General features: G+C 33.1%; 51 protein-coding genes (1 of these 51 running past the window's edge). 32 read left to right on the top strand and 19 right to left on the bottom strand.

Translation table 11 applies throughout. The features are described 5' to 3' along the window. Nucleotides 1–142: 142 nt before the first annotated feature. Nucleotides 143–2,479, bottom strand: coding sequence for a hypothetical protein (locus ACIDC4_RS21675; protein WP_412045013.1), 2,337 nt, complete (start codon nt 2,477–2,479; stop codon nt 143–145). Next, nucleotides 2,439–3,575, bottom strand: a complete 1,137-nt coding sequence (locus tag ACIDC4_RS21680; RefSeq protein ID WP_412045012.1) for a hypothetical protein — start codon at nt 3,573–3,575, stop codon at nt 2,439–2,441. The genes ACIDC4_RS21675 and ACIDC4_RS21680 overlap by 41 nt, the downstream gene beginning before the upstream one ends. Nucleotides 3,576–3,687: 112 nt before the next feature. Between ACIDC4_RS21680 and prmA the strand changes: the two genes are divergently transcribed. The 13 genes from prmA to ACIDC4_RS21745 all read left to right on the top strand — a co-directional run bounded on the left by prmA (nt 3,688) and on the right by ACIDC4_RS21745 (nt 15,933). Further along, the gene (gene prmA, locus ACIDC4_RS21685) at nt 3,688–4,521 is read left to right on the top strand and encodes a 50S ribosomal protein L11 methyltransferase (protein ID WP_230037281.1); all 834 of its coding nucleotides are present in this window, start codon (nt 3,688–3,690) and stop codon (nt 4,519–4,521) included. A 275-nt stretch (nt 4,522–4,796) separates the two neighbouring features. After that, complete coding sequence (locus ACIDC4_RS21690; protein WP_230037279.1) at nt 4,797–5,072, top strand: ATP-dependent Clp protease adaptor ClpS; 276 nt, start codon at nt 4,797–4,799, stop codon at nt 5,070–5,072. A gap of 86 nt (nt 5,073–5,158) precedes the next feature. Beyond that, nucleotides 5,159–6,667, top strand: a complete 1,509-nt coding sequence (locus tag ACIDC4_RS21695; protein WP_412045011.1) for a WG repeat-containing protein — start codon at nt 5,159–5,161, stop codon at nt 6,665–6,667. A 128-nt stretch (nt 6,668–6,795) separates the two neighbouring features. Continuing rightward, nucleotides 6,796–8,067, top strand: a complete 1,272-nt coding sequence (locus tag ACIDC4_RS21700) for a sterol desaturase family protein (protein WP_412045010.1) — start codon at nt 6,796–6,798, stop codon at nt 8,065–8,067. A 7-nt stretch (nt 8,068–8,074) separates the two neighbouring features. Continuing rightward, nucleotides 8,075–8,752, top strand: a complete 678-nt coding sequence (locus ACIDC4_RS21705; RefSeq protein WP_412045009.1) for a lysoplasmalogenase — start codon at nt 8,075–8,077, stop codon at nt 8,750–8,752. Between the two features lie 255 nt (nt 8,753–9,007). Beyond that, nucleotides 9,008–9,460, top strand: a complete 453-nt coding sequence (locus ACIDC4_RS21710; RefSeq protein WP_412045008.1) for a 2-dehydro-3-deoxyphosphooctonate aldolase — start codon at nt 9,008–9,010, stop codon at nt 9,458–9,460. 16 nt (nt 9,461–9,476) lie between these two features. Beyond that, nucleotides 9,477–9,857: a hypothetical protein gene (locus ACIDC4_RS21715; protein WP_412045007.1), complete on the top strand. Its 381-nt coding sequence runs from the start codon at nt 9,477–9,479 to the stop codon at nt 9,855–9,857. Nucleotides 9,858–9,873: 16 nt separating this feature from the next. Continuing rightward, nucleotides 9,874–10,194, top strand: coding sequence for a hypothetical protein (locus tag ACIDC4_RS21720; protein WP_412045006.1), 321 nt, complete (start codon nt 9,874–9,876; stop codon nt 10,192–10,194). Between the two features lie 712 nt (nt 10,195–10,906). Further along, nucleotides 10,907–11,698, top strand: coding sequence for an arylamine N-acetyltransferase family protein (locus ACIDC4_RS21725; RefSeq protein WP_412045005.1), 792 nt, complete (start codon nt 10,907–10,909; stop codon nt 11,696–11,698). Nucleotides 11,699–11,968: 270 nt separating this feature from the next. Then, complete coding sequence (gene kdsA, locus ACIDC4_RS21730; RefSeq protein WP_055097995.1) at nt 11,969–12,787, top strand: 3-deoxy-8-phosphooctulonate synthase; 819 nt, start codon at nt 11,969–11,971, stop codon at nt 12,785–12,787. A gap of 18 nt (nt 12,788–12,805) precedes the next feature. Next, entirely contained in the window at nt 12,806–13,708 is a 903-nt protein-coding gene (locus ACIDC4_RS21735) for a hypothetical protein (RefSeq protein WP_412045004.1), read from the top strand. A 254-nt stretch (nt 13,709–13,962) separates the two neighbouring features. Then, entirely contained in the window at nt 13,963–14,646 is a 684-nt protein-coding gene (locus tag ACIDC4_RS21740; RefSeq protein ID WP_412045003.1) for a YiiX family permuted papain-like enzyme, read from the top strand. A 186-nt stretch (nt 14,647–14,832) separates the two neighbouring features. Further along, complete coding sequence (locus ACIDC4_RS21745; RefSeq protein WP_412045002.1) at nt 14,833–15,933, top strand: PAS domain-containing sensor histidine kinase; 1,101 nt, start codon at nt 14,833–14,835, stop codon at nt 15,931–15,933. A gap of 54 nt (nt 15,934–15,987) precedes the next feature. On the opposite strand, the gene ACIDC4_RS21750 is transcribed toward ACIDC4_RS21745, so the two are convergent. From ACIDC4_RS21750 to corA, 13 genes are all read right to left on the bottom strand, one after another. Beyond that, nucleotides 15,988–16,512: a PsbP-related protein gene (locus ACIDC4_RS21750; protein WP_412045001.1), complete on the bottom strand. Its 525-nt coding sequence runs from the start codon at nt 16,510–16,512 to the stop codon at nt 15,988–15,990. Between the two features lie 7 nt (nt 16,513–16,519). Then, a complete protein-coding gene (locus tag ACIDC4_RS21755; RefSeq protein WP_412045000.1) occupies nt 16,520–17,908 on the bottom strand; it encodes a M20/M25/M40 family metallo-hydrolase in 1,389 nt (462 codons plus the stop codon). A gap of 148 nt (nt 17,909–18,056) precedes the next feature. Next, a complete protein-coding gene (locus ACIDC4_RS21760; RefSeq protein ID WP_412044999.1) occupies nt 18,057–19,979 on the bottom strand; it encodes a discoidin domain-containing protein in 1,923 nt (640 codons plus the stop codon). Between the two features lie 70 nt (nt 19,980–20,049). Continuing rightward, nucleotides 20,050–20,835, bottom strand: a complete 786-nt coding sequence (locus tag ACIDC4_RS21765; RefSeq protein ID WP_412044998.1) for a glycerophosphodiester phosphodiesterase family protein — start codon at nt 20,833–20,835, stop codon at nt 20,050–20,052. 127 nt (nt 20,836–20,962) lie between these two features. Then, nucleotides 20,963–23,263: a beta-glucosidase BglX gene (bglX, locus tag ACIDC4_RS21770; RefSeq protein ID WP_412044997.1), complete on the bottom strand. Its 2,301-nt coding sequence runs from the start codon at nt 23,261–23,263 to the stop codon at nt 20,963–20,965. Between the two features lie 10 nt (nt 23,264–23,273). Continuing rightward, entirely contained in the window at nt 23,274–23,987 is a 714-nt protein-coding gene (locus ACIDC4_RS21775; RefSeq protein ID WP_412044996.1) for a carboxylesterase family protein, read from the bottom strand. A gap of 8 nt (nt 23,988–23,995) precedes the next feature. Next, nucleotides 23,996–25,375: a glucoamylase family protein gene (locus tag ACIDC4_RS21780; protein WP_412044995.1), complete on the bottom strand. Its 1,380-nt coding sequence runs from the start codon at nt 25,373–25,375 to the stop codon at nt 23,996–23,998. Nucleotides 25,376–25,444: 69 nt separating this feature from the next. Then, nucleotides 25,445–26,908 carry a RagB/SusD family nutrient uptake outer membrane protein gene (locus tag ACIDC4_RS21785; protein WP_412044994.1) on the bottom strand — a complete coding sequence of 488 codons (1,464 nt, stop codon included), beginning with the start codon at nt 26,906–26,908 and terminating at the stop codon, nt 25,445–25,447. Nucleotides 26,909–26,912: 4 nt separating this feature from the next. Beyond that, nucleotides 26,913–29,912, bottom strand: a complete 3,000-nt coding sequence (locus tag ACIDC4_RS21790) for a SusC/RagA family TonB-linked outer membrane protein (RefSeq protein ID WP_412044993.1) — start codon at nt 29,910–29,912, stop codon at nt 26,913–26,915. 244 nt (nt 29,913–30,156) lie between these two features. Continuing rightward, nucleotides 30,157–32,901, bottom strand: a complete 2,745-nt coding sequence (locus tag ACIDC4_RS21795; protein ID WP_412044992.1) for a helix-turn-helix and ligand-binding sensor domain-containing protein — start codon at nt 32,899–32,901, stop codon at nt 30,157–30,159. Nucleotides 32,902–33,001: 100 nt separating this feature from the next. Next, nucleotides 33,002–34,186 carry an acetate/propionate family kinase gene (locus ACIDC4_RS21800; RefSeq protein ID WP_412044991.1) on the bottom strand — a complete coding sequence of 395 codons (1,185 nt, stop codon included), beginning with the start codon at nt 34,184–34,186 and terminating at the stop codon, nt 33,002–33,004. Nucleotides 34,187–34,359: 173 nt separating this feature from the next. Beyond that, a complete protein-coding gene (gene pta / locus ACIDC4_RS21805; protein WP_412044990.1) occupies nt 34,360–36,453 on the bottom strand; it encodes a phosphate acetyltransferase in 2,094 nt (697 codons plus the stop codon). 49 nt (nt 36,454–36,502) lie between these two features. Beyond that, a complete protein-coding gene (gene corA, locus ACIDC4_RS21810) occupies nt 36,503–37,573 on the bottom strand; it encodes a magnesium/cobalt transporter CorA (RefSeq protein ID WP_412044989.1) in 1,071 nt (356 codons plus the stop codon). A 160-nt stretch (nt 37,574–37,733) separates the two neighbouring features. On the opposite strand from corA, the gene ACIDC4_RS21815 reads away from it, so the two are divergent. Continuing rightward, entirely contained in the window at nt 37,734–38,384 is a 651-nt protein-coding gene (locus tag ACIDC4_RS21815) for a carboxypeptidase-like regulatory domain-containing protein (RefSeq protein WP_412044988.1), read from the top strand. Between the two features lie 76 nt (nt 38,385–38,460). On the opposite strand, the gene dnaK is transcribed toward ACIDC4_RS21815, so the two are convergent. After that, the gene (gene dnaK, locus ACIDC4_RS21820) at nt 38,461–40,344 is read right to left on the bottom strand and encodes a molecular chaperone DnaK (RefSeq protein ID WP_412044987.1); all 1,884 of its coding nucleotides are present in this window, start codon (nt 40,342–40,344) and stop codon (nt 38,461–38,463) included. A gap of 465 nt (nt 40,345–40,809) precedes the next feature. Here dnaK and ACIDC4_RS21825 point away from each other — a divergent pair, with 465 nt between their 5' ends. The 13 genes from ACIDC4_RS21825 to ACIDC4_RS21885 all read left to right on the top strand — a co-directional run bounded on the left by ACIDC4_RS21825 (nt 40,810) and on the right by ACIDC4_RS21885 (nt 51,591). Beyond that, on the top strand, nt 40,810–41,547 hold the full coding sequence (locus tag ACIDC4_RS21825; protein ID WP_412044986.1) for an ATP-grasp domain-containing protein: 738 nt from the start codon (nt 40,810–40,812) through the stop codon (nt 41,545–41,547). A 43-nt stretch (nt 41,548–41,590) separates the two neighbouring features. Further along, on the top strand, nt 41,591–42,181 hold the full coding sequence (locus ACIDC4_RS21830) for a hypothetical protein (protein WP_412044985.1): 591 nt from the start codon (nt 41,591–41,593) through the stop codon (nt 42,179–42,181). Between the two features lie 57 nt (nt 42,182–42,238). Continuing rightward, nucleotides 42,239–43,513 (top strand): Na+/H+ antiporter, encoded by a 1,275-nt coding sequence (locus ACIDC4_RS21835; protein ID WP_412044984.1) that lies wholly within the window; start codon nt 42,239–42,241, stop codon nt 43,511–43,513. 92 nt (nt 43,514–43,605) lie between these two features. Next, entirely contained in the window at nt 43,606–44,268 is a 663-nt protein-coding gene (locus tag ACIDC4_RS21840) for a hypothetical protein (RefSeq protein ID WP_412044983.1), read from the top strand. Between the two features lie 35 nt (nt 44,269–44,303). Next, on the top strand, nt 44,304–44,771 hold the full coding sequence (locus ACIDC4_RS21845; protein WP_412044982.1) for a hypothetical protein: 468 nt from the start codon (nt 44,304–44,306) through the stop codon (nt 44,769–44,771). 118 nt (nt 44,772–44,889) lie between these two features. Further along, nucleotides 44,890–45,327: an acyl-CoA thioesterase gene (locus ACIDC4_RS21850; protein WP_412044981.1), complete on the top strand. Its 438-nt coding sequence runs from the start codon at nt 44,890–44,892 to the stop codon at nt 45,325–45,327. A gap of 88 nt (nt 45,328–45,415) precedes the next feature. Beyond that, nucleotides 45,416–46,267 carry a mechanosensitive ion channel family protein gene (locus ACIDC4_RS21855; RefSeq protein ID WP_412044980.1) on the top strand — a complete coding sequence of 284 codons (852 nt, stop codon included), beginning with the start codon at nt 45,416–45,418 and terminating at the stop codon, nt 46,265–46,267. A 102-nt stretch (nt 46,268–46,369) separates the two neighbouring features. Continuing rightward, nucleotides 46,370–47,362 (top strand): alpha/beta fold hydrolase, encoded by a 993-nt coding sequence (locus ACIDC4_RS21860; protein WP_412044979.1) that lies wholly within the window; start codon nt 46,370–46,372, stop codon nt 47,360–47,362. Between the two features lie 120 nt (nt 47,363–47,482). Next, complete coding sequence (locus tag ACIDC4_RS21865) at nt 47,483–47,872, top strand: DUF1398 domain-containing protein (RefSeq protein ID WP_412044978.1); 390 nt, start codon at nt 47,483–47,485, stop codon at nt 47,870–47,872. Nucleotides 47,873–47,893: 21 nt separating this feature from the next. After that, a complete protein-coding gene (locus ACIDC4_RS21870; RefSeq protein ID WP_412044977.1) occupies nt 47,894–48,724 on the top strand; it encodes a ThuA domain-containing protein in 831 nt (276 codons plus the stop codon). Nucleotides 48,725–48,726: 2 nt separating this feature from the next. Further along, the gene (locus ACIDC4_RS21875) at nt 48,727–49,572 is read left to right on the top strand and encodes a sulfurtransferase (protein ID WP_412044976.1); all 846 of its coding nucleotides are present in this window, start codon (nt 48,727–48,729) and stop codon (nt 49,570–49,572) included. 150 nt (nt 49,573–49,722) lie between these two features. Then, nucleotides 49,723–50,964: an ATP-binding cassette domain-containing protein gene (locus ACIDC4_RS21880; RefSeq protein ID WP_412044975.1), complete on the top strand. Its 1,242-nt coding sequence runs from the start codon at nt 49,723–49,725 to the stop codon at nt 50,962–50,964. A gap of 12 nt (nt 50,965–50,976) precedes the next feature. Next, nucleotides 50,977–51,591 (top strand): hypothetical protein, encoded by a 615-nt coding sequence (locus ACIDC4_RS21885; RefSeq protein WP_412044974.1) that lies wholly within the window; start codon nt 50,977–50,979, stop codon nt 51,589–51,591. Between the two features lie 221 nt (nt 51,592–51,812). Here the strand turns inward: ACIDC4_RS21885 and ACIDC4_RS21890 are convergent, their stop codons facing one another. From ACIDC4_RS21890 to ACIDC4_RS21900, 3 genes are all read right to left on the bottom strand, one after another. Then, nucleotides 51,813–52,853, bottom strand: coding sequence for an RluA family pseudouridine synthase (locus tag ACIDC4_RS21890; protein WP_412044973.1), 1,041 nt, complete (start codon nt 52,851–52,853; stop codon nt 51,813–51,815). Beyond that, the gene (locus tag ACIDC4_RS21895; RefSeq protein ID WP_412044972.1) at nt 52,843–53,466 is read right to left on the bottom strand and encodes a PASTA domain-containing protein; all 624 of its coding nucleotides are present in this window, start codon (nt 53,464–53,466) and stop codon (nt 52,843–52,845) included. The genes ACIDC4_RS21890 and ACIDC4_RS21895 overlap by 11 nt, the downstream gene beginning before the upstream one ends. 137 nt (nt 53,467–53,603) lie before the next feature. After that, nucleotides 53,604–53,726 (bottom strand): hypothetical protein, encoded by a 123-nt coding sequence (locus ACIDC4_RS21900; RefSeq protein ID WP_412044971.1) that lies wholly within the window; start codon nt 53,724–53,726, stop codon nt 53,604–53,606. A 289-nt stretch (nt 53,727–54,015) separates the two neighbouring features. Between ACIDC4_RS21900 and ACIDC4_RS21905 the strand changes: the two genes are divergently transcribed. The 5 genes from ACIDC4_RS21905 to ACIDC4_RS21925 form a co-directional block, all read left to right on the top strand. Then, the gene (locus ACIDC4_RS21905) at nt 54,016–54,987 is read left to right on the top strand and encodes a D-alanine--D-alanine ligase (protein ID WP_412044970.1); all 972 of its coding nucleotides are present in this window, start codon (nt 54,016–54,018) and stop codon (nt 54,985–54,987) included. Nucleotides 54,988–55,197: 210 nt separating this feature from the next. Then, a complete protein-coding gene (locus tag ACIDC4_RS21910; protein ID WP_412044969.1) occupies nt 55,198–55,890 on the top strand; it encodes a DUF421 domain-containing protein in 693 nt (230 codons plus the stop codon). Nucleotides 55,891–55,929: 39 nt separating this feature from the next. After that, entirely contained in the window at nt 55,930–56,553 is a 624-nt protein-coding gene (locus ACIDC4_RS21915; RefSeq protein ID WP_412044968.1) for a hypothetical protein, read from the top strand. Nucleotides 56,554–56,589: 36 nt separating this feature from the next. Beyond that, nucleotides 56,590–57,048 (top strand): pantetheine-phosphate adenylyltransferase, encoded by a 459-nt coding sequence (gene coaD, locus ACIDC4_RS21920; RefSeq protein ID WP_078008057.1) that lies wholly within the window; start codon nt 56,590–56,592, stop codon nt 57,046–57,048. A gap of 71 nt (nt 57,049–57,119) precedes the next feature. Continuing rightward, nucleotides 57,120–57,671: the 5' portion of a zinc ribbon domain-containing protein gene (locus tag ACIDC4_RS21925; RefSeq protein ID WP_412044967.1), read on the top strand. It continues 60 nt past the right edge of the window; 552 of the gene's 612 nt are visible here — the first part of the coding sequence; it begins with the start codon at nt 57,120–57,122; its stop codon lies beyond the right edge, outside the window.

The raw sequence follows: 57,671 nt of genomic DNA on the forward strand, positions 1-57,671 counted from the left end.
GATTTTAGATTTTAGATTTTAGATTTTAGATTTTAGATTTTACTATAAAAAAAGTGTTCGCTACGCGAACACTTTTTTTATGCTTTTATTTTTATCAGAATCAAACTTAAATTTTCTAATATCACTTATATGGTTTAAAATTTTAATTTATAAAGGAATGCAATAAAGGACAATTGTATTTTTTGAACGTTGGTGTTGTTTTGTAAATCGAATATAAATCAACCAACTCCTTCCCTGCTTTAAATGGATTTTTTGCTTCTTCTTCAGCTGAAACCATATTGGCATAATGACCGTAATAATTGCATTCAAAAATCATTAAACTGGCCATTGCTTTTTCGTTATTATTTTTAGATAATTTCAGGGCTTTTTCATAATACATTTTAGCCATCGTTAAGCTGTAGTAGTTACCTTTTTGATAGGTTTTCTCCAACTCAGAATTATCGCCATATACATAATCGATATACGATTCACCAGATGTCCAGTCGTAGGCGACCATCATCCAGGAATTTCCTAAATACGAAACATTAAAATAAGCATGCGCCAATTGTAAATTGCTCGAAGCTGTGTTTTGTTTTTTTAACTGAATGAGTTTGGCAATAAAATCTGCTTTGTTAAAGTGGTAATCAAATTTGCGTTCTTTGTCTTTTTGCAGAATTTTGGGTGTAAAAGGATTTTCATTCAAATAATCTTTAAATGCATAATTTTTATCCCAGAAATCTTTTGGCATAGACGAAAAGGTTTCATAAGCCAATTCCAGATTGTTGTTTCTAAAAGCAATTGTACCTTTTAAGTCTTTATAGTAATCAATATTAGATGTTACAGTTCCTGAGCAAATGTATTTCTCAAAAGGCGTTTTATCTTCTTTTTGCTGTAAAGCGATTAATTTATCGACATCTTGTGTTGTCGCAGTTCTGTCAAAATAACCTATGTAGCTGTAAAAGTAGGCATTATCGTAAGAAGAATATATCCCTTCACTTTTAATATCTGATTTCATCATTAATAATCCCGCAGTAACACGATCTCCTTGTTTAGCAAAATCGGCACTCGCAATTCGGTACAAACTATAAAGATTTTTAAATAAACCATAATCTGTTTCTACCAGACTTTCTACAGAATCAAAGTATTTAAAAAGTTGGTTTTGTACTTTTTCACTTTTCAGATCATCTTGTTTTAATGACACTAAAGCCAACTGAATATTTTTCTGCATTTGTATGGATGCATTGGCTTTGTCGGAAATCATATCAGTATATTTTTTCCCTAACGCAATATCATCATCCATAAAACAAAGCTGTGCAATTGCAGCTGTAATATACTCTTTTTGCTCTCCTGAAGTTTGTTCGCGAATAGCAATTAAGAAATATTCTAATGCTCTTAAATGCAGGATATCTTTGTTTAAATTTTCTTCTTTTGCTTTAGCATAATCTTCGTACCAATCTGTACCTTCAAATGTAACCGAAGGAGCTCCGTTGTTGGTGTATTGCGGCGTAAAAATCCAGTCTTCGAGTTTATTGACTTCTCTTCCTATCAAAAAACTCAAATTGATACTATTAGGACTTAGTCTGTAAACTTCTTCGATTGTTTTTAAATCCGGCGCGGGATTACGAAAACTTTCTATAGACAAAATAACACTTCGTTCTTCGTCGTTTTGGGCCAAAGCCAAAGTTTCCTGCGTTAATTTCCAGTTATAGTGCTGCAAAACAGCAAATGATTTTTCTTCGCAAGTGGCAAAAACTTTACTCAATAAATAATTTTGTAAAGCAAGGTTATCAATACATAAAGCTTTATAATACAAAGCCCACGGTTCTAAAATGGTATTTCTATTTTCGGCAAAATAGGTATCGTATAAACGAATTACTTCGTTTTTGTCCTGTGCGTAAAAACTATATCTTAAGATTAAAAAGGCGTATCGTTGTTTTAAAAAAGCATCTTTGGCTGTTTTTATTTTCTTTTCGAAATCACCTACATCAGCCAATTTATGATCTTTGCTGTTGTATCCTATCTGATTCCAGGATTCCCATTTTACATCGGCATTACTATTGTATTCTAACTTTTTGGCAAACAAAATATACTGTAAGAATGCTTTATTTTTTGAGAGTAACAAAGCATCGATAAAAGTATTTTTTTCGAATGCCTTTTTTAAAGTTTTATTTTCATAAGCCGTTTCAAATAATTCTCCATCTGTTTCGTACAAAATGGTATGCACATCTTTAGGATCAATCGTGTTCCCTAATTTTTTCTTCCATTCCAGACAATTCGATTCCTGATCGACACCGGAAACGGTATTGGTCGAATAGTAATAATCTGCTGAATAATAAAACGGTGTCAGTTTAAAAAAACCTTCCCGTTGTGCTTTAAACAACGCCAATCTACTGGTTTCTGGCGAAACGCTCCAACCGCAGGCAAAAGAAACCTGAAAGCATAAAACTAAAAGTACACTACTAAAAACTCTCATAATAGCCGGATATATTTTGGGTTCCATAATCGTTGATGTATTTTTTATCGAAAGAGAAAAATGTCACTTTGGTTTGATTGTCTATTTTGATTTTACGGGTAATAATTGAAATCATTTTTTCAAGTTCAGCTTCAGAGATTTTTTCAATTCTAATTTCATCGCCGTTTCTCAGATAGGTTTGTCCTATTAAAACATCATCTTGTAAAATGTATTTCGTATCTGATGTTTTCTTTAGTTTAATGCTATCATTTCTTAACTGATCATAATCGGATAAAATCCCTTTAAACTGATTTCCTCTAAAAACAACGGCCCAACTATACAACGGCAAAGCAATATCCAATTTTAATTTGTACTTATCGTGTGTAATATATTGCGCTAATTCTTCGCTGGTGGCTATCGAATTTTTAGTAGTAATGTCGTCTGGTTTTGCCAAATTATAGCACATTAATAAACCTTTATCTACTGGCGGAGTTCCGGCTTTCTCGGCATATTTATATTGCCAAAGTCTAATTGTTGCCGAGATTTTTGCTGTTGGAAAACCGCTCTTGATTTGTTTTAACAAATAAAAATAATTCTCTTTCGATTTTTCTGTCCAGTCACAATCGATTAAGATTTCTTTAAAATCAACTTTTAATTTCGCTAATTCGATCGATTTTACCGAGTCATAATTGATACGTTTATAGTTTTCCTGTTTGTAATAATCCTTTGGATATACAATTTCGTTTGCAATTTTATCTGCTTTGGTTTCATTCAGTCTCACCCCAATTTGCTGCACTCGTTTCGCGATTCTTGCGGCCAGACTATCCAATTGTTTTTTATTGGCTTGCAAAACAACTTCATTCGTAATAAAAATACTTGGCGTGATTTCAGGATTGCTGTCATTTAATCTAAAATCGTTTATTGTCGCCACCGGCAGAGGCTCTTTGGCATACGGATTCCAATCGATATCAAAAAAACGAATATACATATGCTGTATTTTCAAATCTTTTATCAAAGAATCCTCTTCTTTCTGAAAATACAAATTCGTTTTCCAATAACAAAACGATCTTACCACTTCATGTTCTTTCTCACAAGTTGCTCCGTTAAGTAACACAAAAAGTAAAATAAAAACGATATTCCTCATATTTTAATAATCCTTACAATTCAAATCAAAATTAACATTAATATAGGTAAGGATGTCGATTATTTATGAACAACTTCTACTTTGGATTCTTACCTTTGCAAAAAATTTATTTATGTCGAATATATATTTAGGATACCATTTTACGATTGAACCAAAAGAACCGGGTTCAGAAATTTTAATTGCTGAATTAGGCGAAAAAGCGTTTGAGACTTTTACAGAAACTGAAACAGGAATTTCGGCTTATGTAAAGAAAGATTTATGGGATGAGAATATCTTGGATGACATTTATATTTTAGAATCTGAAGAATTTAAAATTGAATATACGGTTGAAGAAATCGATCAGGTAAACTGGAACGAGGAATGGGAAAAGAATTTTGAAGCGATTGATGTAGACGGAAAATGCCATGTTCGCGCTCCTTTTCATGAAAAAACTGATGCTGAATTTGATATCGTAATCGAACCAAAAATGAGTTTTGGTACCGGTCATCACGAAACTACTCACATGATGATTCAGCATTTACTGGAAATGGATGTTAGAGGTCTTAAAACGCTTGATATGGGTTGCGGAACTGCAATTTTAGCTATTCTTGCCGAAATGAAAGGTGCTCAGCCAATTGATGCGATCGATATAGACAACTGGTGTTATTTGAATTCTATCGAAAATGCTGAACGCAATAATTGCAAACATATTACCGTTTACGAAGGCGATGCCGCTTTATTAGCCGGTAAAAGTTACGATTTGATCATTGCAAACATCAATCGTAATATTTTGTTGAATGATATGCAGGCTTATGTGGATTGTTTGAATAAAGGCGGTATTATATTGTTTAGCGGTTTTTATGAAGAAGACATTCCGTTTATTGATGCTTCATGCACAGAAAAAGGATTAACATATGTTAAAAAGTTTCAAAGAAACAACTGGGTTTCATTAAAATACGTAAATTAGATAGTTCATTTTCAATCTATAAACAACTCAGCAATTAAATAATTAGAGAATTCACGAAATCTGTACAAGTCTTATTTTAAAAAAATAAAGCCACAGACTAAGGGATTAAAAAGATTTTGTTTCTCGCAGATTTTATGGATTGAAGCAGATTCAATTCATTAAAATAATTTGCGTTAATCTTTTTAAATCTCCGTGAAATTTATATTCTTTAAGAATCTTTTTTAATCTTTGATAAACAAAAAATAATAATTACAAAAGTACAAAAACCTAAAAACATGAGTACTAAAGAAAAAGTAAGAGAAAGAGTTCGCGAAAAGGAAGCGACGGTTTTCAATAACGAAATCATTGTTTATAACGACGATGTAAACACTTTTGATCACGTAATTGATACTTTAATGCGTGTTTGCAGTCACACGCCTGAACAAGCAGAACAATGTTCCTTAATTGTACATTACAACGGAAAATGCACTGTAAAAACAGGGCCAATGGATAAACTAAAACCTCAATGTACACAACTTCTGGAAGCTGGACTAAGCGCCGAAATTGTTTAAATTGCCAATAATTTAAAAACGCATTCTATTTTGTTTTACACTAAAACTGAATAGAATGCGTTTTCATTTCAAACCATCTGAGATAAATGAGAATTATCGCATTTTTTATACTGCTTTTATTGCCTTTTATTTCAAAAGGCCAATCAAAATTTGAAGCTCTTCGAAAAAAACTAGTCGAAAATAAGACTTATGAATATGTTTATGATTTCGAAAATAATTATGCCGTATTTAGAACCTTCAAAGGAAAAATGGGACTAATTGATACTACAGGAAATGTTGTTATCAAACCAACCTACGAATACATTCATAATAAAGAAGAGCTTAAAAACTTATACGAAGTTGGTACCACAGTCAATAAAAAATTCAAACGTGGTTACATCGATTTGAAAGGAAACATCAGGATTCCGCTAGAATATGACGACGTTTATTTTCTAAGTAAAAATCTCATTAGAGTTTCTAAAAACAACAAAACTGGTGTAATCGATACCTTAAACAAATTAATTCTTCCTATAAAATTTGATTATATAAGAGATTATGCAGATGTTATTTATACTCAGAGCAATAACTTACTTGATCTTTTTGATTTTTCAGGAAAGCAAATCACGAATTTTAAAGCAAAAGATATTGATTATTTTACAAATAACAGAACTATTGTAACGCTTCAGAACAACAATAGTTTTATAATAGACAATTACGGAAAAATAATTTTAGATCCTATTAAAAATCATCGATTTGAAAAAGTTATCGACTCAGATTCTTATATTATTTTAAATACAATTTCTAATAAAAAAGGATTAATTAATTCTAAAGGTGATTATACAATAGCATGTAAATACGATGATATTACAAATTATAAATCATTTTTTATTGTTAAGGACAAAAGCAAGTTTGGGTTAGTAACAAAAAATGACTCTATACTAAAACCAGTTATTTATGACGGAATTTATCCTGTAAATTATAAAGAGGATAATCACTTTCAAAATCAATTATTGGCAAAGAAAGAAAATCTTGAAGGTATTATAAATCCTTTTTCAGAAAACGAGATTATCCCTATTCGATACAAAGATGTTGACGATTTTTCAGATTACTATATCGTAACTACTTTAGAAAATAAAAACGGGTTATTTTCTGAAAATGGCGATCGGATTATCAATGAAGATTATGAGTTTTACAACGTATCTCCAGACAAAATTTTTGCTACAAAAAACAATAAAAAATATCTTTTGACCATTACCGGGAAAACTTATTCTGAGATTGAAATTCCTGTAGATGAATTTGCAAAAAATGGTCCTTTCTCTAACGGATTTGCTAAAAGCAATTTTCAGATTTTTAAAAACGGAAATAAGTATGGCGTAATTAGCAATAAAAATGAAATCGTGGTTGCCTGTGAATACGATACAATTAAAAACATTTATTCGACCTCAGAATTTATTGTAAAAAAAGATAACAAATACGGTGTCGTAAAAGCCAAAAACGAGATTAAACTTGAGATCAAATACGATTCTTATCAAATCATAAAGGAATACATCAGGTTTGAAATTAAAAATCCAAAAACTAAAAAAGCTTATATGATAAACTATTCTTCAGATTATTAAATAAGAACATTCTGACTTGTTTTAAAAATCGTAATTCGATACGTTTTTTTTCTAAATGTTTAATTTACAAATAATTTAAAAAACATTCTATTTTATTCTATATTTGAACAAAATAGAATGTTTTTTTTATGGAAGAATATGGAAAGATATTGATTATCGCTACGCCTATTTTTTTAGTATTAATTATAATCGAAAAAATATACGGCATTTATAAAAAGGACGACACCGCTCCTTTGATCGATAGCGTATCAAGTATTAGTTCCGGAATTACCAATTCTGTAAAAGATGTTCTTGGATTAAGCCTGACTTTTATTTCTTATGAATGGATGGTTTCTAAAATTGCCATCTATCATTTAGAAGCCAATGTTCTCTCCTATTGTATTGCCTTTTTTGTCATCGATTTTTATGGCTACTGGAGTCATCGATGGGCTCATCAAATTAATCTTTTCTGGAATAAACATGCAATTCATCACAGCAGTGAAGAATTTAACCTTGCCTGCGCTTTGCGCCAGCCTATCGCGAGTCTGGTTAATTTATTTACTTTTTTATTGATTCCTGCCGCATTATTGGGTGTTCCTGCTACAGTAATTGCAATCACTTTGCCACTGCATTTGTTTTTGCAATTTTGGTACCATACCAAACACATCAAAAAAATGGGATTTCTTGAATATATTCTCGTTACTCCTTCCCATCATCGTGTGCATCACGCTATAAATCCGGAATATTTAGATAAGAACCATTCGCAGATTTTTATTTTCTGGGACAAACTTTTTGGTACTTTTCAGGCCGAATTAGATGATGTTCCGCCGGTATTTGGCATTACAAGACCTGCCAATACCTGGAACCCGATCCGGATTAATTTTCAGCATTTGAGTCTATTAATAAAAGATGCCTGGAGAGCCGAAAACTGGAAAGACAAACTCACCATCTGGTTTAAACCAACGGGTTGGCGACCTGAAAATTTTGATGAAAAATATCCTGTAAATAAAATCGATAACGTTTTTGATTTTGAAAAATACGGCACACAAAACTCGCAGCAATTAATTTACTGGTCTGTAGCGCAGGTTTTAATTACGCTTTTGTTTGTGACTTATTTATTTGATAATATTGCTACAATTGGGCTGCCCAATATTTTTATCTACGGCTTTTTTATTCTGGTAACTATTTATAGCTACACAGAGTTGATGGACAAAAGCAAATATGCCATTTTTTGGGAAGGTTTACGTTTGATAATTGCGATTGCAATTGTAGCGTATTATGGAGATTGGTTTGGCTTAAATCATAGTTTTTCTATGAGTAATTACATTATTTTAGGTTACCTAAGTTTGTCGTTTTTAATTTCGATATACTTTGTAACCATCGATTTCAGAAACCAAACAAACCAAATAATAAATTCATAAACCGCTTATGAAAAATGCTGCTTTTTTTAAAATTTATATCGCTTTTAGTATTCTATACCTCATCGTTTTGTTATCAGGACATGAAAATTTAGATTTGTTTTTAAAACCTGCTTTGATCCCTTTATTGGGTTTTGGAGTTTATTTTCATCGAAAATTCCCCTCCAGAAAGATACTGCTAACTGCTCTTTTATTTTCCTGGATTGGTGACGTTATTCTGCTTTTTGCTGACATAGCCGAAATCTATTTTATATTAGGATTGGTTTCCTTTTTAATCGCACATATCGCTTATTGTGTTCTTTTTAACAAACAAATCATAGGAGAAATTCAGATCAATAAAATCCTTTTTGGGATTGGAAGCCTTTTAATTGCTTTTTATCTAACAGCAATGATTTTGGTTTTAATGCCAAATCTGGGCGATTTAAAAATTCCTGTTATCGTCTATGCAGCTGTTATTTCGACTATGCTGTTATTTGCTTTTAATGGTTATTTAATCTGGAAAAAACCCGGGGCTTTATATATTTTTCTGGGAGCTGCATCGTTTGTTGCTTCAGATAGTATTTTGGCGTTTGATAAATTTCATGCACCTATCGAAAAAAGTTCTTTTTTTATTATGCTAACGTATCTTGTGGCACAATATCTGATTGTTGTGGGTATTATAAGACTGAATGCACAAAAATTAGATTAAAAAATAGCCCACGGATTTTAACGGGTAAAACTGATTTTCGCTGATTTTTTTATTTTTTGAATCGTAACAATTTGTAAACGAAATAGCTTGCAGATAAAACGAATTGAAAATTATTCTACAACGCAGATTTAGCTGATTTTTTGAATCTTTTTAATTCTGTAATCTGTGGCAAAAAATAAAAATTAGAGAAAATTCCTGAAATTTGGAGCAAAAAGAAAAAACACTTTTACATTTGTACTACCAATACCTTAAACCATGAAAAAAATAGCTCTTTATATCATTTTAATAATTACTGCAACTTCTTGTGTGAGTACGAGATCGACTTTGAAAAATGTTGATGATAATGCTCCGGATTTGGTTTTGAAGAAGAACAATACATTTGAAATAAAACTTTTTAGTACTGATAAAAAATACGGTTTCGATCCTGATTATCCGGTTAATATTTTCTTTAGAAATACGAAAGATGAAGCTATAAACGAAACTCGTTTTTTAAATGCTCTGGCCGGGCCAAGCGGAGAAAAAATTACTTATATCCGTTTAGAAACCTGTTGTCCTTTCCCTACCAAAAGAAGTGATATGGGGGCAGGATTTTTGAATGTTTATGAATTAAAATGGGAAGGACAAAAGAAACCTGTCAAATTATATTTGAACATTTATGAGAAAGGAATTTTGATGGTTCCGATGGGATTGAGTTTGAAGAAGGAGTAAATTTTACTATTCTAAAATGGTAAGAAAAATAATTCTACGTGTTCTGCTCTTCTTTTTATGCCTTTTTGTATTTATTGGCTGGACATTGTATTTAGTTGAAATTGAAGATCATTATGGTGATTTACAGGAAATCTATTTCGATTCAAAAACTGGCGATATCATCATCAATAAGCAAACGGAGGAATTTGGTATTATTTCGAAAAATTGGAAACGAGCTGATGTAATTACAAAGAAAAATGATACTTTGGATTTATATGATATAATTTATGTAAATCAAAAGGAAAATAAATATGAAGTTTTTAGAAGTAAAAAAGCGTTAAAAATAAACGAATTAAGTTTCGAAAAAATAGTAACATTAAAAAAGGATAATTCGTTACGAACTATCATAAAGAATTAAAAACAATCATTAAATCATGTACGGAACAGCTCCATTAATTTTAATTATTCTTCCATTATTATTTCAAATTATAGCTGGCAGAAAAGCAATTGGAGAAACTATATCTTTAAAATTCGGAACGGTTTGTTTGATTAGTTTTTTTTCGCAAATAGTGTTATCGATAATAGCTTTTTATGTTTCCTCTTATAATTTTAATAAATTTTTAGAACAAAATCCAAATTCCTTTAGATGTGGCATGGGGTTTCTTGGTTTCATTATGCTGTCTCTTCTGCTAACTTTTATTCTTGTAATCGTGATAATTGTTCAGTACAAAATCAAAAAATCTTATGAAAAGTAATTGTTTTTTGTAAGCTTATAACCACTATTGATTATCACTCTAATGCATAATTTAGGAGATATTCCTCCTTCGCTAGCGCGAGCGTCCCGCTCGTGCCCGCATGATTTAAATTGATTTTGATTATCGGCACGAGCGGGATGCTCGCGCTAGCAACAGAGAAATAAATTTGATATGAAATTACTATGATTAAAACCAAAACAGCTTTTATAATTTTTATAGCTTTAACTCTCATAATATTTCCTTATTATATTTTAATTCTGAGTATTGATTCTGATTTTTTAAATTCAATAATTCCAGGTTGGCATACTACTATTATTCCGATAAGTATAATTTCAAATCTGTTTAAATTCTTAGTTCTTATTATCGTTTCATTTTATTATTGGCGATTATCAAGAGTTGTAAATGAAATAGATTTAAAAAAATTTATAATTCATTTTTTACTGACGATTCCAGCAGTTTTAATTGCAAAATTGAATGTCTACGATTTTATTAGAACAGATTTATACAGTGCTAAAAGTTTTTTATCAGTAATTCAAACAGTTGTTTTTATTAATATTTTCTTTAATATTCTATTTTTTACCGGACAGGTTTTCTTTGGGATTTTTTATAAGAGAACCAATCGCTCACATCGGTGAAAATTAAGTTAAATTATATCTTTACTCCCATAAATGCCATAATTTTGATTGTATTGATAAAATGAAAAAAAAATAAAATGGAACAATTAAAAAACAATTATAAAATTGAAGCTCCGGGTTTCGATTTACAGCAATATTTAAAGAGAATTAAGTTTGAGGGAGAAATTCAATTGAATTTAGAAGGCATAAAAAAATTGATGCAAAGCCAGATATTTAGTGTGCCTTTTGAAAACATTGATGTGCAGGCAGGTAAAGCTATTTCCTTAATTGGTGATGATATTGTAAACCAAATTGTGACTAAAAATCGTGGCGGATATTGCTATCAAATCAATGGTATTTTTTCGTTAATGCTTCAGGAAATTGGTCTTCCGCATTATTATATTGCGGTTCGCCCTTTGGTTAATCCTGATCCGAATGCGAAAACTCATTTGGCAATAATTGCTACCATCGAAAACGAAGAATATCTAATTGATTTAGGGTTTGGCGGAAATAGTATCAGAGAGCCTTTAAAACTGAGTGAAATTGGAACTGAGATTCAGCATGATTGGGATACTTTTTCTTTGGTTAAAACAGATGAAAATGAGTTTTTATTGCAAATTCTGATCGGAAAAGAATGGACTAATTTATATTCGTTTGATTTGACTCCACAAAGATGGATCGATTTTAAACCTGCCAATTATTACAATTACTCGAATCCGGATTCTGTATTTACCCAAAAATTAATTGTGGTTTTGCAAAATCCGTCAGGCAAAAAAATATTATCAAAAAATTCGTTAAAATCAGTAACCAACGGGATTGCCGAAATCATCTCTTTTGAGGACAATCAACTGGATACTGTTTTGGAAACAGAATTTAATTTGAAGGTATAATTTGAAGTCTTTTGAGGAGATATTCCTCATCAAATCCCGTAATTCCACTACGAGTTTAGCCGTGATAGCAGCGAAAATCATTTTTTGAGAAACCCTATTTTTTCTGGTTTTTGCAGAGCGACCGGAGGAAGCTCCTGCAAAGACCAAGAAAAAAAGGGTTTAGAGAAAAATATTGCAGCGGATAGCGCGATTGGCTTCTTAAAATAATCTTAAATCTTCATCTCGTATTCATAAATCATGACTACCTTTGCACTGTCAAAAAATCATATTATGAACATACAACATATTCCACAAATTAAGCATACTGAAAGTGGTAACTTCTTTTTATTGGCGGGACCTTGCGCTATTGAAGGAGAAGAAATGGCTCTAAGAATTGCTGAAAAATTAGTTGGTATTACCGACAAACTTCAGATTCCTTATGTATTCAAGGGATCGTTTAAAAAAGCCAACCGTTCGAGAATTGATAGTTTCTCTGGAATTGGTGACGAAAAAGCATTGAAAATTTTAAGAAAAGTTTCGGAAACTTTTCATGTTCCTACTGTAACAGATATTCATACTAATGAAGATGCTGATATGGCGGCGCAATACGTTGACGTTTTGCAAATTCCGGCGTTCCTTGTTCGTCAGACTGATCTTGTTGTGGCTGCGGCTAATACTGGAAAAGTAGTGAACCTGAAAAAAGGACAATTTATGAGTCCGGAAAGCATGAAACACGCTGTACAAAAGGTTTTGGATTGCCAAAACGAAAATGTTATGGTTACAGATCGTGGTACTATGTTTGGTTACCAGGACATGATTGTTGATTTTAGAGGAATTCCTACTATGCAACAATATGCGTCTACGGTTCTTGATGTTACGCACTCGTTGCAACAACCTAACCAAACTGCCGGTGTTACGGGAGGAAGACCTGATATGATTGAAACTGTTGCCAAAGCGGGTATTGCTGTTGGGGTTGACGGTATTTTTATCGAAACTCATTTTGATCCTGCTAATGCAAAAAGTGATGGTGCTAACATGTTGCATTTAGACTATTTTGAAGGTTTAATGACGAAGTTGGTTGCCATTAGAAAAACAGTTAACTCATTTTAATTTTATAATACAAGTTCATTGAAAACAAATATTTTATTTTTCTTCTTGTTGTGTTTCTCTGTAAACACATTTGCTCAGGAAGAAATCGCAGTAGAAAGATATACGGCTCACAATAAGGGAAAATTTTTCGTTTCATGGGGAGGAAACAGAGAAAGTTATACTAAATCTGACGTAAATTTTAGAGGTAAGGATTACAACTTTACGGTAAATGATATGAAGGCGCATGATAAACCAAAAGGATATCATATTGATTATGTAAATCCGGCAAACATGACGATTCCGCAAACGAACTTTAGAATGGGATATTTCTTTAGCGATCATTACAGTGTTGCTATTGGTTGGGATCATATGAAGTATGTGATGACTCAGAATCAAATCGCTAATGTTACGGGTAATATTAATTTACCTGCTGATCAGGCTGGATCTTATTACAACGGAGATTATAATAATACTCCTGTAGATATGTCTCAGCATGGTGCTCAGGAAGGTGGTATTGCGGGTGGTACTCAGGGAAATCCTCCTGCTTTTTTAATGTACGAACATACAGATGGTTTAAACTACATTAATACTGAGGTTTCAAGACATGATGATATTTCGAAATTGTTTGGTATCACTAATACTGATAAGGTTCAGATTAATTTAACTGAGGGTTTAGGTGCAGGTTTATTATATCCTAAAACTAATACAACTCTTTTAGGAAAAGAACGCCATGATGATTTTCACATTTCCGGATATGGTTTATCTGCAAAAGCGGGAATTAACTTTACTTTCTTCAAGTATTTTTACTTGCAAGGTGAGCTAAAAGGTGGTTACATCAACATGCAGGATATTAAAACTACAAGAAGTAATGATGATAGCGCTTCGCAGGACTTTTTCTTTTTACAAAGAATTATTGCTGTGGGGGGAATCTTTAGAATCTAATATTTCTTAAAATTATATTTAAAAATAGTTATCATTTTGGTAACTATTTTTTTTTGCCTTTTATTTGTTGAGTAAGAAAAAAATCTCGCAAAGTCGCGGAGTCGCAAAGTTTTTTTGTTTCACGCAGATTTAGCAAATTATAGCAGATATAATTTAAAAATTTGCTATTTATAATTATCTGCGTGCATCTGCTTGAATCTTTTTAAAATCTGCGTGAAATATAATTTTACGATAAAATATCTTAAATCTAAAACATGAAAAAATCAAAATATCTTTTTCCCGTAATTACATTTTTATTGAGTTTTGGCTGTGCTTTATTTGTTGCCATGAAGGTTTTTCCGAACAATCCTTTTTCTAAGACAAAAAATAATACAGAAGCTTCTTTACAGAATAAAATTCAGGATGGTGATCTTATTTTTCAGACTTCGGAATCAAGTCAATGCGAAGCGGTTCGAATTGCTACGAATTCTAAGTTTTCGCATTGTGGGCTTATTTATAACGTAAACGGAAATTTGTTTGTCTTTGAAGCTGTTCAGCCGGTAAAACTAACAAAGCTTGAAGATTGGATTCAGCACGGAAAAGGTGCTAAATATCTTGTAAAAAGATTAAAAAATGCTGATGCTGTATTGACTCCCGCTACATTACAAAAAATGAAAGATTACAGTCAGGGTTTTATGGGCAAGGAATACGATGCTTATTTTGAATGGACGGACACGAGAATTTATTGCTCTGAACTGATCTGGAAAATTTATAAAAATGGTGCGGGTATTGAGTTATCAAAATTAAAGCAACTGAAGGATTTTAACTTAAGTGATGCCAGGGTTCAGAAAATTTTGAAGGAGAGATACGGAAAGGACATTCCGCTTGAGGAAAAAGTTGTTGCACCATCAGATTTAGTCGATTCTGATGTATTAAAAACCATTATAGATACTTATTAATTGCCTCTTAAAAATGAAGTGAAAAACATTTATAAGATTTTACTTCTGCCTTTTTTAAATTAAAAATGTTGTTCAACGAATTAAAGTGTTTTTAAACGAAAAACCCTTTGCAATGTTAAAAATATAACATTCGTGTAAAATTTTAATATTATTTTAGTAATGTAATTTCAAAATTAGGTTTAATCTATGAACCATAGCGCACCTAACCTTACTAAAAATACTGTTGATTTTTTCAATCAGTTTGAGGAGTTTTTTGATTCTTCGCCGGACTTATTATGTGTCTCCGGATTTGATGGATATTTTAAAAAAATAAATCCATCTGTATCAAAATTATTAGAATATAGCGAAGAGGAATTATTATCGAACCCCATAAACGATTTTGTTTTTGAAGATGACAGGATAAACACCTCTAATGCAAGAAAAAATCTAACCCGAAAAATTGGTCTATACAATTTTGAAAATCGCTATGTAACAAAAAGCGGCAATGTGGTTTGGTTATTATGGACATCTTTTCCTATACAAAAGGACAAAATTATTTTTGCAATTGCTAAAAATATTACGTTTAAAAAAGAGCTGGAGCAGGAACGAAATGCTCATTTAACAGAACTTACTAAAATAAATAACGAACTTAAACAGCTTACTTATACTACGGCTCATGATTTGAGATCTCCGGTAAATAATTTATTGGCTGTTTTTGATCTTTTGGATACTTCTACCATAACTGATCCTGAAACGCTTGAACTGATTTCGATTATTGAAATCGCAACATACAGCCTAAAAAAGACTTTAATTGATCATGTTGCTATTCTGGATAAAAAAAATGAAGAAGACAATCAATTGGAGTTATTGAATTTTGATGCTGTTTTAAAAGAGGTTTTGTTTTCGATCAACTCTTTAATTTATAACTCAAAAGCAAAAGTTACTATTGATTTTTCTGAGGTAGAAACGGTTCTCTTTAATAAAACTTCTTTGAAAAGTATTTTTCTGAATTTAATTACAAATTCAATTAAATACTCGAAACCCGGTTCTTTGCCTATTATTAATTTTAATTCACATCGTTTTAACGGAAGTACGCAACTGACCATTACAGACAACGGAATTGGTTTTGATATGGAAAAAGTAAAGGATAAGATTTTTGGGTTACATCAAAAATTTAATTCACGCAAAGACAGCAACGGTATTGGTTTGTATTTGGTTTACAATCATGTAACTAATCTTGGCGGGCATATTTGTCTGGAAAGCAAACTTAATGAGGGCGCAAAATTTACGATTACTTTTAAGGATTAAGGTGATATAAAAAAACCATTCGCGAAATGGAATGGCTTTTTTATATCAAACTGATTACCTAATATCAAAATTATCGTATATATTTTGATAAGTAGGCATATAATCTAAAAGTTCCTCAGGTTTAGAACAGAATGTTAATAGGTATAAATCTCTTCCTTTTATAAAATAATATTGAAGAATTGTCGCAAAGTATCCATTATCCAACATTGTCTTATAAACGATTTCTTGTCCTGTTAAACCATTTTTTAAGACTTTCCGGTTTGAAATAATTTCACTGCTAACACCAAATTTTTTATCTATTATTTTTTTTAGCATTTTTGGCTTAACATTCTCATAACCAATATCTTTAATTAACAAACCGATATTCTCTATAAAATTATCCTGTAAGGAACTTTTTTCACTCAGCAGCATAAATGAATTTTGAAGTGAATCCGTTTTTTTAAGATACCAATTTTCAGGAAACAGCAATGAATATTTTTTCTCACTAATATATAGTTTTCTATAAGCCTTTTCAGAATTTTGCTGACTAAACACAAGTGTAGCGTAAAGTAAAAAGACTATTTGAAAAACTATTTTCATTTTAAATCTAACTTTTCGTTGGCAGTATAATTCCGGTTTGGTCAATTAAATATATCAGTGAAGTCATTGTTGCTGCTCCCAGTTCCAGTTCTCTTTTATTAATGGCATCAAATTTATCGTTTGCTGCATGGTGATAATCGAAGTAACGTTGTGAATCTGGCATTAAACCCGCTTTTACAATCGTTTTAGACGTTAAATGTTCGATATCTGAGCCACTGTGCCCTTTTACAAAACTATTTACGAAATAAGGCTCGAATAGAGGTGCAAATTCCTGAATTTTTTTCAGGTTAGCATCATCTGCTTCAAGAGAAAAACCTCTGGGTGTAAATCCGCCTGAATCGCTTTCAAGGGCAAAAATATGGTTCTCGTTCTTTTGCTTTGCAACTTCTTCATATTTTGCTCCGCCTTTTCCGCCGTTTTCTTCATTCATAAACAAAACGACACGAATTGTATTTTTAGGTTTGTAGTTTAAGTTTTTAAGTATACGAACTACTTCCATACTTTGTACTACTCCTGCTCCATCATCGTGAGAACCATCGGCAAGATCCCACGAATCTAAATGTCCGCCCACTACCATTATGTTTTCAGGAGTTACTGTTCCTGTAAGTTCCCCAATTACGTTATGTGACAATACATCTGGTAACGTCTCGCAAGATTGTTTAAAATAAAATTTTAAAGCCGGATTTACTTTTAAGGATTTGCTCAACAATTCAGCTCCTTTTGTGCTAATTGCAGCAGCCGGGATATATTTGTCTTTTGGTAAATCGCCATAACTTTGATTTCCTGCATGAGGAAAATCGTCTAAACGCAAACTTAGTGAACGTACAATTGCTCCTACAGCTCCTAATTGTGCAGCTTCTTTTGCTCCTATTCTTCTTTGATCTCCTGCAGCGGAATAAGCATCAAAAGTGCCTACGTTTTCAGGATTCATTGGTCTGTTAAAAAATACAATTTTACCTTTTACTTTATCTCCTAAAGCCCTTAATTCATCTATACTTTTTACCTCAACAATTTCTGCTGTAAGCCCAGTTTTTGGAGTAGCAATTGAAGCTCCCAAAGCACAAATTGGCACGCTGGTTTTTATTTTTCCGTCTAAAATATAAGCTGTTTCTTTTTCGCCACGAACCCAATGCGGAACCATAACTTCCTGCAAATACACTTTATCAAGTCCTAATGTTTCAAGTTGTCTTTTTGTATATGCTACAGCTTCTTCGGCGCCTTTAGAACCTGACAAACGGCTTCCGATATCGTTAGATAAATATTCTAACCAGGTATAACATTTAGCTTCTGTCAAAGCTTTTTTATAGAATAATTTAATATTCTTTTCATCATTTGACTGTGCAAAAGATGTCAATCCGTTTAAAACCAAAGCAGTTAAAAGAATCGTTTTTTTCATAGGGTTTATGCGTTTTTGGGTTGTTACACAAAGGAACAAAATTCTTTAGAACTGCAGGAGTTTCTCCTGAACTATTCCCATAAAAAAAACTCTAATTACAAACCTTTTAGTTTATAATTAGAGTTTTTATGGTATTAATAAAATAAAACTATTTTACTTCTATAATCTTATTTTTTGTTCCAATTCCGTTCTCATTAAAAGCTTCGATTGTAAAGTAATACTTTGTTCCTTTGTCTAAACCTCTAAAATCATACGAATTATCGCCGTACACCATTATACTGTTGTATAGTTTATCAGGCGAAATTCCGTAATAGATATTGTATCCAATAGCATCCGCTTGCTTTTTCCATGAGATCATAGCATTTCTTGAATCAGTTTTATTTCGATCGACTTTAAACGAGTTAACTGCTTTTGGTTTTTCTAATAATCCATTTCCGAATACTCTGAAATCTGAGATCGCAAACAATCCTGATGCATTGTGAATGTTTTCCATTTTGATGTAACGTGCTTTTATCGATTTTGTCAACTCTACATAATCATGAGGAACATCTTTATCATTTTTGGATTTATCGACTACCAAAGTCCAGTTTTTAGCATCATCTGACATGTATATTTTATATTGATAATAAATATCCATTGCTTTATTAAACTGAGTCGCTTTATGGTCTGCGTAATTAATCTGCAATGCCTTAATTTCCATTGGTCGTCCTAAATCCATTTGAAGCCATTCTCCCGGATCAGCTGTTTTAGCAGACCAATAACTTTGAATATTTTCATCAGTTAAGTTTTCGGCACCATAACAGAATTTCTCGTATACTTTTTTACCGCCATTATCTACTCTATGAGTTTCTACTTCCATACATTCTTCAGAAGAAGAAACAGTTACCGGTTTTTTATACGAAAGTAACATCCATCCTGATGAAGCACCTTTTGTCTGATCACGTTCTTGTGTTGGCAATACAATTGGGAAATCGCCGTAAGAAGTGATAGAATACATGACATCATCTTTGTCAAAACCTGCCGGGAACATATCGATACGACGCTCAAAACGATCTTTTATCGAAATTTTACAAGTTCCGGTGTTCCAGTAATTACCGTAATTATCAGCAAAAGTATTTCCGTGTCCTGCTCCAATTACAAATCCGCCCGGTTTATACGACATCGGATTGTGTTTTTGATACTCAAAAGGCCCTAAAGGACTATTACCAACATGAACTCCGTTTGCATATCCTTTAAATTCAGTAGCCGGAGCGCCATATTGCATATAGTATTTTCCGTTGTGTTTGGTCATCCAGGCACCTTCTATAAAATCACCCCAAGGTGCAGGTTCCATATCGTTATTAGGTCCAAAACGTTCCCAACCATGATTTTTAGGATCAAGACCTACTACTTCTTTAATTTGTCCGTATGGTCGTTGAATGTCTTCTACTTCAGTTGCAGCGTAAAGTTTTGCATAATCTGCCTGATTTCCTACCGGCAACCATGTTTTATAATCTACTTCGGTACCTACTAGAGGCAATTTTCCGCTTGAACCGTAGTACATATACACTTTTTTATCATCATCCTGAAAAATGGCAGGATCCCAGGTTGGTAACATTGCTTTATCTACATGTCGTAACCATCTTCCTGATTTAGGATCGGCAGTTTTCCAGATTGGATGATCTTTTTTCCAGGTTGATCCTACATAAAATAATGTATCATTTACAACCCATGCAGCAGGAGCACATTGATCATCGTCACCTGGTTCTCTTTGAAAACTTCCGTAAACGAAATTCCAGTCTGACATATCTTTACTCCAAAAGAAACCTGCCTGATTGGTCGCAAATAAGTAATATTCATTTTTATAGGTAATAATTACGGGATCTGCGCTTGAACGACGGGATTCCGGGATTCTATTATGATTATAGGTAGTATAGTTGTACCCAATATTAATTGGGTTACAATAGGTTGATGCAGGTTTATTAGGATCAAACCATTCAGTTTTTCCAGGGATACTGGATTTTTGTGCCGAGATATTGATATTAAATCCTATCAAAAGCATCAAAAGCGATATAGACGATAGTTTATACATTTCTTTTATTTTTAGTTATTCGTTATAAGTTAAGGTTATGAGTTACTCTTAAACCTTAACTTATAACTCTTTATTTTTTATTCTTTATTCTTTCTTTCAATAATTCAGGTTCATTGGTCGTGATATAATCAAACTTGTTTTGAATGATCCAATCCATATCAGCAGCTTCATTAACTGTCCAGGCGTTTAGAATAATATTATTCTCTTTTGCTTCTTTAATCCATTCGGGATGTTTTTTAAAGAATGAATAATGATAATCGACACCATTTATATGGTCTGCTTTTACTTCTTTTGGAGATTTATTTCCTTCCAAATATTGCAAAACTGTTTTTTGATCTACCTTTCTAATTTCTTTTAGGATTTCGTAATCAAAACTAATGTAACAGGTATTTTTATCTGCCTTTAGTTTTTTGATCATTTCAACCGTTTTTAGCGCCGTTTCTTTTCCTCTTTCTTTGCTTATTTCCGAAGGTTTTATTTCGCATACCAAAAGAGTATATTTATTATTCCTTTTTCCTTCAACAATATATTCGTGCAGAGTTGGAAGCTTTTCTCCGTTAGAAAGTTTAAACTTGATTAAGTCAGCATAATTTGTTTCTTCGATAAGCAATTTATTATAATGCGCATCGTGATTGATTACTAATGAATCATCTGCGGTTCTCCAAACGTCAAATTCTGAACCCGGAAGTTTTAAGTCGATCGCATGCCTTAGGGATGCGATAGAATTTTCAGGTAAGTTATTTTTTTTCCATGCTCCGCGATGTGCTACGATAGCATTTTTCTGTGCATTACAAGAAGAGAAACCAACTATGATCAGCATTATAAGAAATGCGTAAAATGTTTTATTTGTATTCATTGTATAGAAATTAAGATTTGTATTTTTTAATTTTAACCATCGAATTTACTTACAAAATAGAGTTTGAAAGCTAAAAAAAAGCCCTCCGAACTAACAACGAAGGGCCAATCAATAATAAATAAACCAACTATTTAGTTAACTCAAAACTAACTTTCTTATCGGCATTTGAATTTCCACCAACGAAAACATCAAACTGTCCAGGTTCTGCTACAAATTGTAAATCAGAATTATAAAATTTTAAATCTTCAACTGTGATATCAAAAGTCACGGTTTGTTTTTCACCTTTTTTAAGTGTAATTTTTTGGAAATTTTTCAGTTCTCTAACTGGTCTTGTTACTGAACCAACTAAATCTCTGATATACAACTGAACTGTTTCTTTTCCATCATATTTTCCGGTATTTGCAACATCTACAGTTACTTTCAATTTTCCTGCAGCGTTCATTTTATCAGATGAAATTTTCAGGTTTGAATACTCAAAAGATGTATAACTTAAACCAAAACCAAATGGAAACAATGGCTCGTTTCTTTCGTCGATATAATTAGATCTGAATTTTTCAAATTTACCTTCTGTGTTAGAAAGTGGTCTTCCTGTATTCTTGTGTGCATAGTAAATTGGCAATTGACCAACGCTTCTAGGGAAAGTTGAAGTTAATTTTCCAGAAGGATTTACATCTCCAAACAATACATCAGCAATAGCATAACCTGCTTCACTACCTGCAAACCAAACATTCAAAATTGCAGGAACAGTTTCGTTTTCTTCTTTAATAACTAACGGACGTCCGTCGAATAAAACTAAAACAACTGGTTTTCCTGTTTTTAATAATGCATTTAATAAATCTTTTTGAGCTTGTGGAATTTCTAAATTTGTACGGCTGCTAGATTCTCCACTTAATTCTGCAGATTCTCCAAGAGCTGCAACAATCACATCAGATTGATTCGCTACTTTTAAAGCTTCGGCTAATAATTCTTCTTTTGAGCGACCATCACGGTGTAACGTTTTACCAAACATTGTAGCATTAGTTTCAAAAGTTTCATCGTAATCTAAATTACTTCCTTTTGCATATAATACTTTTGTAGAAGGTCCTGCTACTTCTTTGATTCCTGCTAATAATGAAATAGCATTTTCCATTTTTGTAGCCACACTCCATGTTCCTGGCATATTCTCTTTAGCATCAGCCAATGGCCCGATCAAAGCAATAGTTCCAGATTTTTTAAGTGGCAATACCTGACCTTGATTTTTTAGTAAAACCAATGATTGTGCAGAAATTGATCTTGCTTCTTTTCTGCTGCTTGCAGTAAAGATTTCAGTTTTTGCTCTGTTGGCATCACAGTATTTGTACGGATCCTGGAACAATCCTAAATCATATTTAGCTTCCAAAATAAGTTTAACAGCATTATCAATGGTTTCGATCGTTACTTTTTTCTCCTCTAATGACTTTTCCAAAGTTCCTAAGAAACCTTCTCCAACCATATCCATTTCAACACCTGCATTCAAAGACTGAGCAGATACTGCTTGTAAATCTCCCATACCGTGTTCGATCATTTCAGGAATTCCTGTAAAATCAGTTACTACGAAACCTTTAAAACCCCATTGTTTTCTTAAAACATCAGTCATTAACCATTTGTTTCCAGTTGCAGGAATTCCATCAACTTCGTTAAAAGAAGCCATAACAGATCCTACTCCGGCATCAACAGCTGCTTTGTAAGGAGGGAAATAATCATTAAACATTCTGATATGACTCATATCAACTGTGTTATAATCACGACCACCTTCAGGAGCACCATATAAAGCGAAGTGTTTTACACACGCCATGATAGAATTATTTTTTGAAAGATCGTGTTGTTGGTATCCGTTTACCATTGCAGTTGCAATTCGGCTTCCTAAGTACGGGTCTTCACCAGAACCTTCAGAAACTCTTCCCCAACGTGGATCACGAGAAACATCAACCATAGGAGAGAATGTCCAGTTGATACCATCGGCACTTGCTTCCTGAGCTGCAATCTGAGCACTTCTTTCGATCAATCCCATATCCCATGTACAAGATAATCCTAACGGAATTGGGAATGTTGTTTCGTAACCGTGAATAACATCCATTCCAAAAATCAATGGAATTTTTAAACGGCTTTTTTCAACAGCAATTTTTTGAACTTCTCTAATTTTTTGAACAGATTTAATATTGAATAAACCTCCAACTTTACCTTCAGCAATTTTTGTAGCCACGTCAGAACTGTTTGCTTGTCCTGTAGTAATATCTCCAGAAGTTGGTAAATTAAGCTGACCTAATTTTTCATCTAATGTCATTTTCGACATTAATTCAGCTACAAACTCTGACCTTGGTTTAATTTTTACTGTATTTTTAGTATTCTTTTTCTGGGCATAACCCAAAACAGCACATCCTAAAAATAGTAAGACTAATTTGTTTTTCATTCTATTATATTTATTTGTTCGTATTCATTTTCATTTGTTTAAACATCCAGTCATAAATTTCCTGATTGTCATAAACTCTCGACCAGCTATCGTGGCCTGCATCATCAAAAATGGTTAATTGTACATCTTTGGCATTGCACTTTTTTAATTCTTTGTAAATGGTGATCGCATAATCTACCTTTACTACATCATCCAATAATCCGTGAAAAATTCTGGTTGGGATATTCGCAATTTTACAAGCACTTTCTAATTCAATCAAATCAACAAAACCTGAAATAGGTACAATTGCCGCAAACTTATCCGGATATGACAATGCTAAATTCCATGCTGCCCAACCTCCGGAACTTAAACCAGTAATATATATTCTGTCAGGATCTATTTTGTTCTCTTTTTGAATTTTTAAAATCAATTCATTAATCGATTCAATATTCCAATTTTCATCTTCTTTGCATTGAGGAGCTAAAACATAAGCATCTAATTGATGTGTTTTCAGATACTTTAAAGGTCCATTAATTTTTACTTTTTCAATGTCTGTTCCTTTTTCTCCATCACCCGAAATAAAAACTATTAATGGTTTTTTATCTTTTGTATTGGCCGGTTTGTGTAATGCGTAACCCAATTCATATTTGGTTACTTGTACTGTTTTTATTTTTCCGGTTGTTTCGCTTTGCGCAAAACCCATTACAGAAAATAATATCGCTACTAATGCTATTTTAAATTTCATTCGAAATGCTATTGAATTCCGTATTTCCCGGATTTGAAACCAAGTTTAACTAAGCCTTGTTTTACTTCTGGTGCATTCATGAATAATTTCCATAACAATCCAGTACGGTAATTTTCAATCATTACTACTTCTGGTCCCTGATCAATTGCTAAATAACGTTTTGCAACCCAATTATCATTTTGTAAACTCAAAGCATCATAAAAACCAGCTTCTCCCCAAGTTTTATCTTTATGATTGTCATAAAGATTTCTTATAAGTGCCATAGATTCTTTTGGCGTATATACAATTGAGCTTATTGCCGCTGTTGGTGATATAACTCCTACATCATTTGTTGGGAAATGTGCATTATACCCGATTGATCCGTCAGGATTTCTTGAATAAGATGCTGATAATCCCCAATAATCTGGTCCGTAACCTTCAAATTTCTTTGGATTTTCAACACAATATTCATAATCTATTTTTGTTTGGTTCACATTCAAATCCCAATAATTTGCATATTTATCAGTCAATTGATTTGGATCTAAACCAACATAAGAATAATGTGCCCAGAATAATGGTCCACCATACTCTTCAGCTCCATTATGTTTTAAGATTAATGGAATATTATATTTTGTTTTAGAAGAAACAATTCCGCCACTTCTCGCCCATCCTTCATGATATGCTTTTGCATCAATTGAATGTGTTGGCGAAGATGCTGCCAAAACATAAGTTATCAAACACTCATTATACCCTTCTAAAGGAAAATTCATTTGCCACGCATAAGAAGGCGACCAGTGCCAGTATAATACATTTTTATTATTGGTGTACCATTGCCAGTCAACACCTTTCCAAAGTGCATCATATTTTTGAGCAACAGCTTTTTCGTTCTCAGAACCATCTTTAAGATATTCACGAACTGTAATCATTCCCGCAACCAAAAATGAAGTTTCGACTAAATCTCCACCATTATCCTTGGTTCCAAAAGGCTTTACTTTTCCTGTATTTCCGTCAATCCAGTGTGACCATGCTCCGTGAAAACGATCTGCTTTGCCTAAAAAGTCTGCAATTTTGTTTAGTCGTTCAACTCCTTGCTCTTTGGTAATATAACCTTGAGACATACCTGAAACTAAAGCCATTAATCCGAAACCTGAACCTCCTGTTGTTACGATGTTAGCATCATTTTCAGGATAAACTCCATCTGGATGATAACGTTCTCTTGCTAATCCGGAATTTGGCTCCGCGTAATCCCAAAAATATTTAAACGTTTGTTTTTGAACTGTTGATAGAAGTTCTTCATCTGTTAATTTTACAGCAACTGCATTCTCTTTTTCATTTTCTTTTGATTTCTCAGAATTGGATCCGCAACCAAAAAGACTAAAAACTAATAATAAAACTGAAATTCTAACCATTATAAAAAATTATGTAATTTATAAATAATCACTTCCTTCAATTTATGAAGGAAGTGATTTAAAATTTAATTAGTAACCACCTGGATTTTGTTGAGAAAGCCCACCTGCTTCTCTTATAAATGAAGTTGGTATAGGCCATAACTCATGTTTTCCAACAATAAAAGTTTTTCCATCTGCTGCCATAGCTGCTGGAGCCTGACCTGTTCTCACAATATCAAACCATCTGTCATGTTCAAAAGCTAATTCTACTCTTCTTTCTTTCCAAATTGCAGTTCTTACATCTGTCTGTGATACTGCTGGAGTACTGCCAAGATTTGCTCTAAGTCTTACTTCGTTTAATAACGGGATAGCATCATTTGTTTGTCCTAATTCATTTAATGCTTCTGCTTTCATTAATAAAACTTCTGCATAACGCAAATATCTTAGGTTTGTATCTGTAAATTCCAAATTATAAAAAGCCGAAGAATATGCTTTATAATTGTACATTGGATTACTTACTGTTGATGCAACTACTCTTCCATCGTATAAAGTTGTACCTCTAAAAATGATTGTAGCGTTCTTTCTTACATCACCAGCTTCGTATGCATCTGCTAAGCCTTGAGTCGGTGTATTGAAACCCCATCCCCAACCTCCGGCACCACGAGGTGCTTGAGAAGCTGTATAATTTCCTATTCCGAATCCTGGAGCAGTAGGCGAACCTATTCCATTAATTTCAAAAATAGACTCAGAACCAAACTCTCCTTCTTTTTTAAATTGTAAAGAATAATCAGAAACTAGAGAATAACCAGTTACTTTATTACAATTATCAACTACGCTTTGCCATTTTTTCTGATATAAACTAACTTTAGCCAATAAAGCATATGCAGATCCTTTCGAAACTCTCGCTACATCAGAACCTGAATAAGCTGACTTTAAAGGCAACGCCTCGATTGCATCATTTAAATCTTTTTCAATAAAAGCGTACACATCAGCAACTGATCTACGAGTTAATTGCATTTCTTTATCTGCCTGAGATATTGGAACAGGAGATATATGATCTACAATAGGAACTCCCCCATATCCTTTTACCAAAGTAAAATACATAAAAGCTCTTAAAAACTTAGCCTCGCCTTCTAATCTGGTTTTTAAAGCAGGTGTTACCTGATCTAATTTTGGCAACATATCTAATGCCTGATTAGCTCTGTTAATACCAGCATAATTATAGTCCCAAATACTTTGAAATGAAGGTGTCGAAGCATTATACTCTAAAGCATCTATTACAGCTTTATCAACACCTGTATCTCCTGGATCTGAACCTTTATCTGCATCATCCGAAATGATACTTGTCACGGCATTCCATGCAAAAGAAGACATGTCCCAAGCTAAAAATGTATTGTAAATTGCATCTACCATTGTCGTTGCCCCATCATCGCTATTAACTTGGTTGGGCTCACCTGGTACGTTTTTAGTTTGATCTACATCTAAAAACTCATTTGAACATCCAGGCATACATAATGCTGAAAGAACAAAAAATGATATATATATTTTTTTCATAATATTAAAATTTTAAATTAGCCCCAATAATAAATGTTTTTAATGCTGGGTAAGCATCTAGCTCAACTCCCTGAGTTCCTGAAACCAATTCTCCATCTCCTAACACCTCAGGAGAGAATCCTGAAAATTTCTGAGTAATAAATGGGTTCATCGCATTTACATAAATCCTACAGTAACTTAAAAAACTATTTTCTCTAATTGGTAATTTATAACCTAAGGTAATATTGTTAATTCTAAAGAAATCTGCAGATTCTAAATAGTAAGTTGATGCGACAGGAATCAAATTGAACGGAGCAGGATTTGATGATGTTGGGTTAGCTTGTGTCCAGAAATCTTTTGTAGCTGAGGCTTCTACATTTTCTCCATAAAAACGTTGTGCCTTTTTACCATTATAAACTTTTGCACCACCAGTACCGTAACCATCAACAGAGAAATCAATATTTTTATAGGTTACACCAAGAGTAACTCCATAATTGGCTGTTGGTAATACTGAACCTACATATTTTCTATCACGAGTTTTATCTAAATCACCCTGAGGAACTGCATCACCGTTAGCGTCGTAATACAACATCTCTCCGTTTAATATACCTGCATATTCATACATATAGAAACTGCCAAGAGGTTGTCCTACTGATGTATTATCAAGTATTTTAGTAGTTTCACCATTACCTAATGAACCTCCATTAATTGTAGCTAATCGTACATCTTTAAGACTTGTAAGCTCATTTTTATTATGAGAAAAATTACCTCCTACCCAATAACTCAAATTATCATTAATTTTATCATCCCAACGTAATGAAATTTCATAACCTTTATTTGAAACTTCACCAACATGTGTTGGAGATACTGCGGTAATACCAGAAGTTGAATATGGTCTAGAATTTAGGATCGCATTTGTAGTGTTTTTGTTATAAACATCAAAAGTTCCTTTTAATCTATTGTCTAATAATTCAATATCTAAACCTGCAGAAGCTTCTTCTACGATTTCCCAAGTTAAATTAGGGTCAATTTGAGCAATAATACTTTGACCAGAACCATCATTATAATTTAATCCAGAAGTAAAATATGCTCTGTTAAGAGGTACTCTTTGGTTTCCTAATTTACCCCATGAACCTCTTAATTTTAATAGATTCAGTCCTTTTACATCAGATAAAAAACTTTCTTTAGTAACAATCCAACCTAAACCAACAGATGGAAAAGTTCCCCAACGATAATCACCAGAATAATTAGAAGAACCATCACGTCTAACTGTTCCTGTAAGTAAATATCTGTCCATCAACTTATATTGGAAACGTCCAAAATAAGAAGCTAATCTTTCCTCATTATCATTAACAGCTGCATAATTAGTTACTCCTCCGTTTTGCGCGTATGGATAACCATCTAAGGCCCAGAAATTACTGTTTGGATTTACATTTTTAATATCTGCCGTCGTTTTACTTCTTGTACCTCTTACGTTAGCTTCAACACCAACTGTAAGTTCAACATCATGAATTTCACTAAAAACTTTATTATAAGTTAAATAGTTTGATAAATTCCAATTGAAATAATCATCTGTATTTCTTGTTAAGGTATTTTTATTAGAACTTTTATCGTAATCTACGGCATTTCTGGTTGGATCAGCAGCTAACCATGTAGCGACATTATCAACAAAATTATACTGTTTGTAAGTGAAGTATTCTCCGTTAAACTGCGAGGTAAATTTTAATGATTTAGTAATATCAAAATCCAACTTTAATCCACCTTGTAGAACAACAGTTTTTTGCTCTTCATCATTTAAATCTAAAGTAGCTACAGCATTCCCCACTGAATTAAATGCATCTCCAGTTTCAGCCGCAACTCCATTTGAAATAAATGGCACGCCATATTTGCCATCAGCATAACGTACCGGAACAAGAGGAGATTGTCTATAAGCAGTAGTAAACGCACTTAAAGGTTTAGGTGTGTTTTTAATAGAAGTAACACTAAAATTTTGACTTACTTTAAGTCTGTCAGAAATTTTATATTCATTATTACTTCTGAAAGTTGTACGACCATAATCAGTACCATTTAAAATACCTTTTTCTTCATAATTACCAATACTCATAAAGTATTTAATGTTTTCTGAAGATCCTGAGAGAGAGATATTATTCTGAGAATAAGTTCCTGTTCTTGTAATTTCATCCATCCAATTGGTATTGTAAGGTTGATTTAGAGAAAATCTTCCAGCAGGATATTGAGCACTAAAAGCAGCATTATTATACTGAATGTATTGATCGGCATTAGCCATTTTCACCTTTTTTAAAGGTGTTCTGAAACCTGTAAAGCTTTCAATTTCAACATTCATTTTTCCTTTTCCGGATTTTGTAGTAATCATAATTACTCCATTTGCCCCCCTCGTTCCATAAATAGCTAATGATGAGGCATCTTTCAAAATTTCGTAAGATGTAATGTCATTAGTATTAATGTTATTAATATTGTCTGTAGGCATTCCGTCAACAACATAAAGAGGATTTCTTCCCCCTAACGCTGTACCAACTCCCCTAATAACAATTGAAGGTGTGCTTCCTGGCGCATCCGAAGTTGCTACCTGAACACCTGCAGCTTTACCTTGAATAGCCTGAGAAGCATTCATTACTTTCATTTTGGTAATTTCTTCAGATTTAATTGAACTTACCGCTGAAGTATTATCAATTTTCTTTCTGGTTCCGTAACCAATAACAACAACTTCTTTTAAAGCTGTATCTTCAGCTTCTTTTAATGTAATTGTCATTGGTGCGGCAGTTGCCGGTACAGAAACTGCATCAAAACCCAACATTGAGACTTTTAATATATCTCCTGGTTTTGCATTGATAGTAAAGTTTCCGTCAAAATCTGCGTCAGTTGTAGCTTTAGCATCAGAGGAAGCAATAACTGCTCCTGGAACTCCCATTCCGCTACTGTCTACGACTTTTCCTTTAATTGCTTGTCCAGACATATAAGCCGGAAGCAGCAAGAGTGCTAAAAAGCTAAAAATAAAATTTTTCATACAGTTCGTAATCATTTAAGTTAGTAGAGCCAAATTAAACAATTACAACGTTGTAGTACATCATATACCACTACTACATAGCTACATCATTATGTTAAAACATTATCATATACTAATGATTACTAATGCTTTAAATGTTAAATTAATTTCATTAACATAACGTTATGATGTAGTAATGATGTATTGGAATTATATAAAAAATGATACTTAAAAATATAAAATCCTTAAATTTTAAATGCGAATCTTACAGACTTAATAAAAATTTTGACAGGTTTTCTTCCTGAGAGAGATTTAATTTCTTTCTTAAGCGATATCGGTGTAGTTCTACGCCCCTAAAAGAGATATTCATCATAGGTGCAATCTCTTTAGAGGAGAGATTCATTTTAAGGTAAACACACAATTTTATATCTTTTGGAGTAAGATTTGGAAACTTTTTAGAAAGATTTATAATAAATTCATTGTGGATTTGATTCAGATTGGTCTCAAAAATTTCCCATTCGTGTTTATTTACTTCATTTATTTTAATCGCCTTTCTAATTTCACTCTTCAGCTTATTAAAATCTTTTTCTGAATCGAGAATGCCTTGGATATTTTCAATCATTTCACTTTGTTTGGCTATAGACAACGATTTTCCAGCAACTTCTGATGATTTTGTTTGCAATTCGAGTTCTAAAATATGTTTTTCGTACTCCTGAATATTGATTTCATTCTCGGCTTTCAATTCCATTTCAAGAATTTCCCGTTGATGTTTTAGTTCTTCAGCCTGCAATCTTAATTTCTGCATATAGCGAAGCTTATTCCATTTATAATAGAAAAATAATACTGCCCCTATTATGAGTATATACAACATCACCATCCATATTGAGAAATACCATGGTTTAGCCACATTAAATTCAAAATCTGAAACTTTTTCATAACTGGCACCGTTATGCTTGTAAACTATAATTGAATGATTGCCACTGCTCAAATTATTTAGTACAATTAATCCATTAGAAATTTGGACAAAATCTTTATTGTCGTTGAGCTTGTAAAATAAATTAGGTTTACTGGCACCATAAATACCTGATATCACGTTTATCTTTAGTTCTGTATTGTATTTAATGGTTGAATCATCAGCAACCAGATTATTATCATTAAATGCTTCTATTTTAACATCTGAATTTTGTCTGTTTTCATATTTCAATTGAAGGGAAATAAATCCGTCATCCAGATTCAGCAGATAATGGTTATTTGTTTTAAAAATTCTCAGATTATCATTGATCAATTTTCCTTTATAATATTTCTCCTGAATAATATTCCAGACAAATTTATTTCCTGTGGCCTGGATATGATATAAAATTCCGTTTTGAAGCACCATAAAATGATCTTCATCGATAGCAACAACATCTGTTATATCTTTGAAGTTAATATTAAACAATTCATTTTCCTCCAGTTTATTGGTTATAGAATTGTAAGTATACCAGGAATTATTAATTAGAAAAAGAATTTCATTTCTGAACTCAAAAATCTTGACACCAAAGTCATTATTTATTTTGCTTTGCTGGGTAATATTTTCAACTTTTTTGGTCTTATAATTATCATCGTATAAAACACGATACAATCCTCGGTAATTATCCGCAGCCCAAATTTCATTCTTTTTGTTTTGGGCAACATATTTTATGGGCTTCGACAGATCTTCAATCTTTTTCGTCTCAGTTAATTTTGAGATATCATCATAGACTAAAACACCGCTGTAAGTTGACTGAAAATAGGTATTGCTGATAATGCTTTTTGATAAATTCCAACCACCGCTAACATTATTGGTTTTTACTAATCCACCATTATTATAACAAAATGTACCATCATTATGACCGATAATGTATTTATCATCAATTTTAGTAATATTCCAAGCCTGTCCTTGTGTATTAGGCATCATATGAAATTTACCTGAATCAAATTCAAAAACTCCATGGTTGGAGGCAATCAAATATCCTTTATGGGTTGTTGCTACAGAATAAACAGAACCCAAAAGACCTGAATTATCATAAAAAAAGGAAATTGGAGAATTTACTTCTACATGGGCAATTCCGTTATCTAAGCCCAGCCATAAATCATTTTCTTTATCAAAACCAATGCTTAAAATAGAGTTATTCATTAAGACATTATTTCGATCTATATTTTTATAGGTATTGGTTGCAAAATCATAAATAAAAAGACCTCTGTTTCCTGTTCCGATAACTAATTTATTGCCTTTAATAAATTTAGCAACATTAATCGTAGCTGCTTTTAAAGTTTCATTTAAAGGATTGTTCCAAGGTTTTAATCCCTCTTTTTCTACGACGAATATTCCTTTTTTCTGGGTAAAAATATAATTCTTATTCTGGTATTTTTCGACAGCATGCACTACTGTCTTTTTTAAAACATCCCACCCTTTAGGATTGGTAATTTCTGCGCCATTCATTTTAAAAAGACCTTTTTCTACTGAGGCTACATAAACATCATTATCTACTACGAAACAATACGATATTAAAAAAGGAAATTTAATTTTCTCTATGTTTTTTCCATTATAAATAAAAACATCATTAAAAGACTGAAAATAAATTGATCCGTTAAATCTAAAAATTTTCCAGATTTCCTCATTGTCTTTTTCATCAAACAAACGAAGATTTTTGGTAATCGAAACGTAATGCATTTTGCCTTCTTTTCTATACCAATAACCAAATTCTTTATAAGAACCGGAATATATTTTATCTCCTTCGATCATAATCGAACGGATGATGGTTTTATTAGGCAAAGTATATTTTTCCCACATCACGCCATCGTATCGTAATAAATAGTGATTATTAGCAAAATACATAGCATCATCTTTTCCCTGAGCAACATTCCAGATTTGATTGTCGCCCTGATAGTCTGATTTATTATAATTTTCTACAAAAGGAAGTAATTCTTGTGCTTGTATTTGTGAAGCAATGAAAAAGAAGAAAAGAAGTTTTAAAAGTATCGATTTCAAAATATTCGGTTTTATCTTCAAAGATACTGACAAATATTTTAATCTTAAAGCATAAAAAAAGCTCCTAATTAAGGAGCTTTTATAAAATTTAGGATGTTTTTTAATTTTGAAGTAAATGATAAACCTGATTGGCAATTTCATATTCTTCATCAGTTGGTATAACCAAAACTTTTGTTCTTGAATTTGAAGTATTAATTTCTCTAATTTCTTTAGAACGAATTTTATTTTTCTCCTCATCTACTTCAATTCCAAAATAATCCATATCCGTGCAAACTAATTGGCGCATATAAGATGAGTTCTCCCCTATTCCTGCAGTAAAAATAATAGCATCCAAACCATTTAAAGCTGCCGTATAAGCACCAATATATTTTCTAATGCGGTATGCATTCATAAATAAAGCAAGCTGACAATCTTTATTTCCTTTCGCAGCTTCTGACTCGATATCACGCAAATCGCTATATCCAGTAAGACCAAGCATTCCACTTTGTTTTAATAAAATCGAATTGACTTCATCTGCAGAATATCCCAGATTTTTAATCATATAAAAAACTATCGACTGATCTATATCACCGCTTCTTGTACCCATTATTAAGCCATTAGAAGGTGAAAATCCCATTGTTGTATCAATACACTTTCCGTCTCTAATTGCTGCCATACTACAGCCATTACCAATATGAATTGTGATGATTTTTGAGTTTTCTTTTAAAAAGTGAATTGCTTTTTCAGACACATATTTGTGACTCGTTCCATGAAAACCGTAAACCCTAACCTTATTCTCTGTTAAAAGATAATTTGGAATGGCATACTTGTACGCTACTTCAGGCATTGTTTGATGAAAAGCGGTATCAAAAACAGCAATCTGCTCTGCTGAACTAAATATTTCTTCAGCTACATTAATTCCTTCTAAATTGGCAGGATTATGTAATGGTGCCAGTTCAAAAAGCTGTTTTATTTTAGCTTTTACATTCTCATCAATTTTAACAGTATCACTAAAATCACTTCCTCCATGCACTACTCTATGCCCCACTGCACTAATTTCTGAAGTAGATTTTATAACTCCTTTTTCAGGATCTAAAAGCATATTGGCTACTTTTTGCAATCCCACTTTATGATTAGGTATTGGAAGTAATTCTTCTAATGAATGTAAAGAAGTTTTAAATGTTATATTGGAAGTTTCCAGTCCAATTCTATCAATCATACCGGAACAAATTACTTCGTTTGTTGGCATAACCATTAATTGGTATTTGATAGATGAACTTCCTGAATTGATAATTAATATTTTCATTTTTTTCTAGGTTCTAAGATTCTAAGTTGCTACGGTTCTAAGTTTTTCACTTAAGAGTCATAGCGTTTTATTTTTTTAAAGAGTGTGAATTTAAACGCGGATATAAACGGATTTTTTTATTGAATTGTGAGTTCATAACTTATAACTTATAACTCATAACTCATAACTTACAATTACAATCCCTGCGCCTGAATCGCTGTAATTACTACCGTGTTTATAATATCATCTACGGTACAACCACGGCTTAAATCGTTTACTGGCTTATTTAAACCTTGTAACATTGGACCAATAGCCAATGCTCCGGTTTCTCTTTGTACTGCTTTATAAGTATTGTTTCCAGTATTTAAATCAGGGAAAATAAGTACACTGGCCTGGCCTGCTACTTCAGAATCCGGCATTTTACTTTTTCCTACTGCACGGTCTACCGCGGCATCGTATTGAATTGGACCTTCAATCTTAAGATCTGGTCGTTTTTGTTTTACAATTTCAGTTGCAGTTCGCACTTTATCTACCTCATCTCCTTTTCCTGATGAACCAGATGAATAAGAAAGCATGGCAATTTTAGGTTCTATTCCAAAAGCTGAGCTTGACTCTGCAGATGAAATCGCAATCTCTGCCAATTGCTCGGCTGTTGGGTTTGGATTAATAGCACAATCCCCAAAAACAGAAACCCTGTCTTCTAAACACATGAAAAATACAGATGAAACTACAGATGAATTTGGTTTTGTTTTAATGAATTGTAAGGCTGGTAAAATGGTGTGTTGTGTTGTGTGTGCAGCACCGGAAACCATTCCGTCAGCATGACCTTTGTATACCATCATGGTACCAAAATAAGATACATCTTCCATTAAATCCCTTGCCATAGTAATACTTACATTCTTTGCTTTTCTAAGCTCATAATAAGTATTAGCATAATCTTCATAAAGCTCAGATTCTTTTGGGTTGATGATGTTTACTTTTGAAAAATCAAATGGAATTCCTAACTCGGCAACCTTATTTTCAATATGTTTTTTATCTCCAATAATCGAAATATCTACTACATCCATATCTAGTAATCTTGAAGCGGCGATGATAATTCGGTCATCATATCCTTCAGGCAAAACAATATGTTTACGATGTTGTTTGGCTCTTTTTACCATATTATACTGGAACATTTTTGGCGTCATTCCTTCCGGTATAAAAGTGATTAACCTTTCGGACAAAGTTTCAACTTCAACATACTTTTCAAAAGTAGTTATCGAAGTCTCAATTTTATGTGTATTGTTGGCGTAAATCTCTGATCTAATTGCCCCAATTTTATTTGTAATATGATAAGTACCACCATCAACCGCAATAATAGGAACGATGGCAGAAAGACCTTCGATAAGTTTCAAAATACTTTCTTCAGGAACAATATTTCCTGTTAGAATAATTCCGGAAATAGTTGGGTAATTAGCCGATTCATTAGCTTGTAAAGCTCCCAGAATAATATCTGAACGGTCTCCAGGCGTAATCACCAGGGCATTTTCATGTAAATGAACTAAGTAATTGTGCAATTGCATGGCACCAACGCTAAAATGCCCAATTTCGTTGTTTAAATACGCACTTCCAAACAATACTTTTGCATCAAGCTGATTGACAATTTCCTGCATTGTTGGATTATTCAAACTTGAAATCAACGGAATTGTATTGATTAAAACATTCTCTGGTAAGCTTTTCTTAAGTCCCTGCGTAACCAGTTCTATATTTTCAAGTTGTACTTTATTTGCAATTACAGATAAAACCTCAACCTCTTTAACTTTAAAAGAATCATAAACCAAATAAAGGCTGTCGACTAATTCTTCTAATGTCTTTCCAACTCCGGATCCTATAATAATACTTGGGATTCCAAGGTTTTTGGCAATTAGAACATTCAAGTCTAATTCTATTGAAGTTCCTTCACCTGTAAAGCTTGTTCCTTCTACCAAAACGAAGTCAAAGCGCTCTTCAAGTTTCTTATACTTTTCAATAATTAAATCGAGAACCTCGCCTATTTTTCCTTTATTTTTTTTCTTGATCAGCTTGCTTTTGGTTATTGCATAAGCATCTTCAAACTTTATATCAAGATTAAAATACGATAAAACTGTCTCAATATGGTTGTCCAGTTCTCCATCTACAAAATCCTCTACAATTGGCCTAAAATAACCCACTTTTGCCGTTTTACCAATTAAAATACTCATCAAACCGAGCGTGATAATCGACTTTCCACTATTGTGGTCACTTGTGGCTATATATACTGCTTTACTCATAATTCATATTTTGAAACTTAACAAATTTTTTAATTATATATAATAAACGCTAAAACCAGCGTCTTTTTTTGAAATAGATAATCAGGGCTATTACCAATAAAACCATCGCCCCCAGCACAATAAAATAGCCGTTTTTTGCTTTCAGTTCCGGCATGTATTCAAAGTTCATACCGTAGACTCCAACAATAAAAGTAAGCGGGATAAATACGGCCGAAATAATGGTAAGTGTCTTCATTATTTCATTCATCTTTCGGCTTTGTTCCGAAAAATAAAAATTAGAAGCACTTTCTAGTGAACTCATATCCGAATCAATTTGTTCTAAAAGTTCTAAGCTTTTTTGATGCAAACGGATGAAAAAACTAAAAGTTTCTTTTTCAATTCCGTTGTATGTATCATCGTCTTTAATTGTTTTTAGATAGTACAAAGAATCCCTTAGCGGAATAATCGAACGTTTTAAAAAATTAAAATTATCACGGTGATTTTCAATCTTTTCCAGAATAATAGGATCTGCGCCTTTTTTAGTCAGATTGATTAATTCCTCGATCTTATCCTCTTCGTCTTCAATCGTAATGTAAAAATTCTCCATTACGGCATCTAATAACAAATACAGTAAATAATCTACCTTTTTGGTTCTTACAATGCCTGCATGTGTGCGAAGACGTTCCCTGATATGGGTAAAAAAATCACTTCTTTTTTCCTGAAACGAAATCAAAATTCCATCTTTCAAAATAAAACTTATCTGCTCAACACTTATATTATCTGAATATTCAGATGGCAAAAGCGATTTTATATTAAAAAACAAAACATCTTTTTGTTCTTCAAGCTTGGTCCTTTTGGTGGTATTTAAAATATCTGCTAATAAAAAATCATCGAGTTTAAAATGAGCACCAATTGTTTTTAGCAAATTAATGTCATTTAATCCGTGGATGTTGAGCCAGTTATTTTTTGTATAATCAATACAGGTATTCAATGCCAAAACGGTAAACTTCTCATATTCAATTACATCTTCGTTATCATACACAAAAAGCTGCATCTCAGTTTCATGTTCTTTTTGTGTTCCTGTATACTCTAAAGTGATATGTTGAAGCTTCCGTCCTTTCTTGTATTTGATCTTTCTCATGCAAAAATATTTACATAGTAATATTACGAAAAAGAATTCGAACAGTAAATGACATTTATCATTTTGGAAGAAAGACAAAGTAAGATTATTCAAAATAATAATTACTTTTATGAAAATCAATTTGTTTTTATAATTTCATTTTAAAAAAATAAGGAAAAAAATGATCCATAAAATAAAAATTTCTATTCCGGAACCCTGTCATGAAAATTGGCTGGAAATGACTTCAACCGAAAAAGGAAAATTCTGCAGTAATTGTCAAAAAAATGTGATTGACTTTACAAAAGCTTCAGACAGAGAAATTCTTTTGGAATATAATAAAAATGAGCATTTATGCGGTCGATTTAGAGCATCTCAATTATACAGGACTTTAATTCTTCCTAAAGAAAAAAAATCGATCTGGATGATTGCTACGGCATCAGTAATTGCATTTCTGGGATTAGGAAATCAAACTGCAAAAGCACAGGGCAAACCAAGAATAGAACAAACAGATAACAAACAACTGAAAGAGAAAGAGAAAGTTAAAGAAAAATCTAAAAAAGAGCTCTTAACTTATAAAGGAACATTGTATGATTCTCAAAATTATCCATTAGAAGGTGTTAATGTCAAAGTAAAACGAACCAAAGTTGAAACCAAAACTAATTTTGACGGAGAATTTACAATAACCGCAAAAAAAGGAGCTATTTTAATATTTCAATCGCCAGGTTTAATAACTGTCGAATTTAAACTCGGAGATGAATATAAAATCAAAGTACAAATGAAAAATGAATTCATTACAGGAGACGTTGTAATAGTAAAAACAGAAGATTATTAGCTACAATTTGATTAATTATAAGGCATAAAAAAACCGAGTCATTTCTGACTCGGTTTTCATTATTGTTAAAGAAGAATTATTTTACTTCTTCGAATTCAACGTCTTCAACATTGTCACCTTGCGATTGCTCTTGTTGTGGAGCTGCTTGTTGACCTTGTTCACCTTGAGCATACATAGCTTCTGTAGCTGTTTTCCAAGCTGCATTGATGTTGTCAAGAGCAGTTTGAATAGCTGGAATGTCTTGAGATTGGTGAGCCATTCTCAATTCAGTTAAAGCGTACTCTACAGCAACTTTGTGGTCGTCAGCAAGTTTGCTTCCTAACTCTTTCAATTGACTTTCTGTTTGGAAAATCATGCTGTCAGCTTCGTTTAATTTCTCAGCTCTTTCTTTAGCTATTTTGTCAGCATCAGCGTTAGCTTCAGCATCTTTTTTCATTTTTTCGATTTCTTCAGCTGTTAATCCAGAAGAAGCTTCGATACGGATATCGTGAGATTTTCCTGTTCCTTTATCAGTTGCAGAAACTTTGATGATACCATTCGCATCAATATCAAAAGTAACCTCGATTTGAGGAACTCCTCTTGGTGCTGGTGGAATACCATCTAAGTGGAAACGACCGATAGTTTTGTTATCAGCAGCCATAGCTCTTTCTCCTTGTAATACATGGATTTCAACAGATGGTTGAGAATCAGCAGCAGTAGAGAATACTTGAGATTTTTTAGTTGGAATAGTTGTGTTAGACTCGATTAATTTAGTCAATACACCACCCATAGTTTCGATACCTAAAGAAAGAGGTGTTACGTCAAGTAACAATACATCTTTTACATCTCCAGATAAAACTCCACCTTGAATAGCAGCTCCAATAGCAACAACCTCATCAGGGTTAACACCTTTAGATGCTTTTTTACCAAAGAATTTTTCAACTTCGTCAGCGATTCTTGGCATACGAGTAGAACCTCCAACAAGGATTACTTCGTCGATATCAGATGTAGATAAACCTGCATCTTTTAATGCTTTAGCAACTGGCTCCATAGAACGTTTTACTAAAGTATCAGATAATTGCTCAAATTTAGCTCTTGATAATTTTTTCACTAAGTGTTTTGGTCCAGAAGCAGTAGCAGTTACGTAAGGTAAGTTGATTTCAGTTTCAGCAGAAGATGATAATTCAATCTTAGCTTTCTCAGCAGCTTCTTTCAAACGTTGCAATGACATTGGATCTAAACGTAAATCAATACCTTCTTCAGATTTGAAATCGTCAGCTAACCAGTCAATAATAACCTGGTCAAAATCATCACCACCTAAGTGAGTATCACCATTTGTAGACAATACTTCAAAAACACCATCTCCTAATTCAAGAACAGAGATATCAAAAGTACCTCCACCTAAATCGTAAACAGCAATTTTTTGATCAGTTCCTTTTTTATCTAATCCGTAAGCAAGTGCAGCTGCAGTTGGCTCATTGATGATACGCATAACTTTAAGACCAGCAATTTCACCAGCTTCTTTAGTAGCTTGACGTTGTGCATCGTTAAAGTAAGCAGGAACAGTAATAACTGCTTCAGTTACAGTTTGACCTAAATAGTCTTCAGCAGTTTTTTTCATTTTTTGAAGTGTCATTGCTGACAATTCCTGAGCAGTGTATAAACGACCGTCAATATCCACACGTGGCGTATTGTTGTCACCTTTTACAACACTGTAAGGAACTCTTTTTGCCTCTTCCTGAGTTTCAGCAAAAGTGTGTCCCATAAAACGTTTAATAGAAGCAATCGTTTTTGTAGGATTCGTTACCGCTTGTCTTTTTGCAGGATCACCCACTTTAATTTCTCCACCTTCAACAAAAGCGATGATAGATGGCGTTGTTCTTTTTCCTTCTGCGTTAGGAATAACAACTGCTTCGTTACCTTCCATTACAGAAACACAAGAGTTCGTCGTACCTAAGTCAATTCCGATTATTTTACCCATTTTTTATATATTTAATTTTGATATACTAATTTATAACTCAGGTGGCATAAGTCAATCTTTGTGCCAATATAAAAAACCAAAGTAAATTGTCAGTTTTACTGTCGGCACATTAAAAACAATCTGACAACATGACATTTTCAAAACCTGACATTCGTGGCATATCAGTACTTTACGTGTCATTATAAGGAGCTGTTTCCCGCTATCCGCTATATCTTTTATGCCGCGGCGGCGGACATAAAAGGATACCGCTTCTATCGGGGCTAAGGCAACTGTTTTCATAATTATATTTAATGTCACATTAATAAATAAAAATATTGTTTAGACCTTACTTCTATCCTAACTACATCAAGATGACGAAATTTGCAATTTTAGACCCATTCAAATATTTATAAGAAAAAGTTTATATTTGAAAAAATATTAAAATAATAACCCACTTCGTCTTAAATTTCAACCATAAAACATTCAATGAAAGCATATATTCAAACAGACAAATCCGGAAACTTCTACAATGTAAACGCTTATGTTGCCAACGAAGGCTTTCAAACATTAGGCTGGGAAACTGAAAAATATTTTTCAGTAGATGAAATCACAGACAACGATCCTGAAAGTTTAATTGTTGGCGGAATTGGTAATGTGAGAAAACGATTGGAAAAATTTGGAGTAGAAAGACCTTCAAACGAAATAGACTATCCTAAAGAATTAGAAAAATATTTGGGGCGAAAAGTTTGGGTTTCTACAATCGAAGAAATATTTAGAGACGAACAAAAGTGGAATATCTTTATAAAACCGAAAAAAGAAACAAAAAAATTTGTTGGAAAAGTTGTTAAGGATTATAAAGACTTTATTGGAATTGTTGACAACGACAATCCTACACAAATTTGGTGCTCTGAAATAGTGAATTTTAAGACTGAATGGAGATGCTTTATAAGATACGGCGAAATTTTAGACGTAAGGCAGTACAAAGGTGTTTGGGATTCTAAAATTGACTTGTCTGTAATTAAAAATGCTATCAAAGATTTTGAAAGTTCACCGGCTTCATACGCTTTAGACTTTGGTATAGATGATAATGATACTATGAAATTAGTAGAAATAAATGATGGTCATTCATTGGGAACGTACGGAATAAGCCCAATAAATTATGCTAAGTTTTTGTCTGCAAGGTGGTCAGAACTGACGAAAACAAAAGACTATGCCCGCTTTTAGAACAAATCATCAAATCACACAAAAACGCAAAATCAGATCTAAAATGAAAAAGACATTCTTACTATTTTTTGTTCTCATTCAAATTAACATTTACGCACAGGCACAAAAAGTAAAAGATAATTTTAATGTAGTAATCAGGACCGAAGAAGGCGATTTAAACAATGACGGCTTAATTGATAAAGTGTTCGTGAAAATGGATACAATAGATCAAACGCAACCTTTAAAACTGGAAATCTATTTTTTAGAAAAAAACGGAAAATATAAACTGAACGTAGCTACAAAAAATTTAATGAAAGCTCAATATCCAAATGGTAAATACGGTGGCGATCAAATTCCTGATATTATTATTGAAGAAGGTTATTTACTCATTGGATCTGAAATTGGTAAAAATCATTTTTGGCATAAATTCAAATTCAACAATGGATATTTTGAATTGCAAAAAATAACGAATGTCGTTTGGGATGGCCAAAATTTAACTACCGAAACTGATTTTAATCTATTAACAGGACAAAGAACCGAAATAACAAAAGCACTGGGGTCTGAAAAAATCCTAAAAGAAACAACTAAAAAAATCATCGTAAAACCACTGCCAAAAATAAATGATTTCAGAGCTTTTGACAGTAAGTTGAATTAAAAATCAAAGACTTACAAATTCAAATTAATTACATTAGCATTTTTCTAAATCAAAATAATGGAAAATTACAGCATTATTATTTTTATCCTCGCCATCGTAATTGGCCTTTCGGCTTTTGCGCAAAAAATAAAATTACCTTACCCAATATTGCTTGTTATTGCCGGAATTGCAATTGGTTTTATTCCGTCGATGGGCGAAATCGAAATCAATCCTGAAATTATTTTTCTGCTATTTCTGCCGCCATTATTGTATGATGCTTCTTTTAATATTTCGACTAAAGACTTTAAAACTAATATTAATACCATTAGTACCTTAGCTATATCATTAGTTTTCCTGACCACAATAGGCATTGCAGTTGTAGCCCGTTATATGATTCCCGGAATGACCTGGCCGCTGGCATTTGTGTTAGGTTCTATACTTTCTGCTACAGATGCTGTTGCAGCCATAAGCATTACAAAAGGATTAAATTTATCCCATAAAACCTTAACCATTCTGGAAGGCGAAAGCCTTATCAACGATGCATCGGCATTGGTTGCCTATCGTTTTGCAGTAGCAGCCGTAATGGGATCTGCTTTTATTATCTGGAAAGCAGCTTTACACTTTGTATTACTGCTTGGAGGCGGTTTTCTGGTAGGTTTTGTAATGGCAAAAATCCTGGCTTTTATATTAAGCAAAGTACACAAAAAAAATATCGAGGTTACGATAAGCTTTATGCTTTTAATGCCTTTTGTAACTTATCTTATTGCAGAACATTTAGAAGTTTCCGGAGTAATTGCCGTTGTTATTTTAGGATTAACCATTGCCCGCTTTAGTAAAAAAATATTTCCGGAAAGTTTAAAAAACCAATCTCGTAGTCTTTGGGATATTATTATTTTTTTACTCAACGGACTCATTTTTATCTTAATCGGACTTAACTTTCGCTATATCCTAAAAGGTATAGACAACGATATGATTTTGCCTTACATTGGCTATGCTGCCATTATTACTATTGTTGCCTTATTAATTAGAATGGCAAGGATTTTTTTGCAGAAAATCAATCTTCAAAAAGCGTTTCAAAATACTAAAAGAACCAGAAAAGTTAGCGAACATGCCCTTTTAGACTTTAACAACAGTATTATTATAAGCTGGTCAGGAATGCGCGGAATCGTTTCTCTGGCTATTGCCATTGGTATCCCTAAAACGCTCGAAGACGGAACTCCTTTTCCGGAACGAACCACTATTATATTTATCTCTGTAGCCGTTGTTTTATTAACGCTTATTGGGCAGGGATTGACTTTGCCTTTTATTGTAAAAAAATTAGAAGGCAACAAACAGGAAGAATTGCCATCTTAATTTTCTGTTTTCAGAAACAAAAAAGTTATACGTAAGCTTTTTTCTATATTTTTACCTGAATAAAATTAACAACCAACCAAAATACAACCTTAATGAATGACAATCTAAAATACACTGCCAAACTATTGAGCAGCGCCACATTTAGCTTTTTTAAAATAAATATCCTCGGACAATTTTTATATGCCCTTATAGGTGTATTTACTCTATGTACTATTGTATATCAATCAGGTCATGGAATGGGACACGTAACCGGATCAGCTGCAGTAATGCTTTTATTCGCCTTAAGGCCAATTGGTTTTAGCTTAGCCATGCTTACTATGTTAGTTGGCCCGTTTTTACTGTTTGCTTTGGGAAATAAATACATAATGTCAAAAACCATTCACAAATTATTATCAGAAAAAGGAGAAGTTTTATTATTCCCGATTATTGATAAAGTGCTTAATAAAGTAAAATCTAAGCAACCTGATTTATTAAAAAAAGGAACAGATAAAACGAAATTACAATTGAAATTAATTCAGGAAATCAGGGATTCTAATGAGAACAAGTGGTTAAAGAAAATTATCATCTACGGCTTTAAAAAAATAAGTCTGGACGATGTTGATTTTACAAATGAAAACGTAAGTTTTACAGATATTATAAAAGATAAAATTATTACAGGTTTAAAAAATATCTCAGAACCAAGCAGAAATTTTTTCTGGATCATTCTTGCAGTACAAATCGTTATCTTAATACTAATCCTTACCCGATTAATATAATTAGATTTTAAATAAAACCGCCAAAAACCGATACAATGAATCAGGAATTAGAAAGCCATTTTGATGAATTTGATAAAGCGCCCGTAATTAGAAGAAAACTTTTACCTTGGTGGATTAAGACTTTTTGTTGGTTTTTTATGATTCTGACAGTTTTCGCTGTTGGAGCTCTAATCATGAACATTTTTATACCAACTGTCAACATATCAATTTACGGTTTCTCGAGTAACACCGCATTTTCAGGAACCGGGATGTTTATTATTGCTATTATGTTACTTAAAGGTTTTACAGCTTATTCGCTTTGGTTCGAAAAACCCAATGCCATTTCAATTGGTAAAATTGATGCCATTTGTGGAGTAGTCATATGCATAGCATCAATGTTTGTGTTGCCTTTTATGAATAATAATAGTCATTTTATGTTTCGTTTAGAAATTTTGTTACTTATTCCTTACTATATGAGATTAAACAAAATCGAATACGAGTGGGACAATCTTGAAAGTTTGTAACAAAAAAACTAACCAATAATAATCACGATAAAAAATAGATTCTATACTTTAAGATTTTCTAAGAAACAGTTTCCCATTTTATTTGTAATTTCGATTTTCATTAAAATACAAATACAAAATGGCTTCATTTATTAAAGAAATATCTTTTCGCTGGTCTGATCTTGACCCAAATTTTCACGTTCGTCATAGTGCTTATTACGATTTTGGAGCACAACATCGTATCGAAATCCTTGAAGAACTGGGTTTAACGCTAAAAGTGATGCAAACGCAAGGTTTTGGACCTGTTTTGTTTAGAGAAGAATGTGTCTTTAGAAAAGAATTAAACCTTTCTGATAAAATATTCCTTCACACCAAAACATCAAAAATGAAAGCCGATGCTTCTCGTTGGTCTATCGTTCACGAATTCAGGAGAGAAGATGATACGCTTTGCGCCGTGATTACCGTTGATGGTGCCTGGATGGACACCAAACTTCGAAAATTAGCTTCTCCAACACCTGAAATTGCTATTGAAGCTTTAAGCATTTTCCCTAAAAGTGACGATTTCGTTGGTTTATAAAACCAACTTCATTTTTATTAACTTTATGAAATCCAAAAAACTATATTTTTAAATATATGTTTTTTGGATTTTTTAAAATTCAAAACTCATGATCGACTACGCAAAAGATTTCAGAATAATTATCATTATCGCTATAATTGGACTTGTCACAATTGTTTTGGGTGCTGTTACAGACAAAGTACTTCGTTATTTTTTGTATCGAAAATTAACCGATAAAGAATACGACGCAACCGGATTTAGATTTCTAAAACACTTAATCATAACCGTAATCTATATATTAGGATTCGCTTTTGCTTTAATACAAATTCCGGAATTCAAAATTATTGGACATTCTTTTTTAGCCGGTGCAGGAGTGATTTCATTAGTCGCCGGTTTGGCTTCTCAACAAGCTCTGAGCAATATTGTAAGCGGAATTTTTCTGGTAATTTTTAAGCCTTTTCGAATTAATGATAAAATCACCATCAATAATTTTGTAGGCACAGTTGAAGATATTAATTTGAGACAAGTAGTTTTAAAAGATGCCGAAAACAATAGAATCATAATTCCCAATTCTATTATTAGCAATCAGATTATTGTGAATACCAATATGCACGACACCAAATCCTGCAAAATAATCGAAATTGGCGTTGGTTACGAATCTGATATCGAAAAAGCACTGGAAATCATGAAAGAAGAAGTGGCCAAACATCCCCTATTTATAGACAACAGAACTGCAGATGATAAAAAACAAAAAAAGCCGCTCGTTATAGCTCGTGTTGTGGCATTGGCAGATTCAAGCGTAACATTAAAAGCGTGGGCCTGGGCAAAAAACTCGACAGATGCATTTGTCATGTATTGCGATTTACTGCAAAGCATCAAGAAACATTTTGATGAAGCTGGTATTGATATTCCTTATCCGCAACAAGTCGTTACTTTAAAAAATAATAAAAACGAGTCGTAATTTCTGGTCTTTTATTTTCTGATAATTTTAAGATTTTATTTTTTGAATTTAAAATGGTTAACTTTAATTTTATAAATACTCCAAAACGAAATAATTCAGAAAATGAAAAATATAAAACTGATTCTACTTCTTCTTCCCTTTTTTTGTTTTTCGCAGCAGGAAAACATTAAGGCTTTAGACATTAATTTAACCAATTACGAATATCCATTTCCTGTACAATTTTTAGAATTGAGCAATCAGCGCCAGTATCTTAAAATGGCGTATATGGATATTAAACCTGACAATTACAATAACAAAACTATTGTTTTACTGCACGGTAAAAACTTCAATGGAGCGTATTGGGAATCGACCATAAAAGCCCTGACAAAAGAAGGTTTCAGGGTAATTGTTCCCGACCAGATCGGTTTTGGGAAATCATCTAAACCTGATAATTTTCAATACACTTTTCAGCAATTGGCCGAGAATACCAAAAAAATATTAGATCATTTAGGAATTAAAAAGACAACCATTCTAGGTCATTCTATGGGCGGAATGTTAGCAACAAGATTTGCCTTAATGTATCCTGAAACAACTGAAAAATTAGTTCTCGAAAACCCAATTGGTTTAGAAGACTGGAAACTGGTTGTGCCGTACAAACCTGTAGATTGGTGGTACGAATCAGAATTAAAACAAAACTATCAGAATATAAAAAGCTATCAAATGGCGAATTATTATGATGGAAAATGGAATGCCGATTTCCAGAAATGGGCTGAACTTGGCGCCGGCTGGACCACAGCTCCTGATTATGCAAGAGTAGCCTGGAATTCGGCTTTGATGTATGATATGATTTTTACCCAACCTGTTTTATATGAATTCAAAAACATCAAAAGTCCAACGCTTTTAATCATCGGGACAAGAGACAAAACAGCCATAGGAAAACCTTTGGTACCTGAAAAAGTCAGAAAAACAATGGGAAATTATCTCGAATTGGGTAAAAAAACACAAAAAGCAATCCCGAATGCAAAACTAGTCGAAGTACCCAACACAGGACATTTACCGCATATTGAATCTTTCGATCAATTTATAAAACCATTAATAGCATTTTTGAAACAATAATTTTTTTTCGCCACAAATTACACTAATTTACACTAAATTTTTATCTGCAAATTCTATAATTTAATTCGTGGAAATTAGTGTAATTCGCGGCAAACCTTTTAATAATCTAAATCAAATATTATGTTTACAATCGAGCAAATAAAAGAAGCACATGCCAAAGTACAAAGCGGTGCAGATTTTCCAAATTATATACAAGACCTGATTATTTTAGGCGTAAAAGGATACGACACCTTTGTCAATAACGGAAATGTAGAATATTACGGCGTAAATAATTACAAGGTTTCGGCTGACGAAAAATACCCTGAAATTCAGGTCGCTCCTGTGGCCAACAAAGAACGTTTTATCGAATTTCTGGTAATGCATCAGGACGGTCAGACTGATTATTTAACGTTTTGCAATCATGCCGCTCAGTCCGGAATTGCAAAATGGCGTGTTGATATTATCGAAATGACTTGCACCTATTTCGACAAAGCTGATAATGAAATACTGATCGAAAAAATCCCTGGTTAATCAAAATCTAAATACAACTTCATGTACAAAAAAATTATTCTGATTGCGCTGTTGTCTATTTGCTTTATAGGTTTTGCCCAGCATAAAAAATCAAATCCTAAATTTAAAGTAATTGCTTTTTATACCGCCAAAAATGATCAGGCACATATAAGTTTTGTACATGAAGCCAATAAATGGTTTCCCAAAGTAGCCGAACAAAATCATTTCGAATACGATTCAACCAGCAATTGGGACAATTTAAACGGTAAGTTTTTATCGAAATATCAGGTGGTTTTGTTTTTAGACACAAGACCCGAAACACAAAGTCAGCGTGAAGCTTTTCAGAAATATATGGAAAATGGCGGCGGTTTTATCGGATTTCATTTTTCGGCATTTGCGCTAAACAATTCTACTTATCCTCAAAACTGGAATTGGTATCACAACACTTTTCTAGGATCAGGAGAATACGGCAGCAATACATGGCGGCCAACATCAGCAGTTTTACGAATCGAAAATCAGCATCCTGCAACCACAAACATTCCTAAAACATTCAAATCGGCACCAAACGAATGGTACAGATGGAGCAATGATTTAAGAAAAAATCCGGATATTAAAATCCTTGTAGCGATAGACGAAAGCAGTTTTCCGTTAGGAACCGGCCCAAAACAAAATGAAATCTGGCATCAAGGTTATTATCCGGTAGTTTGGACGAATAAAAACTACAAAATGCTTTATGTAAATATGGGGCATAACGATATAGATTACGAACACGGAACCAATAAAACTCTTTCGTATACTTTTGAAAATGAGCCGCAAATTCAATTGATTTTAAACGGACTACTATGGTTGGGTACTTCTAAAAAAATAAAATAAAAATGTCAAAACTTTCTCCCATTATAAATCCAGAAGAACTTTTAAAACTAAAAGACGTTTCTAATGTTGTTTTAATTGATGCAAGAGCCGGAATAAATGCCAAAGAAAATTATCAAAACGAACATCTAGAAGGCGCACGTTATGTCGATTTAAATCAAGATCTGGCAACTGTCGAAGATCCTGCAAACGGAGGAAGACATCCTTTACCTTCTTTGGAGAAATTTGCTCAGGTACTTTCAAAACTTGGCATTTCACCTTCGAGCCATATAATCATTTACGATGATAAAAACGGATCGAATGCAGCAGCAAGATTTTGGTGGATGTTACGCGCAATTCACCATGAAAAAGTTCAGGTTCTTAACGGAGGTTTGCAAGCAGCAATAAAAATAGATTTTCCTGTAAGTTCAGCATTAGAAACTGTTGAACCAACAGAAAATTATCCAATTTCAAAATGGAATTTGGCTCAAGCCGATATTGAAGAAGTCGAAAAAGCGCGAAATAACAAAGAAAACATTGTAATTGATGTAAGAGACAAAAACCGTTTTGATGGCTTAACAGAACCGCTGGATTTAATCGCAGGACATATTCCGGGCGCGATCAATGTTCCGTTTAGTGAAAATTTAAATGAAGATGGCTTTTATAAACCAGCTGAAGATTTAGCAAAAAAATATATTGAAATTATAGGCGATAAGAATCCCGAGAATGTAATCGTACATTGTGGTTCAGGAGTTACTGCCTGTCATACTTTGTTAGCAATGGATTATGCCGGAATTCCAATTCCAAAACTATATGTAGGCTCATGGAGCGAATGGTCCAGAAACGATCGTGAATTGGCAACAAAAAAATAGATAAACTGAAAAAACATTTAACACATAGATAATCTTAAAAACTTATTTGCCACAGATTTCACAGATTAGAATGATTAATCTTTTTAATCTGTGAAATCTGTGGCAAAAAAAATAACAATTAATCTATGTCCAAATAAATATTACTTTAAAATGCAACATTGGGATATACTTTTATCGAATCAGGTAAATAAAAAAGCCTTTATAAATACTTTGCTTTCTGGCGAAGCCAAAGGAGAATTAGCCGTTTTTAATAACCAAAAAGGCATTCTGTTTTCAGATATTGCCATAGAGAAATTCATCGAAAAAGAATACCAATACGACATCGTAGAAGCTTCTCCCGAATCGCACAGACAATTGAGAACCTTTTCGTCAGGCGAACGCAAAAAAGAGTTTCTTAAATACTGCATCAATCAAAAACCTGATTTCATTATTTTCGATAATCCGTTTGATCATTTAGATCAGGCTTCGCGTGTGGTTTTGGCAGACTCATTAAAAGATCTAACGCAAGATATTGCGATCATTCAAATCGTAAATCGTGTAGTCGACGTATTATCTTTTGTTCCCAACAAAGCCCAGATCAAAGACAATACATTTGAACTACATCCTATTTCACAAACCTTAAATCATTATAAAACCCTAAATACAGCGGCAATTCCAAAAGCGATCGAACCACATTCCTTTCACGAAAGTGTATTGATCAAAATGGAAAATGTTTCAGTAAGTTATGACGACCGAAAAATTGTCGACAATATTTCATGGACAATAAAACAAGGCGAATTCTGGCAATTAATAGGACCAAATGGTTCCGGAAAAAGCACTATTTTATCATTGATTACAGGCGATAATCCAAAAGGATTCGGGCAGGATTTACATTTATTTGGAAGAAAAAAAGGAAGCGGCGAAAGCGTTTGGGACATCAAAAAACAAATCGGAATCTTCACCACTTCTATGACTGATTTATTTCAAAAAGGGCATACTTTAGAAGAAATGATTCTTTCCGGATTCTTTGATTCTATCGGACTTTATATTGAGCCAACCACACATCAAAAACAAATTGTTTCGCAATGGCTTGAAGTAATCGAAATGACATCCTTAAGAAAAAAACGTTTCATCGATCTTTCAATTGGTCAGCAAAGAGTCGCGTTGATTGTTCGTGCCGTTTTAAAACACCCGCCATTATTAATTTTAGACGAACCAGTAGAAGGTCTGGACGACGAAAATGTCGATTTGGTCATTCAGCTTATCAATACCATCAAACAAGAAACAAACGTGAGTATTTTGTACGTTTCACATCGTATCGAAACTGGCCTCGCTCCTACTTCGGTTTTTGAACTTTTACCATCTCCAACAGGATCAATTGGTAAAATAAAATACCATTCTGAGCTCAACTAAAAAAACAAAAAAATGAAAATCAGATATATCTTATTATTAGTATTTCCACTAATAATAGCTTCGTGCTGCGGTACTATTTCAAAAGCAAAAAAAGCATACACCATTACCGAAACAAAACCATTAAAATCCAATTGGAAATTTAATTCAAAAGAATGGTTGCTGCAAAAAGACACCTTAATAGGAAAAGGAGGTCCGATGCATTGGGGCGTTATAGAATCAAAAAAACAACTCCCTGAAAATTATCAGATCGATTTTAAAGTAAATATGACCAAAGAATCACTTTTTGAAGTGATGCTTAACATCGATAAAGAAAATTACATCAGAACCTATCTCTACCAAATCGACCAGAATATCGTAATTGGAAGAGGTGTTTACAAAGAAGGAAGTAATGAATATGAAAAACGAGGCGGCCCAACTTTGTTCAAAAAACCAATGAAATTAGAAAACAACAAATGGTATTCAGTAAAAATAAAAGTCTTCAACAATCAATTGTTCTTCTCAGTCGATAACGAAACTTTCCTGGAATGTTCCCTTGAAAAAAGCAAACTAAGCCAACAAGGTAAACTAGGATTCTTAACCAACGGCGAAGCGAAAATCATAGATCTTACCGTTAAAAACATTGAATAGATTTTTTATTATTTAACCATTAAGATATTAAGAAAATTAAGCTAAACCCTTTACTAACTTATTCCTTTTCCTTAAGGTAACTAATAACAAGCTCAACACTTAATTAACTTAATATCTTAATGGTAAAAACAAAAAAAGCTCCAAACTGGAGCTTTTTTTATACGAGAAAATCTTTTCTCTATTTTCTTTATTCTAAAATCTAATTTCTAAAATCTAAAATCTTACTCCTCCTCTTCCATATTATGCGTCTTCCCGTAGTTGCGCCATTTCTCGATACAATCCTGAAAATCCTGAGGAAGTTCAGTATCAAAACGCATCATTTCGCCAGTTGTAGGATGCACAAAACCAAGAGTTTTAGCATGCAAAGCCTGACGTGGCAACGCTTTAAAACAATTATCAATAAACTGCTTGTATTTCGTAAAAGTCGTTCCTTTCAAAATCAAATGACCGCCGTAACGTTCATCATTAAAAAGCGGATGCCCAATATGTTTCATATGCGCACGAATCTGGTGCGTTCTACCCGTTTCTAATTTGCAGGAAATCAAAGTCACATAACCAAAACGCTCCAAAACCTTATAATGCGTAATTGCAGGTTTACCAATTTCAGGATCAGCAAAAACAGCCATTTGCATGCGGTCTTTTAAGTGTCTGGCAAGATTTCCTTCGATCGTTCCCGCCTCTTCGGTAACATTTCCCCAAACAAGAGCAATATACTCACGTTCAGAAGTTTTAGCTTCAAATTGTTTTGCCAAATGCGTCATCGCCGCCTCTGTTTTAGCCACCACCAAAAGTCCGGACGTATCCTTATCAATTCGGTGAACCAAACCAGGGCGTTCGCTGCTGTTCATTGGTAAATTGTCAAAATGATGCGCCAAAGCATTCACCAAAGTTCCCGTATAATTTCCGTGACCAGGATGTACCACCATTCCCGGCTCTTTATTAATCAATAACAAAGCATCATCTTCATAGACAATATTCAACGGAAGATCTTCCGGAAGAATATGATTTTCAAATGGAGGATGTGTTAACATAACCGTCACAACATCAAACGGTTTTACCTTATAATTTGATTTTACTGGAATATCATTTACAAAAATATTGCCTTCAGTTGCGGCATTCTGAATTTTATTTCGTGTCGCATTCTGAATCAAATTCATTAAATATTTGTCAATACGCAAAAACGCCTGACCTTTAGGGACTTCAAATCTAAAATGTTCGAATAATTCGTCTTCCAGATCTAAATTTTCAATATTATTGTTCATCTTTTGGGGTTTCATCAGTTGGCACAGCTGTACTATCTGTCGCCTGACTTTCATCTACATAACTTGCTTTTCCGTCACCTAAAACCAAATCGATTTTAGACGCTTTCAGCACTCGGTCTCCTACTTTTAAGTTTCTACCTTTATAACGCATCTCCAGCACCATATCTTTTCCAAGATTCGGAATATAAGTAATCGTTCCCTGCTCAAGCCCTAAAGCTTTCAAAGTCGGAACCGCCTCACGATACGTTTTTTCGATCAAATCAGGAATTTTAACAGATGAAAATCCCGATGCATTAATTTTAATATATATTTTTCTTCCTACTTTCACCTTCGTTCCCGGCAACGGATCTTGCTCAACAACACTGTATTTAGGAAATTGACTTCTGTAATCAACACTATCCAAAAGCACATAATCCAAGTCCAGTTCGTCCAATTTTGCCTCAACTTGCTCCTCTGTCAATTTAGACAAATTCGGAACCTCAATTTCGTGTCCATGATCAGTTGTAAAAGTCAGCCAATGCATAAACAGATAACCCAAAACAGCAATAATAGCAGCTGCAATCAGGATTTGTACAAAAAACACACGGCTTGTTAAATACTTACGTAAAGTCATAAATTTATTTTTAGTTGTCGCAAAGATAAAGCTATTTCGTTTCAAAAAAAATGATAATTTTGTTTTAAGCAAGAAAGTAGCAAATTGCCTTTCATATTAAAATCTAAGAGCATTTGGAATTTCAATTTTAGAATTTCCTATGTCACTCTGAGCGGAGTCGAAGAGTTAGGAGCTATTTCCTGCTGTCCGCTGTATCTTTTATGGTGAACCCCACCATAAAAGGATGCCGCTCCCATCAGGGCTAGGGCTTTAGGATTCATAAGAAGATTTCAGTACTATTTGTCAGGCTGAACGAAGTCGAAGCCCCGCAAGAAACTCACGCAAAGTTTATCTTGCATGTCGAGCTACTAGCGGAGATCCTCGTTCCTCGGGACGACAAAGCAAACAAAATAGCACGCAGATCTAACAGATTAAAACAGATAAACACAGATTTTTTTAAATTTAATTCGTGAATTCGTGGCAAAAAACCTGAAATCTGAAACCTGAAACTTGAAACTTGAAACAGAAACAATTAAACAAATAAACGATTAAACATATAAACAATATAGAATGAAAAACATAGCCATCATCATGGGCGGATACTCAAGCGAATACAAAATTTCGCTGATCAGCGGAAACGTCGTTTACCAATATCTGGACAAAACAAAATACAACGGATTCCGTATTCATATTTTCAAAGAAAAATGGGTATACGTAGACGAAAACAACGCCGAATTTTCAATCGATAAAAACGATTTCTCAGTAACCGTAAACGATCAGAAAATTACTTTCGACTGTGTTTTCAACGCCATTCACGGAACTCCGGGTGAAGACGGATTAATGCAGGCTTATTTCGAACTATTAGGAATTAAACAATCGTCTTGCGATTATTACCAGGCAGCATTGACGTTCAACAAACGTGATTTATTATCGGTTTTAAAACCATACGGAATCAAAACGGCAATCTCGTATTACCTAAACAAAGGTGACATCATCAATACAGCCGAAATCGTGAAAAAAGTTGGTTTGCCATGTTTCGTAAAACCAAACAAAGCAGGATCAAGTTTCGGAATCTCAAAAGTAAAATCAGAAGCCGAATTGCCAATCGCAATTGAAGTAGCATACAAAGAAGACAACGAAATTATCATCGAAAGTTTCCTTGACGGAACCGAAGTTTCTGTTGGAGTAATCAATTATCAGGGAGAAATAAAAGTTCTACCAATAACCGAAATTGTTTCCGACAATGATTTCTTCGACTACGAAGCCAAATACGAAGGTAAATCGCAGGAAATCACACCCGCCAGAATCTCTGACGAACTAACACAAAAAGTTGGTGAAACAGCAAAACGTGCTTACGAAGTCTTAAAAATGAAAGGTTTCTCAAGAAGCGAATTCATTATCGTAGACAACGAACCGTACATGTTAGAAATGAATACAATTCCTGGTTTAACAACCGAAAGCCTTATCCCGCAACAAGCACAAGCCGCCGGAATATCGCTTCAGGATTTATTCACAAACGCGATTGAGTTAGCGCTTTCTTAAAGATACTAAGGTTCTGAGATGCTAAGTTACTAAGATCTCAGAACCTTTTTTTTACCCAATATTGTCAGACTGAGCGAAGTCGAAGTCCCGAAAGTTACGAACTGTACGAATTAGCAAGTGAGATTGCTTGGTTCTTCGCAAAGACAAAAAATTCATAATCTAAAAACCTTAGCAACTTAGCATCTCAGAACCTTAGCACCTTAAAAAAAAATGAAAGAAATCTTCGAATGGAATAGACTTTTTTACAACAATCTTCCCGCAAACTTTGCGCTTGAAGTGATATTTCGTTCTACAGTAATGTTTATCATTTTACTGTTAACCTTAAAATTAGCAGGGAAACGAGGTGTAAAACAATTATCGATTTTCGAAACCGTAATCATAATTGCATTAGGTTCTGCTGCAGGCGATCCAATGTTTTACGAAGATGTTGGTATAGTTCCCGCTGCAATTGTTTTTACTGTAATTATTATTCTATATCGCTCTGTAACCTGGCTTACCGGAAAAAGTAAAAAATTCGAAGAATTTATAGAAGGTAAAACCGAATGCTTAATCAATAATGGAAAATTCTCTATCGCTACTTTCAAGAAAGAAAGCTTAGCACAAGACGAATTCTTCTCTGAACTTCGCATAAAATCTATCGAACATCTCGGACAAATAAAACATGCTTTTATAGAAACAAGCGGAGAAATCAGCGTATTTTTTTATGAAGATCACGAAGTAAAATACGGATTACCTATCTTACCGGCTGCATTCAATAAAAAAAGCAAAACAATCGAAAAAGAGGGCATTCACGCCTGCACTTTTTGCGGTCATACCGAAGAGCAAAAACCAGGAACCGCACAATGCGAAGTCTGTAAAAAAGACGAATGGGTTCCGGCTTTAAATACAAAAAGAATCACTTAATAGTAGCTTTGTAAAACAGAAACTTTCAAATAAAAAAATATGCTATTTCTTGTTGGGACTCGAGATTCAAATATTAAAAACGGTGTGATTTTAAACGAAAAATGCCCAAAATTTAATACACAAGATACATTGCATTTTAGCATTTATAAAAAATACACACACGTTACTCTCATTCCATTATTTCCGGTTGGAAAATCTGTTTACATAAGATGTAGCCATTGCGAAGAAAACTTTGATTATGAAGATTTATCTGAAAGTGCTCAATTACAACTAAGAAATGAAAAATTAGATAATTCAATCTGGATGTTTTCCGGTTCTATCATGATAGCCTTATTCCTTATTTTTACAATTAATAGATATTTTGAAAATAAAGATGAAACAGGAGTTTTAGTAAAAAATCCAATGCAAGGAGATGTTTATAATTTAAAATTAAATAATGGCTATTATTCAAATATGCGAATTGATAAAATTACCGTTGATAGTGTCTACGCCACATTAAATGATTTTCAGGCATATATGCCAAATGAAATAGATGACTTAAACAAACCTGAAAACTACTCAAATCGAAAAGTTTATTATTCAAGAAAAGATCTAATTAAACTTTATCAGGAAAATGAAATATTAAAAATTACTCAAACAAAAGCTAATGGTTTTAGTAATTAAAACCTTTGTAACTTTGAACCTCTGAACCTAAAAAAAATGAGAAAAGCCATATTCCCCGGATCATTTGATCCTATAACACTAGGACACGAAGATATCATCAAAAGAGGAATTCCTTTATTTGATGAAATTGTCATTGCTATTGGTGTCAATGCCGAAAAAAAGTACATGTTTTCACTCGAAGAAAGAAAACGCTTTATAGAAGAAACTTTCAAAGACGAACCAAAAATTTCGGTAATTACTTATGAAGGATTGACCATCGATTTAGCTAAAAAGGAAAAAGCCAATTTCATCCTAAGGGGACTTCGCAATCCAGCCGATTTCGAATTCGAGAAAGCCATTGCCCACACCAACAGAAAGCTTTCTAAAATCGAAACTGTATTTTTATTAACAGCGGCAAGTACTTCATTTATTAGCTCAAGCATTGTTCGCGATGTATTGCGTCATGGTGGCGAATACGAAATGCTGGTTCCGGATGCGGTTAGGGTAAAGAAATAATATATCTTAAAAATAAATGTTGGATAAATAACTCGTATGTTATTTTTGTAATGAAACCAAAAAACCTAACAATGATATTTTATTACGGAACCAAAGCTACAAACTTAAAGACTGGGCAAATAATTAATGTAGATTGTCCAAACTGCAACACAAATGTATCAATGATTTATAGTGTATTTGGAAAATATGCACACCTGTATCTGATACCTCTTTTTCCAATTAAAAAATTAACTTTTGCTGAATGTAACTCGTGCAGAAAAACATTCGAACAAGTAGAACTACCCTCACAAATTCAGCAAAAATTACAAAGAGAAAAAGAAAAAAATAGAGTAACGACACCTATCTGGATGTTTTCAGGATTGTTTGTGGTTGCTGCTATTGTTGGAATGGCTTTCTACAGTTCGCACCAGACTGATTTAGATACTGCCAATTTTATTAAAAATCCAAAACTGGGAGATGTTTATTTTCTAGATTCAGATCAAGGGCATTATACTACTATGAAAGTAAATCAGATTTCTAAAGACAGTATCAATGTTTTCTTAAATGAAATGGAAATTGATCAAAAAACCAGTATCTATGAAATTGATATTGACGAAAATTATAAAAAACAATATATTATCTCT

Origin of the sequence: Flavobacterium sp. C3NV, assembly GCF_046825355.2 — a bacterium.
GTDB lineage: Bacteria > Bacteroidota > Bacteroidia > Flavobacteriales > Flavobacteriaceae > Flavobacterium.

What these genes read in the sequence shown, in the direction of transcription:
- prmA (WP_230037281.1), top strand. Translation starts at nt 3,688, where the DNA reads ATGTCGAATATATATTTAGGATACCATTTTACGATTGAACCAAAAGAA.
- ACIDC4_RS21680 (WP_412045012.1), bottom strand. Translation starts at nt 3,575, where the DNA reads ATGAGGAATATCGTTTTTATTTTACTTTTTGTGTTACTTAACGGAGCA.
- ACIDC4_RS21705 (WP_412045009.1), top strand. Translation starts at nt 8,075, where the DNA reads ATGAAAAATGCTGCTTTTTTTAAAATTTATATCGCTTTTAGTATTCTA.
- bglX (WP_412044997.1), bottom strand. Translation starts at nt 23,263, where the DNA reads ATGAAAAACAAATTAGTCTTACTATTTTTAGGATGTGCTGTTTTGGGT.
- dnaK (WP_412044987.1), bottom strand. Translation starts at nt 40,344, where the DNA reads ATGGGTAAAATAATCGGAATTGACTTAGGTACGACGAACTCTTGTGTT.
- ACIDC4_RS21875 (WP_412044976.1), top strand. Translation starts at nt 48,727, where the DNA reads ATGTCAAAACTTTCTCCCATTATAAATCCAGAAGAACTTTTAAAACTA.
- ACIDC4_RS21880 (WP_412044975.1), top strand. Translation starts at nt 49,723, where the DNA reads ATGCAACATTGGGATATACTTTTATCGAATCAGGTAAATAAAAAAGCC.
- ACIDC4_RS21740 (WP_412045003.1), top strand. Translation starts at nt 13,963, where the DNA reads ATGAAAAAATCAAAATATCTTTTTCCCGTAATTACATTTTTATTGAGT.
- ACIDC4_RS21760 (WP_412044999.1), bottom strand. Translation starts at nt 19,979, where the DNA reads ATGTATAAACTATCGTCTATATCGCTTTTGATGCTTTTGATAGGATTT.
- ACIDC4_RS21860 (WP_412044979.1), top strand. Translation starts at nt 46,370, where the DNA reads ATGAAAAATATAAAACTGATTCTACTTCTTCTTCCCTTTTTTTGTTTT.
- ACIDC4_RS21720 (WP_412045006.1), top strand. Translation starts at nt 9,874, where the DNA reads ATGTACGGAACAGCTCCATTAATTTTAATTATTCTTCCATTATTATTT.
- ACIDC4_RS21710 (WP_412045008.1), top strand. Translation starts at nt 9,008, where the DNA reads ATGAAAAAAATAGCTCTTTATATCATTTTAATAATTACTGCAACTTCT.
- ACIDC4_RS21785 (WP_412044994.1), bottom strand. Translation starts at nt 26,908, where the DNA reads ATGAAAAAAATATATATATCATTTTTTGTTCTTTCAGCATTATGTATG.
- ACIDC4_RS21690 (WP_230037279.1), top strand. Translation starts at nt 4,797, where the DNA reads ATGAGTACTAAAGAAAAAGTAAGAGAAAGAGTTCGCGAAAAGGAAGCG.
- ACIDC4_RS21910 (WP_412044969.1), top strand. Translation starts at nt 55,198, where the DNA reads ATGAAAGAAATCTTCGAATGGAATAGACTTTTTTACAACAATCTTCCC.
- ACIDC4_RS21840 (WP_412044983.1), top strand. Translation starts at nt 43,606, where the DNA reads ATGAATGACAATCTAAAATACACTGCCAAACTATTGAGCAGCGCCACA.
- pta (WP_412044990.1), bottom strand. Translation starts at nt 36,453, where the DNA reads ATGAGTAAAGCAGTATATATAGCCACAAGTGACCACAATAGTGGAAAG.
- ACIDC4_RS21855 (WP_412044980.1), top strand. Translation starts at nt 45,416, where the DNA reads ATGATCGACTACGCAAAAGATTTCAGAATAATTATCATTATCGCTATA.
- kdsA (WP_055097995.1), top strand. Translation starts at nt 11,969, where the DNA reads ATGAACATACAACATATTCCACAAATTAAGCATACTGAAAGTGGTAAC.
- ACIDC4_RS21725 (WP_412045005.1), top strand. Translation starts at nt 10,907, where the DNA reads ATGGAACAATTAAAAAACAATTATAAAATTGAAGCTCCGGGTTTCGAT.
- ACIDC4_RS21845 (WP_412044982.1), top strand. Translation starts at nt 44,304, where the DNA reads ATGAATCAGGAATTAGAAAGCCATTTTGATGAATTTGATAAAGCGCCC.
- ACIDC4_RS21675 (WP_412045013.1), bottom strand. Translation starts at nt 2,479, where the DNA reads ATGGAACCCAAAATATATCCGGCTATTATGAGAGTTTTTAGTAGTGTA.
- ACIDC4_RS21700 (WP_412045010.1), top strand. Translation starts at nt 6,796, where the DNA reads ATGGAAGAATATGGAAAGATATTGATTATCGCTACGCCTATTTTTTTA.
- ACIDC4_RS21775 (WP_412044996.1), bottom strand. Translation starts at nt 23,987, where the DNA reads ATGAAATTTAAAATAGCATTAGTAGCGATATTATTTTCTGTAATGGGT.
- ACIDC4_RS21830 (WP_412044985.1), top strand. Translation starts at nt 41,591, where the DNA reads ATGAAAAAGACATTCTTACTATTTTTTGTTCTCATTCAAATTAACATT.
- ACIDC4_RS21905 (WP_412044970.1), top strand. Translation starts at nt 54,016, where the DNA reads ATGAAAAACATAGCCATCATCATGGGCGGATACTCAAGCGAATACAAA.
- ACIDC4_RS21695 (WP_412045011.1), top strand. Translation starts at nt 5,159, where the DNA reads ATGAGAATTATCGCATTTTTTATACTGCTTTTATTGCCTTTTATTTCA.
- ACIDC4_RS21870 (WP_412044977.1), top strand. Translation starts at nt 47,894, where the DNA reads ATGTACAAAAAAATTATTCTGATTGCGCTGTTGTCTATTTGCTTTATA.
- ACIDC4_RS21890 (WP_412044973.1), bottom strand. Translation starts at nt 52,853, where the DNA reads ATGAACAATAATATTGAAAATTTAGATCTGGAAGACGAATTATTCGAA.
- ACIDC4_RS21790 (WP_412044993.1), bottom strand. Translation starts at nt 29,912, where the DNA reads ATGAAAAATTTTATTTTTAGCTTTTTAGCACTCTTGCTGCTTCCGGCT.
- ACIDC4_RS21850 (WP_412044981.1), top strand. Translation starts at nt 44,890, where the DNA reads ATGGCTTCATTTATTAAAGAAATATCTTTTCGCTGGTCTGATCTTGAC.
- ACIDC4_RS21755 (WP_412045000.1), bottom strand. Translation starts at nt 17,908, where the DNA reads ATGAAAAAAACGATTCTTTTAACTGCTTTGGTTTTAAACGGATTGACA.
- ACIDC4_RS21835 (WP_412044984.1), top strand. Translation starts at nt 42,239, where the DNA reads ATGGAAAATTACAGCATTATTATTTTTATCCTCGCCATCGTAATTGGC.
- coaD (WP_078008057.1), top strand. Translation starts at nt 56,590, where the DNA reads ATGAGAAAAGCCATATTCCCCGGATCATTTGATCCTATAACACTAGGA.
- ACIDC4_RS21750 (WP_412045001.1), bottom strand. Translation starts at nt 16,512, where the DNA reads ATGAAAATAGTTTTTCAAATAGTCTTTTTACTTTACGCTACACTTGTG.
- ACIDC4_RS21715 (WP_412045007.1), top strand. Translation starts at nt 9,477, where the DNA reads ATGGTAAGAAAAATAATTCTACGTGTTCTGCTCTTCTTTTTATGCCTT.
- corA (WP_412044989.1), bottom strand. Translation starts at nt 37,573, where the DNA reads ATGAGAAAGATCAAATACAAGAAAGGACGGAAGCTTCAACATATCACT.
- ACIDC4_RS21895 (WP_412044972.1), bottom strand. Translation starts at nt 53,466, where the DNA reads ATGACTTTACGTAAGTATTTAACAAGCCGTGTGTTTTTTGTACAAATC.
- ACIDC4_RS21885 (WP_412044974.1), top strand. Translation starts at nt 50,977, where the DNA reads ATGAAAATCAGATATATCTTATTATTAGTATTTCCACTAATAATAGCT.
- ACIDC4_RS21780 (WP_412044995.1), bottom strand. Translation starts at nt 25,375, where the DNA reads ATGGTTAGAATTTCAGTTTTATTATTAGTTTTTAGTCTTTTTGGTTGC.
- ACIDC4_RS21745 (WP_412045002.1), top strand. Translation starts at nt 14,833, where the DNA reads ATGAACCATAGCGCACCTAACCTTACTAAAAATACTGTTGATTTTTTC.
- ACIDC4_RS21825 (WP_412044986.1), top strand. Translation starts at nt 40,810, where the DNA reads ATGAAAGCATATATTCAAACAGACAAATCCGGAAACTTCTACAATGTA.
- ACIDC4_RS21815 (WP_412044988.1), top strand. Translation starts at nt 37,734, where the DNA reads ATGATCCATAAAATAAAAATTTCTATTCCGGAACCCTGTCATGAAAAT.
- ACIDC4_RS21865 (WP_412044978.1), top strand. Translation starts at nt 47,483, where the DNA reads ATGTTTACAATCGAGCAAATAAAAGAAGCACATGCCAAAGTACAAAGC.
- ACIDC4_RS21900 (WP_412044971.1), bottom strand. Translation starts at nt 53,726, where the DNA reads ATGAATCCTAAAGCCCTAGCCCTGATGGGAGCGGCATCCTTTTATGGT.
- ACIDC4_RS21800 (WP_412044991.1), bottom strand. Translation starts at nt 34,186, where the DNA reads ATGAAAATATTAATTATCAATTCAGGAAGTTCATCTATCAAATACCAA.
- ACIDC4_RS21915 (WP_412044968.1), top strand. Translation starts at nt 55,930, where the DNA reads ATGCTATTTCTTGTTGGGACTCGAGATTCAAATATTAAAAACGGTGTG.
- ACIDC4_RS21765 (WP_412044998.1), bottom strand. Translation starts at nt 20,835, where the DNA reads ATGAATACAAATAAAACATTTTACGCATTTCTTATAATGCTGATCATA.